This is a genomic window from Achromobacter sp. Marseille-Q4954, assembly GCF_943737025.1.
In the GTDB taxonomy this organism is placed as follows: domain Bacteria; phylum Pseudomonadota; class Gammaproteobacteria; order Burkholderiales; family Burkholderiaceae_B; genus Achromobacter; species Achromobacter bronchisepticus_A.
On the sequence record NZ_CALSFQ010000001.1, the window covers coordinates 1,357,580 to 1,414,167 of the forward strand.

51 protein-coding genes and 1 riboswitch (1 of these 52 cut by a window edge) are annotated in these 56,588 nt (G+C 67.0%); of the genes, 28 read left to right on the top strand and 23 right to left on the bottom strand.

Annotation, left to right across the window (positions count from 1 at the left end; translation table 11 throughout):
- Nucleotides 1-157: 157 nt before the first annotated feature.
- Entirely contained in the window at nt 158-1,006 is an 849-nt protein-coding gene (locus NGK62_RS06375) for a MerR family transcriptional regulator (RefSeq protein WP_059371635.1), read from the top strand.
- Between the two features lie 31 nt (nt 1,007-1,037).
- On the opposite strand, the gene NGK62_RS06380 is transcribed toward NGK62_RS06375, so the two are convergent.
- The 4 genes from NGK62_RS06380 to NGK62_RS06395 all read right to left on the bottom strand — a co-directional run bounded on the left by NGK62_RS06380 (nt 1,038) and on the right by NGK62_RS06395 (nt 6,727).
- Nucleotides 1,038-1,913, bottom strand: a complete 876-nt coding sequence (locus tag NGK62_RS06380; RefSeq protein WP_118932896.1) for a cytochrome c oxidase assembly protein — start codon at nt 1,911-1,913, stop codon at nt 1,038-1,040.
- Nucleotides 1,914-2,000: 87 nt separating this feature from the next.
- Nucleotides 2,001-3,104: a porin gene (locus NGK62_RS06385; RefSeq protein ID WP_251877755.1), complete on the bottom strand. Its 1,104-nt coding sequence runs from the start codon at nt 3,102-3,104 to the stop codon at nt 2,001-2,003.
- 52 nt (nt 3,105-3,156) lie between these two features.
- Entirely contained in the window at nt 3,157-5,955 is a 2,799-nt protein-coding gene (mgtA, locus tag NGK62_RS06390; protein ID WP_251877757.1) for a magnesium-translocating P-type ATPase, read from the bottom strand.
- Nucleotides 5,956-6,376: 421 nt separating this feature from the next.
- Entirely contained in the window at nt 6,377-6,727 is a 351-nt protein-coding gene (locus NGK62_RS06395) for a hypothetical protein (protein ID WP_059371631.1), read from the bottom strand.
- A 28-nt stretch (nt 6,728-6,755) separates the two neighbouring features.
- Here NGK62_RS06395 and NGK62_RS06400 point away from each other — a divergent pair, with 28 nt between their 5' ends.
- Nucleotides 6,756-7,055, top strand: a complete 300-nt coding sequence (locus tag NGK62_RS06400) for a hypothetical protein (RefSeq protein WP_124260367.1) — start codon at nt 6,756-6,758, stop codon at nt 7,053-7,055.
- Between the two features lie 109 nt (nt 7,056-7,164).
- Here NGK62_RS06400 and NGK62_RS06405 read toward each other — a convergent pair whose 3' ends face one another.
- Nucleotides 7,165-8,169 (bottom strand): sodium:calcium antiporter, encoded by a 1,005-nt coding sequence (locus tag NGK62_RS06405; RefSeq protein WP_118932898.1) that lies wholly within the window; start codon nt 8,167-8,169, stop codon nt 7,165-7,167.
- A gap of 52 nt (nt 8,170-8,221) precedes the next feature.
- A riboswitch (yybP-ykoY riboswitch) is annotated at nt 8,222-8,415 on the bottom strand.
- A gap of 121 nt (nt 8,416-8,536) precedes the next feature.
- Between NGK62_RS06405 and NGK62_RS06410 the strand changes: the two genes are divergently transcribed.
- Nucleotides 8,537-9,880: an aminopeptidase P N-terminal domain-containing protein gene (locus NGK62_RS06410; RefSeq protein ID WP_118932899.1), complete on the top strand. Its 1,344-nt coding sequence runs from the start codon at nt 8,537-8,539 to the stop codon at nt 9,878-9,880.
- A gap of 16 nt (nt 9,881-9,896) precedes the next feature.
- On the opposite strand, the gene NGK62_RS06415 is transcribed toward NGK62_RS06410, so the two are convergent.
- Nucleotides 9,897-10,370, bottom strand: a complete 474-nt coding sequence (locus tag NGK62_RS06415) for a TM2 domain-containing protein (protein WP_059371627.1) — start codon at nt 10,368-10,370, stop codon at nt 9,897-9,899.
- Nucleotides 10,371-10,449: 79 nt separating this feature from the next.
- Here NGK62_RS06415 and NGK62_RS06420 point away from each other — a divergent pair, with 79 nt between their 5' ends.
- From NGK62_RS06420 to ruvA, 6 genes are all read left to right on the top strand, one after another.
- A complete protein-coding gene (locus NGK62_RS06420) occupies nt 10,450-11,619 on the top strand; it encodes a UbiH/UbiF/VisC/COQ6 family ubiquinone biosynthesis hydroxylase (protein WP_251877759.1) in 1,170 nt (389 codons plus the stop codon).
- A gap of 115 nt (nt 11,620-11,734) precedes the next feature.
- Entirely contained in the window at nt 11,735-12,760 is a 1,026-nt protein-coding gene (gene dusB, locus NGK62_RS06425; RefSeq protein WP_054457331.1) for a tRNA dihydrouridine synthase DusB, read from the top strand.
- A gap of 36 nt (nt 12,761-12,796) precedes the next feature.
- Nucleotides 12,797-13,036: a helix-turn-helix domain-containing protein gene (locus NGK62_RS06430; RefSeq protein ID WP_006217670.1), complete on the top strand. Its 240-nt coding sequence runs from the start codon at nt 12,797-12,799 to the stop codon at nt 13,034-13,036.
- A gap of 101 nt (nt 13,037-13,137) precedes the next feature.
- Nucleotides 13,138-14,727, top strand: coding sequence for a bifunctional phosphoribosylaminoimidazolecarboxamide formyltransferase/IMP cyclohydrolase (purH, locus tag NGK62_RS06435; RefSeq protein ID WP_251877761.1), 1,590 nt, complete (start codon nt 13,138-13,140; stop codon nt 14,725-14,727).
- On the top strand, nt 14,727-15,275 hold the full coding sequence (ruvC, locus tag NGK62_RS06440) for a crossover junction endodeoxyribonuclease RuvC (RefSeq protein ID WP_054457336.1): 549 nt from the start codon (nt 14,727-14,729) through the stop codon (nt 15,273-15,275). Before purH ends, ruvC begins: the two co-directional genes overlap by 1 nt.
- 125 nt (nt 15,276-15,400) lie before the next feature.
- Nucleotides 15,401-15,973: a Holliday junction branch migration protein RuvA gene (ruvA, locus tag NGK62_RS06445; RefSeq protein WP_013391723.1), complete on the top strand. Its 573-nt coding sequence runs from the start codon at nt 15,401-15,403 to the stop codon at nt 15,971-15,973.
- A 7-nt stretch (nt 15,974-15,980) separates the two neighbouring features.
- Here ruvA and NGK62_RS06450 read toward each other — a convergent pair whose 3' ends face one another.
- The 5 genes from NGK62_RS06450 to NGK62_RS06470 form a co-directional block, all read right to left on the bottom strand.
- Nucleotides 15,981-16,889, bottom strand: coding sequence for a complex I NDUFA9 subunit family protein (locus NGK62_RS06450; RefSeq protein WP_251877763.1), 909 nt, complete (start codon nt 16,887-16,889; stop codon nt 15,981-15,983).
- A 104-nt stretch (nt 16,890-16,993) separates the two neighbouring features.
- Nucleotides 16,994-17,959, bottom strand: coding sequence for a threo-3-hydroxy-L-aspartate ammonia-lyase (locus NGK62_RS06455; RefSeq protein WP_059371621.1), 966 nt, complete (start codon nt 17,957-17,959; stop codon nt 16,994-16,996).
- Nucleotides 17,960-18,068: 109 nt separating this feature from the next.
- Nucleotides 18,069-19,142 carry a Holliday junction branch migration DNA helicase RuvB gene (gene ruvB, locus NGK62_RS06460; protein WP_054457342.1) on the bottom strand — a complete coding sequence of 358 codons (1,074 nt, stop codon included), beginning with the start codon at nt 19,140-19,142 and terminating at the stop codon, nt 18,069-18,071.
- Nucleotides 19,143-19,230: 88 nt separating this feature from the next.
- Nucleotides 19,231-20,802 carry a sensor histidine kinase gene (locus NGK62_RS06465; RefSeq protein ID WP_118932361.1) on the bottom strand — a complete coding sequence of 524 codons (1,572 nt, stop codon included), beginning with the start codon at nt 20,800-20,802 and terminating at the stop codon, nt 19,231-19,233.
- Nucleotides 20,802-21,503 (bottom strand): response regulator, encoded by a 702-nt coding sequence (locus tag NGK62_RS06470; RefSeq protein WP_054457345.1) that lies wholly within the window; start codon nt 21,501-21,503, stop codon nt 20,802-20,804. The genes NGK62_RS06465 and NGK62_RS06470 overlap by 1 nt, the downstream gene beginning before the upstream one ends.
- 217 nt (nt 21,504-21,720) lie before the next feature.
- Here NGK62_RS06470 and NGK62_RS06475 point away from each other — a divergent pair, with 217 nt between their 5' ends.
- Both NGK62_RS06475 and recQ read left to right on the top strand, forming a co-directional pair.
- Entirely contained in the window at nt 21,721-23,025 is a 1,305-nt protein-coding gene (locus NGK62_RS06475; protein WP_059371618.1) for a fimbria/pilus outer membrane usher protein, read from the top strand.
- 94 nt (nt 23,026-23,119) lie between these two features.
- Nucleotides 23,120-24,949, top strand: a complete 1,830-nt coding sequence (gene recQ, locus NGK62_RS06480; RefSeq protein WP_118932363.1) for a DNA helicase RecQ — start codon at nt 23,120-23,122, stop codon at nt 24,947-24,949.
- A gap of 30 nt (nt 24,950-24,979) precedes the next feature.
- Here the strand turns inward: recQ and NGK62_RS06485 are convergent, their stop codons facing one another.
- Both NGK62_RS06485 and NGK62_RS06490 read right to left on the bottom strand, forming a co-directional pair.
- Complete coding sequence (locus NGK62_RS06485) at nt 24,980-26,032, bottom strand: cytochrome d ubiquinol oxidase subunit II (protein WP_059371616.1); 1,053 nt, start codon at nt 26,030-26,032, stop codon at nt 24,980-24,982.
- Complete coding sequence (locus NGK62_RS06490) at nt 26,029-27,372, bottom strand: cytochrome ubiquinol oxidase subunit I (RefSeq protein ID WP_059371615.1); 1,344 nt, start codon at nt 27,370-27,372, stop codon at nt 26,029-26,031. Before NGK62_RS06490 ends, NGK62_RS06485 begins: the two co-directional genes overlap by 4 nt.
- Before the next feature lie 136 nt (nt 27,373-27,508).
- Between NGK62_RS06490 and NGK62_RS06495 the strand changes: the two genes are divergently transcribed.
- The 4 genes from NGK62_RS06495 to minE all read left to right on the top strand — a co-directional run bounded on the left by NGK62_RS06495 (nt 27,509) and on the right by minE (nt 31,529).
- Complete coding sequence (locus tag NGK62_RS06495; protein WP_059371614.1) at nt 27,509-29,275, top strand: glutamine--tRNA ligase/YqeY domain fusion protein; 1,767 nt, start codon at nt 27,509-27,511, stop codon at nt 29,273-29,275.
- 160 nt (nt 29,276-29,435) lie between these two features.
- Nucleotides 29,436-30,311: a septum site-determining protein MinC gene (minC, locus tag NGK62_RS06500; protein ID WP_118932365.1), complete on the top strand. Its 876-nt coding sequence runs from the start codon at nt 29,436-29,438 to the stop codon at nt 30,309-30,311.
- Between the two features lie 141 nt (nt 30,312-30,452).
- A complete protein-coding gene (minD, locus tag NGK62_RS06505) occupies nt 30,453-31,268 on the top strand; it encodes a septum site-determining protein MinD (protein WP_041652327.1) in 816 nt (271 codons plus the stop codon).
- A 3-nt stretch (nt 31,269-31,271) separates the two neighbouring features.
- On the top strand, nt 31,272-31,529 hold the full coding sequence (minE, locus tag NGK62_RS06510) for a cell division topological specificity factor MinE (protein WP_006217654.1): 258 nt from the start codon (nt 31,272-31,274) through the stop codon (nt 31,527-31,529).
- Nucleotides 31,530-31,627: 98 nt separating this feature from the next.
- Here minE and NGK62_RS06515 read toward each other — a convergent pair whose 3' ends face one another.
- From NGK62_RS06515 to NGK62_RS06530, 4 genes are all read right to left on the bottom strand, one after another.
- Entirely contained in the window at nt 31,628-31,852 is a 225-nt protein-coding gene (locus NGK62_RS06515; RefSeq protein WP_059371612.1) for a YMGG-like glycine zipper-containing protein, read from the bottom strand.
- 191 nt (nt 31,853-32,043) lie between these two features.
- Nucleotides 32,044-32,577, bottom strand: a complete 534-nt coding sequence (locus tag NGK62_RS06520) for an isochorismatase family protein (protein WP_059371611.1) — start codon at nt 32,575-32,577, stop codon at nt 32,044-32,046.
- A 123-nt stretch (nt 32,578-32,700) separates the two neighbouring features.
- Entirely contained in the window at nt 32,701-34,374 is a 1,674-nt protein-coding gene (gene ettA / locus NGK62_RS06525) for an energy-dependent translational throttle protein EttA (protein ID WP_059371610.1), read from the bottom strand.
- A 108-nt stretch (nt 34,375-34,482) separates the two neighbouring features.
- Nucleotides 34,483-35,403, bottom strand: coding sequence for a DMT family transporter (locus NGK62_RS06530; protein ID WP_251877765.1), 921 nt, complete (start codon nt 35,401-35,403; stop codon nt 34,483-34,485).
- 100 nt (nt 35,404-35,503) lie between these two features.
- Here NGK62_RS06530 and NGK62_RS06535 point away from each other — a divergent pair, with 100 nt between their 5' ends.
- The gene (locus NGK62_RS06535) at nt 35,504-36,301 is read left to right on the top strand and encodes an AraC family transcriptional regulator (RefSeq protein ID WP_251877767.1); all 798 of its coding nucleotides are present in this window, start codon (nt 35,504-35,506) and stop codon (nt 36,299-36,301) included.
- Nucleotides 36,302-36,438: 137 nt separating this feature from the next.
- The gene (locus tag NGK62_RS06540) at nt 36,439-36,981 is read left to right on the top strand and encodes a hypothetical protein (protein ID WP_059371608.1); all 543 of its coding nucleotides are present in this window, start codon (nt 36,439-36,441) and stop codon (nt 36,979-36,981) included.
- A gap of 58 nt (nt 36,982-37,039) precedes the next feature.
- Here the strand turns inward: NGK62_RS06540 and NGK62_RS06545 are convergent, their stop codons facing one another.
- The 6 genes from NGK62_RS06545 to NGK62_RS06570 form a co-directional block, all read right to left on the bottom strand.
- The gene (locus NGK62_RS06545; RefSeq protein ID WP_118932369.1) at nt 37,040-38,035 is read right to left on the bottom strand and encodes an ABC transporter ATP-binding protein; all 996 of its coding nucleotides are present in this window, start codon (nt 38,033-38,035) and stop codon (nt 37,040-37,042) included.
- The gene (locus NGK62_RS06550) at nt 38,032-39,012 is read right to left on the bottom strand and encodes an ABC transporter ATP-binding protein (protein WP_059371606.1); all 981 of its coding nucleotides are present in this window, start codon (nt 39,010-39,012) and stop codon (nt 38,032-38,034) included. The genes NGK62_RS06545 and NGK62_RS06550 overlap by 4 nt, the downstream gene beginning before the upstream one ends.
- A 7-nt stretch (nt 39,013-39,019) precedes the next feature.
- Nucleotides 39,020-39,934, bottom strand: a complete 915-nt coding sequence (locus NGK62_RS06555; protein WP_059371605.1) for an ABC transporter permease — start codon at nt 39,932-39,934, stop codon at nt 39,020-39,022.
- Complete coding sequence (locus NGK62_RS06560; RefSeq protein ID WP_059371604.1) at nt 39,934-40,923, bottom strand: ABC transporter permease; 990 nt, start codon at nt 40,921-40,923, stop codon at nt 39,934-39,936. Before NGK62_RS06560 ends, NGK62_RS06555 begins: the two co-directional genes overlap by 1 nt.
- 84 nt (nt 40,924-41,007) lie before the next feature.
- Nucleotides 41,008-42,579 (bottom strand): ABC transporter substrate-binding protein, encoded by a 1,572-nt coding sequence (locus NGK62_RS06565; RefSeq protein ID WP_059371603.1) that lies wholly within the window; start codon nt 42,577-42,579, stop codon nt 41,008-41,010.
- 188 nt (nt 42,580-42,767) lie between these two features.
- On the bottom strand, nt 42,768-43,265 hold the full coding sequence (locus NGK62_RS06570) for a MarR family winged helix-turn-helix transcriptional regulator (protein WP_054457381.1): 498 nt from the start codon (nt 43,263-43,265) through the stop codon (nt 42,768-42,770).
- Between the two features lie 369 nt (nt 43,266-43,634).
- On the opposite strand from NGK62_RS06570, the gene NGK62_RS06575 reads away from it, so the two are divergent.
- From NGK62_RS06575 to NGK62_RS06625, 11 genes are all read left to right on the top strand, one after another.
- Nucleotides 43,635-45,857 (top strand): ferredoxin family protein, encoded by a 2,223-nt coding sequence (locus tag NGK62_RS06575; protein WP_251877769.1) that lies wholly within the window; start codon nt 43,635-43,637, stop codon nt 45,855-45,857.
- A gap of 13 nt (nt 45,858-45,870) precedes the next feature.
- Complete coding sequence (locus NGK62_RS06580; protein WP_251877771.1) at nt 45,871-47,415, top strand: indolepyruvate oxidoreductase subunit beta family protein; 1,545 nt, start codon at nt 45,871-45,873, stop codon at nt 47,413-47,415.
- A 26-nt stretch (nt 47,416-47,441) separates the two neighbouring features.
- Complete coding sequence (locus NGK62_RS06585; RefSeq protein ID WP_251877773.1) at nt 47,442-48,419, top strand: PDR/VanB family oxidoreductase; 978 nt, start codon at nt 47,442-47,444, stop codon at nt 48,417-48,419.
- 23 nt (nt 48,420-48,442) lie between these two features.
- The gene (locus NGK62_RS06590; protein WP_059371599.1) at nt 48,443-49,762 is read left to right on the top strand and encodes an aromatic ring-hydroxylating dioxygenase subunit alpha; all 1,320 of its coding nucleotides are present in this window, start codon (nt 48,443-48,445) and stop codon (nt 49,760-49,762) included.
- Nucleotides 49,759-50,250 (top strand): aromatic-ring-hydroxylating dioxygenase subunit beta, encoded by a 492-nt coding sequence (locus NGK62_RS06595; protein WP_118932372.1) that lies wholly within the window; start codon nt 49,759-49,761, stop codon nt 50,248-50,250. Before NGK62_RS06590 ends, NGK62_RS06595 begins: the two co-directional genes overlap by 4 nt.
- Nucleotides 50,251-50,259: 9 nt before the next feature.
- Entirely contained in the window at nt 50,260-51,894 is a 1,635-nt protein-coding gene (locus tag NGK62_RS06600; RefSeq protein ID WP_251877775.1) for an AMP-binding protein, read from the top strand.
- Nucleotides 51,891-53,057 carry a thiolase family protein gene (locus NGK62_RS06605; protein ID WP_251877777.1) on the top strand — a complete coding sequence of 389 codons (1,167 nt, stop codon included), beginning with the start codon at nt 51,891-51,893 and terminating at the stop codon, nt 53,055-53,057. The genes NGK62_RS06600 and NGK62_RS06605 overlap by 4 nt, the downstream gene beginning before the upstream one ends.
- Nucleotides 53,054-54,295, top strand: a complete 1,242-nt coding sequence (locus tag NGK62_RS06610) for an SDR family NAD(P)-dependent oxidoreductase (RefSeq protein WP_251877779.1) — start codon at nt 53,054-53,056, stop codon at nt 54,293-54,295. Before NGK62_RS06605 ends, NGK62_RS06610 begins: the two co-directional genes overlap by 4 nt.
- Nucleotides 54,296-54,338: 43 nt before the next feature.
- Entirely contained in the window at nt 54,339-55,124 is a 786-nt protein-coding gene (locus tag NGK62_RS06615) for a cyclase family protein (protein ID WP_059371594.1), read from the top strand.
- A gap of 62 nt (nt 55,125-55,186) precedes the next feature.
- Complete coding sequence (locus NGK62_RS06620; RefSeq protein WP_059371593.1) at nt 55,187-55,915, top strand: SDR family NAD(P)-dependent oxidoreductase; 729 nt, start codon at nt 55,187-55,189, stop codon at nt 55,913-55,915.
- Nucleotides 55,916-56,103: 188 nt separating this feature from the next.
- Nucleotides 56,104-56,588: the beginning of an ABC transporter substrate-binding protein gene (locus NGK62_RS06625; RefSeq protein WP_059371592.1), read on the top strand. 667 nt of this gene lie beyond the right edge of the window; only the first 485 of its 1,152 coding nucleotides appear in the window; it begins with the start codon at nt 56,104-56,106; the stop codon falls past the right edge of the window.

Sequence of the window (56,588 nt, forward strand, 5' to 3'; positions counted from 1 at the left end):
CGATCCTATAGAAGCTGATTTTCGGAAAAAATAGGGGCTTTCCCCCATATTTCCGGTCCTATCATGAAGGATCGTGTTTATATAATTTATCTATATATATTCTGTATGTTCTGCCAGAACAGACCGTCCACCGCGCCAGCACAGGAACTTCACTTGCATGTCTGAGTATCGAATCGGCGACGTCGCGCGCCTCACAGGCACGAACATCTCGACGCTGCGGCTATGGGAGCAACACGGCCTCCTCGTTCCGGCGCGCACCGAAACAGGACAGCGCGTCTACTCAGATGCGGATCTGGCCCGGGTATCCCATATCGTTCGTCTGCGGCAGATCAACGGCCTGAACATGCCCGCGATCCGTCGCGTGCTGGAGGAGTCGCAGGCCGGATCGGCGTCCACGGCGCCACCATCGCCCGCCTCAGGCGCCACGGCATCTCAAGCCCGCGAAATAGCTGACGCGGCCGCGCTCGGACTGCGCTTTCGCACCGCGCGCCGAAGCGCGGATCTGTCGCTGAAAGAGGCGTCCGACGAAACCAGCCTGCCCGTGTCCTTCATTTCGACCTTTGAACGGACGGGCCGCGGGGCCACCGTCGCAAGCCTGAAGCTGCTCGCCACCTGTTATGGCACGTCGCTGACGGCCCTGTCGGAAGTACCGCCCAAGCCGTCGCGCAACGCGGCAGAGGTCGTGCGCAAGGGTCAGGAAATACACGCCCCGTCGTTCGGCGCGGGCATCCAGATCCTGCAGCTGGCAACGAGCCTGCCTTCGCTCGACTGCCAGAAATGGGTTCTGGCGCCGGGCGCCCGCAGCGAAGGCGCCTATACGCACCATGGAGAAGAGTGCATCCACGTCATCGCCGGCGAATTCAGCATTACGGTCGATCTGGCGGCGCCGGTGACCTTGCGCGCCGGAGACAGCATCTCGTTCCTTAGCGGGCGGCCGCATTCGTGGAAAGTCGTCGGCGAGGAAACCGTGGAACTGTTCTGGGTCAATACGCCGAAGAGCTTCTGAGCCCGGCGGCGTACGCCACCCGCCGCGGTTCTCAGGCCGAAGCGGCGCGAGCGCGGGCCTTGGAGCGGGCCAGCGCTTCGCGATCCGCCTTGCGCAAGCGCCCCTTGGCCGATAGCCGCATCAAGGTTCCCAGGGCCACCATCAGGCCGATCACCTCGACCAGCGCCGCCGGAATCCACATGGTCAGGCCGCCTATGGTCTGGTCGGTCTGGGCCGACATGGCGATGGCGCGGCCGCATAGTTCGAACAGCGGATAGATGTCGCTTTCGGTGAAGGCGATGACTGCGCCCGCCACCATCTGCGGCAGCATCGTCAGCACGGGCGAAATGACCCGGCCGCCCGGCGTCATGGCCGCCGGCGGCGCGGGCCGGCGATCCAGGATCAGGTTCCAGTACATGAAGCCGCTGATCACCACCGACCAGTTCATCAGGCGGTAGAGACGCCAGTCCAGCATGGAATAGAACTGCACCGACGGAATCAGCCAGACCAGCACCAGGAAGACGAACAGCGTCGGCACGAAGATCTTGTGGGTCAGCACCGCCACCGTCGCGCGGCCGGCGCCGGTGCGCAGGAAGTCACGCAGGCGGATGCGCCAGCGCATGGGCAGGCCCGCCCGCATCACCTGTCCCGGGAACGCCGCCATCACCAGCAACGGCCCCAGATGGTGCAGCACCAGATGCTGGATGCGGTGGATGAAGAACATGCGTTCGGCGTAGTAGTCCAGCCGGGTATGCATGGACAGGTACAGCAGCACCATGCCGGTCCAGAACAGGATGCTGCGGGCGGCGGTCACGCGATGGACCTTTTGGCCGCGCACGAACAGCACGATGGCCACCAGGAAGGAGGCCACCAGCGTGGGAGAGAACTCCCAGGGTATGAGCCATTCGAGACTATCCATGCAAACCATCCGGAAAACGTCGGGGCTGTACGAGGACGGGCGCCATGCGCCGCACCCGCCGATTGTAGTTGACCCCGGCCCGCCCTGCCCCGGCGTTCAGAAACGGTGCGAAATGCCCGTGCCCACCCGCGTGGTGTGGGAGCGGGCAGGATCGAACTGGTCGTCCAGCGTGTAGTTCGACGCATAGCCGGCGAAGGCATAGAGCGTCGTGCGCGCAGACAGGCTGTAGGTATAGCCCAGCGTCATCACCTGCGCATTGCGCGCCGTCATGCCGTTGTCCCAATGCCAGTCCGGGTGCGCCAGCGACCATTGCACCAGCACGGCGCCGGGTCCGACCGGCACGCTGGCCCCGACCAGCCAGGCATCGACCGTGCCGCCGCGCACGAAGGCAGCCGGCCCCAGGCCCAGGCCCAGCCCGTCCGGATCGCCCCCGTCCAGCCCGACATCGCCGTTGCGCTGGCGCGACCATGCCAGGGACAGCTTCAGCACCTCGAAGTCATAGGAGGCGCCCAGCTGCACCGCTTGCGGCCGTCCATTGCTGCCCGGCGGGGCGTCGGCCAGGCGCAGTTGGTCCCAGGTGGCGATCGCCAGCAAGGGTCCGTCCTCATATTTCAGGCCGAGGCTGAGCGCGCGGTTGTTGTTGGCCGTTTTGAACTGGTTGCGGTCATCGGCGTCGAAGGAGTAACCGATGCCGGCCTGGAAACCGCCCCAGACAGGTGTGTAGTAATTGACCAGGTTGCTGAACTGGTAGTTGTCGGACGCCTTGAAGGTGGCGCCCATGCCCATTTCCTTCCAGGACGCGATTTCCAGGGAATTGCCGTAGACCTGACCTATGGTGTGCTGGCGCCCCAGCCGCAGGTCGCCGAAGCTGTCATGTCCCAGGCCGACCCAGGCGGCGTAATTGAAGAAGCGGTCGTCGTCGGCCCGCTTGCCCGACGAAGGATCGAAGCCGCTTTCCAGCTGGAACCTGGCGCTCCAGCCCCCGCCCATGTCTTCCGCTCCCGTCATTCCCCATAGCGAATCGGTCAGTCCGCCATTGAGCAGACCGCTGTGGCTGCCCTGCCCCGAGACCGTGGTGACGGCCACCCCCGCGTCCACCACGCCGTACAGCGACAGCCCCTGCCCGGTCTCGGCGCTACGCGCCGCCAGGGGAAGGGCCAGGCCCACTGCCATCAGCGCGGCAAAAGTAGCGATTCTCATGCGTTTCTCCTGATTGCGCGGCGGGCTTGCGACCGCCGCGGGCCTTATCGACTTATTGCCAACCGTAGCGGCGGACCCAGATTCCCTTCAGCAACTGCGTCAGCGTGCAGTAGGCCAACAGGATGCCGACCAGCCAGGGGAAGTAGCTCCATGGCAGCGGCTGCAGCTGGAGGTACTCGGCCAAGGGCGAAAACGGCAGCAGCAGCCCCATCGTCACCACCATCAGGGTCATGCCCATCAGCGGCCACGCGGCGCGGCTTTGCAGGAACGGGATCTTGCGCGTGCGGATCATATGGACGATGAGCGTCTGCGACAACAGGCCTTCGACGAACCAGCCCGATTGGAACAGCGTCTGGTGTTCCGCGGAGTTGGCCTGGAAGATGTACCACATGAGCGCATAGGTGGCGATATCGAACACGGAGCTTATCGGACCGAAAAACACCATGAAACGGCCCAGGCCATCGGGGTCCCATTGCTGGGGTTGCTTCAAGAGTTCTTCGTCGACGTTGTCAAACGGAATTGCGGTCTGGGAAATGTCGTACATCAGGTTCTGCACCAGCAGATGAATGGGCAGCATCGGCAGGAACGGCAGGAAGGCGCTGGCCACCAGCACCGAGAAGACATTGCCGAAGTTCGAGCTGGCCGTCATCTTCAGGTACTTGAGCATGTTGCAGAAGGTTTTGCGGCCTTCGATGACGCCGTCTTCCAGCACCATCAGGCTCTTTTCCAGCAGGATGATGTCCGCGGCCTCTTTCGAGATATCGACCGCCGAATCCACGGAGATGCCCACGTCCGCCGCCCGCAGGGCTGGCGCGTCGTTGATGCCATCGCCCATGAAGCCCACGGTGTTGCCCTGGGCCCGGAGGCTGCGCACGATGCGCTCCTTGTGGGCCGGCGTGAGCCGCGCGAACACGTTGGCCTCGCGCACCGCGGCGGTCAGTTGCGCCTCGTCCATCGCTTCGATATCGGCGCCCAGATAGACCTTGCGCACCTCGAAATCCACCTCGCGGCAGACCTTCTGCGTCACCAGCTCCACGTCGCCGGTCAGCACCTTCACCTCGATGCCGGAATCCTTGAGCGCCTTGAGCGCGGGAGCGGTGGATTCCTTGGGAGGATCCAGGAAAGCCATGTACCCGACCAGCACCAGATCGGACTCGTCGGCCACGCCGTAGGTTTGCTGGGTGGGCGGCATTTCCTTGACGCCGACCGCGATGACGCGCAGGCCGTCGCGGTTCAGGTCCGCCGTCACCCGGCGGATGTCGGCCCGGCGGGCATCGGTCAGCAGATGCTCTTCGCGGCCCACACGCAGGCGGGTGCAAACCGCCAGCATCTCTTCCAGCGCGCCCTTGCAGATCAATTCGTGATGCTCGCGGCCGTTCTCGGTCTCGTTGACCACCACCGACATGCGGCGCCGGGAAAAGTCGAAGGGAATCTCGTCGACCTTGCGGTACTTCGCCGCCAGATCCAGCTTGCGCTCGACCTCGGCGTGCTGCAGCACCGCCACATCCAGCAGGTTCTTCAGGCCGGTCTGGTAGTAGCTGTTGAGATAGGCGTAGGCCAGCACGTCGTCGCTGCTGGCGCCGTACACATCGGTGTGCCGCTCCAGCACGATGCGGTCCTGGGTCAGGGTGCCGGTCTTGTCGGTGCACAGCACGTTCATCGCCCCCAGGTTCTGGATGGCGTCCAGCCGCTTGACCACGACCTTGCGGCGCGACATGCGCACGGCGCCCTTGGCCAGGGTGGCCGTGACGATCATGGGCAGCATTTCAGGCGTCAGGCCCACGGCGATGGCCAGCGCGAACAGCAGCGCTTCCATCCAGTCGCCCTTGGTGAAACCGTTGATCAGCATGACGATGGGCGCCATGACCAGCATGAAGCGGATCAGCACCCAGCTCACGCGGTTGATGCCTTGCTGGAACTGGGTCGGCGTGCGGCTGGTCTGCGTGACGCGTCCGGCCAACTGGCCGAAGTAGCTGCGCGAGCCGGTGGCCACCACCAGGGCGCTGCCCGAGCCGCTGACCACGTTGGTGCCCATGAAGGCCATGTTCTCAAGTTCCAGCGCGTTGGCGGTCTCGCTGCGCTGCGTGGCGTACTTTTCGACCGGCAGCGATTCGCCCGTCAGCGCGGCCTGCGCAACGAACAGGTCCTTGGCATTCAGGATGCGGCAGTCGGCGGGAATCATGTCGCCCGCGGACAGCAGCACCACGTCGCCCGGCACCAGCTCCGCCAGCGGCACCTCGACCTGGCGCGATCCGCTGACATGCAGCGCCACGCCGAAGAATCGGCGGGCGTCGCCCTCGGCGTCGGCTGCCGGGTCGCTGCGCAGCACCGTGGCGGTGTTCTGCACCATGGCCTTGAGCGCCTCGGCGGCGCGATTGGAGCGCTGCTCCTGCGCAAACCGCAACACAGTGGAGATGAGCACCATTGCGCCGATGATGAATACCGCCGTCCAGGACTGATCGTCGGGCTCGGCCATGCGCACGTCGGTGAGCCAGGACAGCGCCGCCAGCGCGGTCAAAAGCAGGTTGAACGGATTGCGATAGGACAGCCAGAGATGCGTGTACCAGGACAGCGGCTTTTCGTGGTCGACCTCGTTGGCGCCGTAGCGTTCGCGCGCGGTCTGGGCCTGGGCCTCCGACAGTCCGCCGCGGCTGCTGCCGAACAGGGCGAACAAGGCGCCGAAGCCCATGCGCGACAGGTCCAGCATCTGGCGGTTGGCATGGCGCGCGGTATCGGAGGACGCGGCGGCCGTCGTGGCGCCGCGCTCGGGCATGGGCGAACGGCGGAAATGTCTTGCGCTATGGCGCAGGCCCGCCGCCGACGTAAAGAAGGACTTGAGAAACTTGAACATCGGAGTGCTCCGGTTGTACGTGTAGTTCTTGGAGACACGGACGACCCTGCCCGCTGGCGGCTGCGCGCAGGCGGCAGCGGTCCGCGGCTTTCGCGCAGAAAGCCGTCAAACCGCCGCGTACAGGCGTGCGCAGGCGCCGGGGCAATGTTGCCGGTATCCGGATCGCATGAAATGCGCCGGGTGCGGAAAACGGATGGGAGCTAGCGGAGGAATCGGTACCGGCGGCAGAGGCGCACGCGACGTGGGCCAGGCCGGCGATTCTTGGCTGCGGACTCCGTACGGGCCAGGATGACTATCCTGCCTGTCGGCTCGCAGCGAGGAGACAGGTCAGACAGGCATGCCGGCGCCGCGCACTGGGCGCAATCGAGGCTCGGGGTCTAAGGCACTAGGCATGATCTCTCCTGTGGAAGAAAGGGCGGCTTCAGGCCAGCGCAGCCTGCGTGGCTGGCGTGGCTTGCGTGCCGAAGTGCACGTGGCGCACGGCGGGATTGGCGCTCAGGCGGCGCGCCTGCGACATCAGTTCGCCCCGCAATTCCGGGGGGCAATTGACGGTGATGCAGGCGGATGCCATGCCAGGATCCCGACCCTGGTCGATCTGCACCTGCGAGACGTCCAGGCCGGCGGCGCTGAAGTCCAGGCAGATCTGCTTGCGCAAGGCGCCCAGCTCGTCGCGCGGACAGATGACCGTCAGACGCGAAGTGCCGCGGCGGCGGCCCAGGGCGGTGGCGCGGTCCACGCCGGCGCGGCGTAGGAACAAGTCGAAGAAACGCATAACGACCTCCATTGCAAGAATGGGGAGCGTGATCGCGAATACGCGCGCGCCCGCGCTGCGTTCGGCGGACAGGCACGACAAACGTGCACGAACGCTGACGCTGCGGATTGCGGCGGTTCTGGCGGTTTACGTTGGGGAGTTTCCCGGCAAGCCGCTGGCTTGCGCGATTGTCCGGGCTTGCGCCTGGAGCTTGGGATACAACCGCAACCTGTTCAACAGGCTGCGGCAGACGGAGTTCTGCGTGGACCTGTTAAACAGCGACGTCGATGCAAGATCGACAACTTTCGCCGGAATCGGTATTCACGAAGACTGCTCCTGGGATGGATAACGGGCAGAAGTTTACGCGGGTTTCCACTTATGGACAAGGCTTTTGGGGCCAAATCGGGCCTGAATGTGGAAAAAACCGCGGGGGCCGAGGCCCCGCGCGCAACGCACTCTCAAGCGTAGAAGTGCCAGCCCAGATAGGCGGCGAACACGGCATACAGTCCGCCCACCGCCGACAACGCCGGCACGCTCATGACCGAACGGCGGAAACGCAGCCACAAGAGGCTGATCGACAGCATCGTGAAAAGGCCCGCCGCCAGCAAGGGAGCGTCCAGCAGCCAGGGCGTCATGAAGATGCCCAGCGCGCTGGGAATGGTCGCCTGGATCATCATGGCGCCCGAAATGTTGGCCAGCGCCAGCCGTTCCTTGCCCTGGCGCACCCAGATCAGCGCGTTCATGATTTCCGGCAGCTCGGTCGCCACCGGCGCCAGCAACAGCGCGGCCACATGAGGCGACGCGCCCATGGCCACGCCCAGCAGCTCGATCTGGTTCACGAACACATGCGATGCCCCGGCGATCACGACCAGCGCCAGTATCGTCTGCGTGACCGCCCAGAACATGCTCGGATCCTCGTCGCGCGGGCGCAGCTTCAGTGGCTCGAGGTCTTCGCTGGCCAGGCTTTCCTCGTCGTTGCTGAGTTCGCGCTTGACGTAAAGGCCGTAGGTGGCCAGAAACAGGATGCCCAACCAGGGCTTCCAGGCAAAGGCCAACAGGCCCAGGCCCACCTTGAAGATGAAGATGCCCATGAACCAGGCCTGGTCGCGGGCCAGCCGGCGCTGGTCCGCGTTGATACAGTCCGCCTGCGTGGCGCGTCCGCGGCGCGCGCGCCACAAAGCCAGGCCGACCACCGCGTACGCCAGCGTCGCGAGCACCAGCGGGCCGCCCATGGCGGCGCCGACGCCTATGTCTTTTTGCTCGGGGGTTTCGCCAAACACGACGGCCATGAAAGTCACGGCGCTTTCCGGCAAGGCCGTGCCGAACGCGGCGAGCACGGTGCCGGTGGCGGTGGCGCCCAGCTGGAAGCGATGGCCGACCCATTCGACGCCGTTCACGAAGAACTCGCAGGCGAAGTAGATCACTGCCGCTGACAGGAAAAACAGGAACAGAGTGAGAAACATATAGGCGAGCCGGACGAGCAGAAACCAATTGGCGCGACGTCGCGGCTCGCCCGGCTGGGGTGAACGCAACGCGGCCAAAGGTCTCGCCTGGCTGATCCATGCGGCGATGCCGCCGTGCATGGATACCGCTACTAGCGCCATGGAGTTCTAGCGGCTGCTGCGCAGCGCTGAACCACCAAGTCTGTTGACGCTAGCTCCTTTGTGGGGACAAAGGATGGCTACTCCCCAATGACAGAGCCGCGATTGTAGCAGCTTGCCCCGCGCGGTCCAGCGAATTCCGCGCGCCCCTTGCGGGCTGTCGCAACCCGGGGATGGCAGGTAAAGTAAACGGCATCCTCACCCTGCCGGGCTTCACGCCCAGTCCGCCATGAGCCTGCCTCCCGACGACATCGCCCCTTACGCCGCGCGGCGCCAACGCCTGATGGCGCAGATGCGCGCCGCAGGCGGCGGCATCGCCATACTGGCGACCGCCCAGGAAGCCACCCGCAACCGCGACGCGGAATATCCCTATCGGCACGACAGCGATTTCTTCTATCTGACCGGATTCACCGAACCCGGCGCCTGGCTGGTGCTGACCGCGGGCGCGACCGACCGCGCCGTGCTCTTCTGCCGCCCGCGCCACATCGAACATGAAATCTGGGAGGGCAAGCGCTTCGGCCCCGAGGCCGCCGCGGCGCATTTCGGTTTCGACGACGCCCATCCGCTCGATGCGCTGGACGAACTGATGCCCGCGCTGCTGCAGGACCATGCCACCTTGTACGCGCCCCTGGCCGGCGACAAGCGCAGCGACGGACGCCTGCACCGCTGGCTGACCGCGGCGCGCGAGGCCAGCCGCGGCGGCCATGCGCCGCCTGCGCGCCAACAGGACATCCGGCCGCTGCTGGCCGAGATGCGGCTGATCAAGGACGCCACGGAAATCGCGGCAATGCGGCGCGCGGCCAAGATCTCGGCCGGCGCCCACGTGCGCGCCATGCGCGTCGCCCGCCCCGGCATGCGCGAGTACGAGATCGAGGCCGAACTGCTGTACGAATTCCGCCGGCACGGCGCGCAGTCGGTGGCCTACAACAGCATCGTGGCCGCCGGCGCCAACGCCTGCGTGCTGCACTACCCGGCCGGCGAAGCCGTGTTGCGCGACGGCGACCTGGTGCTGATCGACGCGGGCTGCGAGGTCGACAGCTACGCCAGCGACATCACCCGCACGTTTCCGGTGAACGGCCGCTACAGCGGTCCGCAGCGCGCGCTATACGACCTGACGGTGGCCGCGCAGGATGCCGCCGCCCAGGCCACGGCGCCCGGCCGCAGCTTCAACGACGGCCATCAGGCCGCCCTGCGCGTGCTGGCGCAAGGCATGCTGGACCTGAAACTCTTGAAAGGCTCGCTGGATGGGGTGCTGGAATCCGGCGACTACAGCCGCTTCTACATGCACCGCACCGGCCACTGGCTGGGCCTGGACGTGCACGATGTGGGCGACTACCGCCAGCCTGGCCCGACCCAGGGCGCCGAACGCCCCTGGCGCCAGCTGGAACCGGGCATGATGCTGACGATCGAGCCCGGCATCTACGTGCGGCCCGCAGACGACGTGCCCGAGGCCTACTGGAACATCGGCATCCGCACCGAGGACGACGCGCTGGTCACGGACGAGGGCTGTGAACTCATCACCCGTGGCGTGCCGGTGCAGGCCGGCGAGATCGAAGCGCTGATGCGCGAGTAGGCGCGCCGGGCTGGCGCTAAAAGACGTAGCCGTCCAGCCAGCCCATGGCGATCCAGGTGTAGACCACCACCATGGCGATGGCGAACATGGACACGATGGCGCCGACCAGGCAGGCCAGGATCGCGACCAGCACCGGACCCCAGCCGGTCCGGGTCGGCCGGCCCAGGCCCTCGTTGTAGAGGCGGTCGAATTTCTCGTCCGGCATCAGCGAGAACACCGCGCTCTCGATGAACCCGTCGACCATGGGAATGAACACCAGGAAGAAGGCGGGGTTGTCGTACCAGACGGGGTAGAAGCTGATAGCGCAGAACAGGCTGATCAGCGTGTATGCGGTCACCAGCCAGGCATGGCGGCGTCCCAGATACCACCAATGCGCCCCCACCGCTCCGAACAGGCAGGCCAGCAATCCGACCGCGACCTTTCCGCGCGGGCGGCGGGTGGAAGCGGCGGAAACGGCGGACACTGGGGATGAGGCCTGGAGCTGCGTCATGTCGATCGACCGGAAAGAGGGCCACGGCGCCAAGACGCGCCGGCTGCTGCGGATTGTAGTGGACGGTTAAAATCCGGGCATGACTTCATCCGCCTTCGACATAGCGATTCTAGGCGCGGGCCCGGTGGGCCGCGTGCTGGCCCTGATGCTGGCCCGCGTGGCGCCCGACCCCGCGCGCATCGCGCTGCTTGCCGGCAGCGCGCCCGCCGCGGTCGCGCCGTCGGCGGCGGTCCCCGCCACGGATCCCCGCGTGCTGGCCATGAACCATGGCAGCCGGGTGCTGCTGGAGTCGCTGCATGCCTGGCCCGAACGCTCGGCCGACATCCGCAACATCCATGTATCGCAGCGCGGCCGGCTGGGCCGCACCCTGATCCAGAACACCGATTTCGGCGTGCCGCAGCTGGGCAGCGTGGTCGCCTATTCCGGCCTGCACGCCAAGCTGGACGAACGCGTGGCCGCTTGCGGCGTCACCGTGTTGCAAGGGCCGCCCGCGCGGATCGGCATGCAGGACGCAGATGGCGTGCGCGTCGAACAAGGCGACGCGACACTGCTGTGCCGGGTCGCAGTGCAATCCGACGGCGCGGGCGCGACCGACGTGCGCCGCGACTACGACCAACATGCGGTGCTGACCACGGCGCACGCCACCCTGCCCCGCCGCGGCTGGGCCTGGGAGCGCTTCACCGCCGAAGGCCCGCTGGCGCTGCTGCCGCACCCGCAGACGCCGGACGCCTATTCGGTGGTCTGGTGCAGCGCGCCCGAGCGCGCCGCCGAACTGGCGGCGCTGGACAACGCCGCGTTTTCGCGGGCGCTGTCCGCCGCCTTCGGCGACCGCCTGGGACGGCTTTCCAGCCAGGCGCCGCGACATGTCTTCCCGCTGGCGCTGAGCGCCCGCCGCGCCCAGGTGCACGGCCGCGTGGCGGCCATCGGCAACGCCGCGCAAACCCTGCATCCGGTCGCAGGCCAGGGCCTGAACCTGGGCCTGCGCGACGCGGCCCGCCTGGCCCAGACGCTGGGCAGCTGGCTGGCCCATCCGGACGTCAATCCCGGTTCCGCCCTGGCGGAATTCGCCGGGGCGCGCCACGTGGACCGCTTCATCACCGCCGGCCTGACCGATCTGATGCCTCGCATCTTCTCGACCGGCCTGGCGCCGGTGGAGCATGCCTGCGGCCTGGCCTTATTGGGGATGGATCTGGCCTCTCCGCTGCGCGCGCCGCTGGCGCAACATCTGCTGCAAGGTTTCCGCGCCTGAACGCTTCCCTATCCGCCCTCGATAATGGGGGCGGTTGTCTGCTTTCGCCTTCCCTTGTTACGAATTGTTCTCCAGGTGACAAAGAGGGTACGAGCGAGCCGGTTAAAATGTGAGCATGCGCATAGGTCAATGGACCCTTCCCAACAACGTGCTGGTCGCGCCCATGGCGGGCGTGACGGACCGTCCTTTCCGCCAGCTTTGCAAGAAGCTGGGGGCGGGCTATGCCGTCTCGGAAATGGCCGCGAGCAACCCCAAGCTGTGGGATAGCGTCAAAACCTCCCGCCGCTTGAACCATGATGGCGAGATCGCCCCCATTTCGGTGCAGATCGCCGGCGCCGACCCCGCCATGATGGCGGAGGCGGCGGTGTTCAACGCCAGCAAGGGCGCCCGGATCATCGACATCAACATGGGCTGCCCGGTCAAGAAGGTCTGCAACGTGGCCTCCGGGTCGGCGCTCTTGCGCCATGAAGACCAGATCGCCCGCATCCTGGACGCGGTGGTATCCGCCTGCGCACCGCTGGACGTGCCGGTGACCCTGAAGACCCGCACCGGCTGGGACCGCGAAAGCCGCAATGCCCTGCGGGTGGCGAAAATGGCCGAAAACGCCGGCATCGCCGCCCTGACCCTGCATGGCCGCACCCGCGCCGACCTCTATACGGGCGAGGCGGAATATGACACTATCCGCGCCGTCAAGGCCGAGCTGAAAATCCCCGTTGTCGCCAACGGAGATATCACTACGCCCGAAAAAGCCCGGCACGTCCTGGATTACACTGGCGCCGACGCGGTCATGATCGGCCGGGCGGCTCAAGGCCGTCCCTGGATTTTCCGCGAAATCGACCACTACCTGCGCACGGGCGAAACACTGGCCCCTCCCTCCTATGGGGAAATGCGCGAGCTGCTGCTCGAACATCTCGACGACCACTACCGGTTTTACGGCGAGCACACCGGCGTACGCACGGCGCGCAAGCACATAGGCTGGTATCTGGACGGCCTGCCGGGGGCGGATTCGTTCTGCGCCCGCATGAATCTGATCGACAACACCCGCGACCAGTGGCGGGCCGTGTCGGACTGGTTCGACCTTATCTCGCGCGACGGCGGATCCCATCCGGCGCCGGTCGCAGAAGCCCTGCTGGCGGCATAACCGCCTCAACACCAACATAAAAATATCTGTACTCAAATGAGCAAGAAAGATGTCCTGGAAGAATGCGTGCGCGCCAGCCTGGAGCGCTATTTCGAAGACTTGGGCGAATCCGAACCCCACGACATGTGGGACATGGTGATGCGCTGCGTGGAGCGCCCGGTGCTTGAAGTGGCGTTGGAAAGGTCGGGCGGCAACCAGTCGCGGGCATCCGAAATGCTGGGCATCACCCGCAACACCCTGCGCAAGAAGTTGCTGGCGCACAATATCCAGGTATAGCTTTCGTGCGCGGGCGGCAGGCGCATCGCGCCGCCCGCTCCCCCAGATTTCCCATCCGACCTGAACGAGAAAGGCGCTCCCGCCCCACTCCGTCCCTCACCATGAAAATCGAAACCGCCCTGCTTTCGGTGTCCGACAAGACCGGCATCGTTGAATTTGCCCGCGCCCTGGCCGCGCGCGGCGTGCGCCTGCTGTCCACCGGCGGCACCGCCAAGCTGCTGGCCGACTCCGGCCTGACCGTCACCGAAGTGGCGGCCCACACGGGTTCGCCCGAAATTCTCGATGGCCGCGTCAAGACGCTGCATCCGAAGATCCACGGCGGCCTGCTGGCGCGCCGCGACAGCGCCGAGCACATGGACACCATCAAGGCGGCCGGCATCGACCGCATCGACATGCTGGTGGTCAATCTGTACCCGTTCCGCGAAACCGTGGCCAAGCCGGACTGCACCTTCGCCGACGCCGTCGAAAACATCGACATCGGCGGCCCGGCCATGCTGCGCGCGGCGGCCAAGAACCACGGCACCGAAGCCGGCGGCGTGACCGTGGTGATCGACCCCGTCGACTACTCGCGCGTGCTGGCCGAAATGGACAAGGGCGGCAACACCTCCTACGGCCTGCGCCTGGCGCTGGCCTCCAAGGTCTACGCCCACACCGCCGCCTACGACGGCGCCATCGCCGCCTACCTGACCAGCCTGGCCGAAGCCGAGCCCAAGCAGGAAGCCGTGCCGGCCCGCAACGAATGGCCCGGCACCCTGACCCTGCAGGTCAAGCAGGAACAGGCCCTGCGCTACGGCGAGAACCCGCACCAGACCGCCGCCTTCTACGTGGACGCACAGCGTCCGGCCGGCCTGCTGGGCAACTACCGCCAGCTGCAGGGCAAGGAACTGTCCTACAACAACATTGCGGACGCCGACGCCGCCTGGGAATGCGCGCGCAGCTTCGAAGCGCCCGCCTGCGTCATCGTCAAGCATGCCAACCCCTGCGGCGTGGCCGTCGCGGCCGACACGCTGGGCGCCTACCAGCAGGCCTTCAAGACCGACCCGACCTCGGCCTTCGGCGGCATCATCGCCTTCAACCGCCCGGTGGACGCCGCCACGGCCGAAGCCGTGAGCTCGCAGTTCCTGGAAGTGCTGCTGGCTCCCGCCTATGACGGCGCCGCGCTGGCCATCCTGGCCGCCAAGAAGAACGTGCGCGTGCTGGAAGTGCCGATGGGCACTGGCCAGAACGCCTTCGACATCAAGCGCGTGGGCGGCGGCTGGCTGGTGCAGAGCCCGGACGCCTACAACGTGCCGCGCGACGCGCTCAAGGTCGTCACCAAGCGCCAACCCACCGAAGCCGAGATGAACGACCTGATGTTCGCCTGGAAGGTCGCCAAGTACGTCAAGTCCAACGCCATCGTGTTCGTGGGCGGCGGCATGACCCTGGGCGTGGGCGCCGGCCAGATGAGCCGTATCGACTCGGCCCGCATCGCCTCGATCAAGGCGGAAAACGCCGGCCTGACCCTGAAGGGTTCGGCCGTGGCGTCGGACGCTTTCTTCCCGTTCCGCGACGGCCTGGACGTGGTGGTGGCCGCTGGCGCGACCTGCGTGATCCAGCCGGGCGGCAGCGTGCGCGACGACGAAGTGATTGCCGCGGCCGACGAGCACGGCATCGCCATGGTGCTGACCGGCACCCGCCACTTCCGCCACTGATGCGCGTCCTCGGCATCGATCCCGGCCTGCGCCGCACCGGCTTCGGCGTGATCGATGCCGACGGCCCGCGGCTGCGCTATGTGGCCAGCGGGACCATCGTGGTCCCGCCGGCGCTGGCGCTGTCCGAACGCCTCAAGGTCATCCTGGACAATCTGCGCCAGGTGGCCCGCGACACGCAACCCGACGTGGCCGCGCTGGAAATCATCTTCCTGAACACCAACCCCGCCTCCACCCTGCTGCTGGGCCAGGCGCGCGGCGCGGCGCTGTGCGCGCTGGCCGACAGTTCGCTGCCCGTGCACGAGTACACCGCGCTGCAGATCAAGAAAGCCGTGGTCGGCACCGGCCGCGCCGCCAAGGAGCAGGTGCAGATGATGGTGCAGCATCTGCTGTCGCTGGATGGCGCGCCCGCGCCCGACTCGGCCGACGCGCTGGCCTGCGCCATCTGCCATGCCCATGCCGGCCCGCTGCAGGACAAGCTCGAACGCCTGGGCGCGTCCCTGCGCATGAGCGGCAAGACCCGCATCCGCAACGGCCGTCTGATCGGCTGAACCTCCGACACGCCGCGATTTTCCGCGAGGCGGGGCCGGTTCCCGCCGCATGCGCGCCCGCGCGTATAGAATCCCCGCATTCGCCGCGCATTCAGCGGCCTCACCATTGCCAGGCCACCATCACCATGATCGGACGCATCACCGGAACCCTGATCGAGAAACTCCCGCCCACCATCTGCGTGGACGTGGGCGGTCTGGGCTATGACATCGACGTGCCCATGAGCACGCTGTACTCGCTGCCCGACACGGGCGCGCGCGTCACGCTCTACACGCACCTGACGGTGCGCGAAGACGCCCACATCCTGTACGGCTTCGCCTCGGCCGGCGAACGCAGCGCTTTCCGCGAACTGATCAAGGTCAGCGGCATCGGCGCGCGCACCGCGCTGTCTGTACTGTCGGGGCTGTCGGTGGCGGACCTGGCGCAGGCCATTACGCTGCAGGAATCGGGCCGCCTGACGCGCGTGCCCGGCATTGGCAAGAAGACCGCCGAACGCCTGCTGCTGGAAATGCGCGGCAAGCTGGGCGCGGACATCGGCGCCTCGCCGCACGCGGCGCCGGACAACCAGTCGGACATCCTGAATGCGCTGCTGGCGCTGGGCTACTCGGAAAAGGAATCGCTGTCGGCGCTGAAGACGCTGCCCGAGGGCGTGGGCGTGTCCGACGGGATCAAGCAGGCGTTGAAGGCGCTGGTGCGCTGAAACCGGCTTACAGGTAGCGCGGAGCCACCGCTTCCAGCCCCGTCGGCACCACGTGCAGTTCGGGCGCGATCGGTCCGCTGCAGATATTGTCGCGGCGCAAGGAGTCCAGGTTGTCGCGCGACATCAGCGGCGTGCCAGGCATGCATTCGAACAGCCGGGCCTGCATGCGGCCCACGCCCATGGGCATGCTGACCACGGGCCGCGGATGGCCGCTCCAGGCGGCGCACAGGCGAGCGATCTCGCCCAGCGTGTAGACCTGGGGCCCGCCCAGTTCATAGGTCTTGCCGCAGGTGTGCGTATTGCCCAGCGCCGAAACGATGGCGGCGACCACGTCGCCCACATAGACCGGCTGCATGCGCACGTGCGCGCCCGCCAGCGGCAGCACCGGCAGCCAGCGCGCCAGGCCGGCGAACATATTGGTGAATTTGTCGTCCGGGCCGAAGACCACCGAAGGGCGGAAGATGGTCCAGCCCCCATCCCGATTGCCCTGGAATTCCTGCTTGATGGCGGCTTCGCCGTCGCCCTTGGAACGCTGGTACATGCTGTCGCCGTTGGAATCGGCGCCCAGCGCGCTGATGTGTATCAGCCTGCGCACGCCCTGGCGGCGACACGCTTGCGCGATGCGCTGCGGCAGCAGCACGTGGGCCCGCGCGAACGCCGAGCCATAGGGACGGCCGGCGTTGCCGTGCAGGATGCCCACCAGGTTGATGACCGCGTCGCAACCCTGCGCCAGGCCGTCCAGCGTGGCGTCGTCGTGCACGTCGCATTCGAGCAGGGTGACGGTGGGAAGAATCTGCAGGTCGCGCCCGCGGCTGTAAAGCCGGGTGGGCACGACGATCTGATGCTGATCCGCGGAAAGCCGCGCTACCAGATGACGGCCGATGAAACCGGTGCCGCCGATGACAAGGATACGCATGCCGCAGCCCCTGTTCGTCAGGATTCAGTTCCGATTCTGCCTTGCACACGCTACAACCGCAAGCGCGCATCGGCGGCCCCGCGCGGGGACCGCCCGAGGGGGAATCAACCCGCCAGCAGCTTGGCGTAGGCCGGAAGGTCGACGTTGCCGCCGCTGATGATGACGCCGACCCGCGCGCCGCGTACCGGCACCACGTTCTGCATGACCGCGGCCGCGCCCAGGCAGCCTGTGGGTTCCACCACCATCTTCATGCGTTCGGCGAAGAACCGCATGGTGGTGACCAGCTGTTCGTCCGTGACGGTGACGATGTCGCGCACATGCTTCTGGATGAGCGGGAAGGTCAGGTTGCCCAGGTGGGTCGTGGCGGCGCCGTCGGCCAGGGTCTTGGGCGCCGGGATTCGGACGATTTCACCTTTGCGCAAGGACTGCTGGCCGTCGTTGCCAGCCTCGGGCTCGACGCCGTAGACCAGGCAGCGCGGGCTCAGCGCGTAGGCGGACAGGGCCGACCCCGACAGCAGGCCGCCGCCGCCCAGGCAGACGAACAGGTAGTCCAGTTCGCCCACTTCCTCGAACAGTTCCTTGGCGGCGGTGCCCTGGCCGGCGATCACGTCTTCATGGTCGTAGGGCGGGATCAGGGTGGCGCCGGTTTCGGCCTGGATGCGGCGGGCGATCGCCTCGCGGTCCTCGGTGTAGCGGTCGTAGGTGACGATCTTGCCGCCATAGCCTTCCGTCGCCGCGCGCTTGGCCGCGGGGGCGTCCAGCGGCATGATGATGGTGGCCTGCACGCCTTGCAGCTTGGAGGCCAGGGCGATGGCCTGCGCGTGGTTGCCCGACGAAAACGTGACCACGCCGGCGGCGCGCTGTTCCGGGGTCAGGCGGGCGATGGCGTTGTAGCCGCCGCGGAACTTGAAAGCGCCCATGCGCTGGAAGTTCTCGCACTTGAAGAAGACCGACGCGCCGCTGATCGCATCGGCGGTGGTCGAGGTCAGTACGGGCGTGCGGTGCGCGTTGCCGGCCAGGCGCTCGCTGGCGCGCACGACGTCGTCATAGGTGGGCAATTCGGGCTGCATGGGCTTGGGTCCTTTGATCGCGGAGAATAATCAAAACCTCCGGATGATAAACCCGCGGCCGACTTCGGGCGCCGTCCGGCACCCGGGTTCGGTCCGATTTGCCGGCAGCCTACTTCCCGAAGAGATCGCCCGAACCCGCCGTGGCGCCGGCCGGCGGAGTCAGCCCCAGGTGGCGCCAGGTGGTCAGCGTGGCGGTGCGGCCGCGCGGCGTGCGCTGCAGATAGCCATGCTGGATGAGATAGGGCTCGATCACGTCCTCGATGGTGTCGCGCTCTTCGCCGATGGCGGCGGCCAGGCTGTCGACGCCGACGGGACCGCCATCGAACTTGTGGATGATGGCTTCGAGCAGCTTGCGGTCCATCAGGTCCAGGCCCTGCGGGTCCACTTCCAGCATGGCCAGCGCGCGGCCCGCAACGTCCGCATCGATGGTGCCGCCGGCCTTGACCTCGGCGTAGTCGCGCACCCGGCGCAGCAGCCGGTTGGCGATGCGGGGCGTGCCGCGGGCGCGGCGTGCGACTTCGGCCGCGCCGTCCGGCGTGATGCCGGCGTTCAGGAGGCCGGCGCTGCGCGTGACGATGTGGCCGAGATCGGCGGCGTTGTAGAACTCCAGCCGCGACACGATGCCGAAGCGATCCCGCAGGGGGTTGGTCAGCATGCCGGCGCGGGTGGTGGCGCCGACCAGGGTGAAGGGCTGCAGGTCCAGCTTCACGCTGCGCGCGGCGGGGCCTTCGCCGATCAGGATGTCGATCTGGAAATCCTCCAGCGCCGGATAGAGGATTTCCTCGACCACGGGCGACAGGCGGTGGATTTCGTCGATGAACAGGACGTCGTTCTTTTCCAGGTTGGTCAGAAGCGCCGCCAGGTCGCCCGGGCGCTCCAGCACCGGACCGGAGGTCTGGCGCAACTGCACGCCCATTTCATGCGCAATGATGTGGGCCAGCGTGGTCTTGCCCAGGCCCGGGGGGCCGAACAGCAACACGTGGTCCAGGGCCTCCCCGCGCTTCCTGGCCGCGGCGATGAAGATCTCCAGCTGCTCGCGGGCGCGTTGCTGGCCGACATACTCGTCCAGCGCCTTGGGCCGCAGGGCGCGTTCGATCGACTCCTCGTTGGGCGAGACCGGCTGCGGCGCCACGATACGGGGGGCGTCGGGACGGGAGGAAAGCGAATCGGACTGGATGGCCATGGTGCGGGAACGACAAAATGCTGAGCAGGATGCATCGTACCGTAGCGCGACCCGCCCCGGGGAGAAGCGAGCGCCCTTGCGGGCGCCCCTAGGACGTCTCGGACAGCGGCAGCTTGACCCGCACGCACAACCCGCCGGAATCCGCCTCGAGCAGCTCCAGCGAGCCGCCATGGGCCCGCGCGATGGCCTCGGCCAGCGCCAGGCCCAGGCCCACGCTGCCGGTGCGCGTGCGCGCGTCGTCCAGGCGGCTGAACGGGCGCAGGGCCTCCTGGCGCCGTTCCGGCACGATGCCGGAACCGTGGTCGGCCACGTCCAGCACCGCGTGGCGGCCCTCGTGCCGCAGGCTGACCTGGACCGGCGGCGCGCCATGGTTCAGCGCATTGCCGATCAAGTTGTCCAGCAGGCGGCCCAGCGCCACGGCGTCCGCCTGCACCACCAGGGTTGCAACGTCGTCGCCGGCCCGCAGGCTGATGTCGGTGCCGGCGCCCTGCCAGGCGCCCACGCGCTCGGTCAGCCAGTCGGACAGCAGCATCGAGGCGTAGCGGTAGGCGGCCGGATCGGTGCCGCGCACGAAGCCGATGAACTGGTCGACCATGTGCTGCATGTCCTGCAGGTCCGCGCGCAGGCCCTCCTTCAGCTTGGAGTCGTCGGCCAGTTCGATGCGCAGCCACATCCGCGACAGGGGTCCCTTCAGGTCGTGCGGCAGGCCCGACAGCAGCGTGCGGCGCACCGAATCGGATTCGGACAGCGCGTCCAGCATGGCGTTGAAACGCTCTCCCAGCACCCGCGTTTCGTGCGGGCCCGACGGCTCGACCCGTTGCGGCTGCCCCGCCGCCAGCCGGTCGGCCGCGTCGGCCAGCCGGGTGATGGGACGCGTGATGTGCCAGGAAAAACCCACCGCCAGCAACAGCAGCAGCCCCAGGCCGCCCAGCCAGGCGGCGATGAACGGCGTCGCGACCGGCGGATCCAGGCGGTCCAGCGGGATGACCAGCCATTCGCGCAGGCGCGGCGCGTCCTCGCTGGCGGGGTTGGGCGCCAGCGAGATGAAGATTTCCGGCGTCGGTCCGCGCGACAGCGCCACGCGCGTGCCGTCGTTCAGGCGTTCATTGAGCTGCTGCACCAGCACGCGCAGATCGCGGCGGATGTCGTCCGGTTCGGGCTGGTAGCGGCGGCTGTGTTCTTCGCGGTCGCGTTCGCGCGCGCGCTCGCCTTCCCTGGCGCTGGCGCGTTCATCGCCGTGCTCCTCGTCGCGCACTTCCGGGGGCGGCGGCGCCGGCGGGCCGTGCATCTGCATGTCCGCCGGCGGCGGAGGAGGCGGAGGCGGCGGCTTCGGAGCCGCCTTCGGCGGTGGCCGGCGGCCATTGAATCGCTGCAGCTTGGCCTCGGCGGGCAGCACCCGCGACCACAGCCTCCACTGGTTCTGCGAGGCCGTGCGCACGAAGTCGGCGCGTTCCTCCGCCGGCACCTGCGACACCGCGGCGCGCAAGGTGCGGATGGTGGTGACGATATAGCCGATGGCTACGTCTTCCATGAACTTGTGCCGGAAGTACGAGACCGTCACCAAGGTGGCCGCCTGCGTCAGCAGGACCGAGCCCAGGATCAGCAGGATCAGCCTTGCCCGCAGCGAGCGCGGCACCAGGAAGCCAGGAGCAAAGCGCATCAGGGCGAGAACCGGTAACCGATGCCCCAGACGGTCTGGATCCAGCGCGGTTGCTTGGGGTCGTCTTCGATGACCCGGCGTAGCCGCAGGATGGCGATGTCGATGGCGCGGTCATTGCGCTCGCCGGCATCGTCATCGCGCGCCAGCGCCAGCAGGCGTTCGCGCGACAGCGGCTTGCCCGCGTTGCGCACCAGCGCCTCCAGCAGATTGATTTCGCCGCCGGTCAGCTTGACCACCGTGCCCTCGCGCGACAGTTGGCGGGTGGAGGGATCGAACACGAAGGGCCCGAACGAGACCGGCGCGTCCTTGGTCAGCGCGGACGGGCCGCGCTTACGGCGCAGCACGGCCTCGATGCGGGCCAGCAGTTCGCGCGGATCGAAAGGCTTGCCGACGTAATCGTCGGCGCCGGCCTCCAATCCGATGATGCGGTCCACCGCCTCGTCGCGCGCGGTCAGCAGGATGACGGGAATGTCCTCGCCTTGCTCGCGCAGGCGGCGGCAGGCGTCCGCGCCGTCGCCGCCGGGCAGCATGCGGTCCAGCACCAGCAGGTCGGGCGCGTAGCGGGTGATGCGGGACGACAGGTCGGTAGCGTCCGGCGCCAGCAGGGTGTCGTAGCCGTGCCGGTTCAGGTAGTCGGCCAGCAATTGCCGTAAGGCCGGATCGTCGTCGACGACCAGCAGCTTGGTGTGGGGATTGTCCATGGATGCCATAGTGCGGCCCGCCGCCACAAGCCGCAAGAGGCGGGAAATCAACTGAAATATACCTGTTGCACGATGTTGAACGCGTTTACCAGCGCTTTCCCGCCACGGCGCAGCGCCCGATGCGAACTGGCCCTAAAATGGAACCCGGCCCGCCTTCTGTCCGCTTTGCTAAAAAACGTTTACAGGCAAGGCGGCGCTCCCTTTCTACACTGTGCCTATGGTCGCCCCTGCACTCCTCTGGCGAAAAACCCTGTTGCGCGCCGCGCTGGCCGCGGTAGTCGCCTGCCCGATCGCCCCGGCCGCGGCCGATCCGCTTGCGGCGTCCCCTTATATGCCCGCCCCGCCCTCGGCGCGCGGCATCGGCATACTGTCCCCGGTTCAGCCCATGCCCGTGCGCCCCGCGGCGTCGATGGCATCGCGCGCCGTCCCGCTGGATCCGTCCCCTTGCGACATGCAGACCATGGAACCGGCGCTGGACACCAGCGTGCACGGCACGGGCGACGCTGACCTGATCCCCGGCACCGGACTGGGGCTGTCCGGCGACGCCCAGCCCGCCCCGGTTCCACAGGATTGCACGGTGCTCGCGACGCCCGAGGAGCCCGCGCCGGACTACTCGCTCACCCTCCAGGACGGGGACCTGCCTCGCATACCCGTGGTCATGATCTCCGGCGTGTCGCGCGCCTCCCGGCCCTGGTTCGCCTCCGCCAGCAGCCAGGAGGGCCTGCGCTACGGCGGCAACCGCAACTGGGTCTACCGCAATACCTCGGGCCCCTCCGTCGCCGTCGGCAACATCGACGCCAGGGCGCCGGCCTGGGGCAGCGGCGCGCCGGTGGGCGGACTGCAGATCTCGAACTGGGCCGGATCCGGCGCCACGGTCCCGGAAGGCAGCTTCGGCTATTCCTCGTCGCTGGGCCGCCTGAACCACATGGATCCCGCCGCCAGTTCCGGAGCCGTGGATTACGGCGACCCGGTGGGCAGCGGCAGCGTGCGTTACGGCCTCACGCCGACGCTGACCCTGGAGGGCCAGATGCAAAGCGCGCCGTCGCTCACGACGCGCGGCATGGGCACCACCTACGCCGCGGGCGACTACGGAACCTTCCGCGCCGGAGCCACGCAAAGCTCGTTCGACGCGGCCAGCGCCTGGCGCTACCGCTTCGACTACAACGTGGCCGTGGCCGATGCCGTCAACCTGGGCTATTCCAACGAGCAGGTCGGCGCGGGCTACGGCGACCTGTCCAGCTACTCAGGCGGCGGAGCTTCGGCGGCGCACACCCGCAACACGCTGTCCGCGGGCGTTCCCATCACCGGCTGGGGCGTACTCAGCGGCACCTACTCGGGGCTGCGGGAAGGTTCCGAGCTGGCCGAGCAGCGCGTGGGCCTGTCGCACAGCATGTTCGTCTCACCCAAGGTCAAGCTGGCGGTGGGCGCGGACCGCGACATCATTTCCGGCAACTACGAATGGCGCGCCAACCTCAGCATGCCCGTGGATACCTTCATGCGCGGCACCTGGCTGAGCTGGTAGGCAGACCGCGGCAAGGACAGAAATCTCCCTGCCGGAAAAGGTCCGGCGGAATTGCGGCTTAAAATCCCTGCCATGATGCTCCCGGCCTACCCCCATGTCTGACGCGCGCGCCCTCGGCGTGTTGCAGCGCGTTTTCGGTTACGAATCCTTCCGCGGCGACCAGCAAGCCATTGTCGAACAGGTGATCGACGGCGGCGACGCACTGGTCCTCATGCCCACGGGCGGCGGCAAATCGCTCTGTTACCAGATTCCGTCCCTGGTCCGCGAAGGCACCGGCATCGTCGTGTCGCCCCTGATCGCGCTGATGCAGGACCAGGTCGACGCCCTGACCGAACTGGGCGTGCGCGCAGCCTTCCTCAACTCCACCCAGGAGTGGCGGGTGGCCCGCGACGTCGAGCAGGCCTTCCTGGCCGGCGAGCTGGATCTGCTGTACGTGGCGCCCGAACGCCTGCTGACCGACCGCTGCCTGCAATTGCTGGAACGCGGCCGCATCGCGCTGTTCGCCATCGACGAGGCCCACTGCGTGTCCCAGTGGGGCCACGACTTCCGCCCGGAATACCTGGGCCTGTCGATGCTGCACGAGCGCTGGCCGGACGTGCCGCGCATCGCGCTCACCGCGACCGCCACCGCCGACACCCGCAGCGAAATCGCCCAGCGCCTGTCGCTGGACGATGCGCGCCACTTCGTTTCCAGTTTCGACCGCCCCAACATCCGCTACCGCATCATCGAAAAAAACGAGGTGCGCAAGCAATTGCTGGAAATGATCCAGACCGATCATGAAGGCGAATCCGGCGTGGTCTATTGCCTGTCGCGGGCCCGCGTGGAAGAGACCGCGGAGTTCCTGTGCAACCAGGGCATCGACGCCATGCCCTATCACGCCGGCCTCAGCGCGCAGGTGCGCGCCGCCAACCAGGCGCGCTTCCTGCGCGAGGACGCCGTGGTCATGGTGGCCACCATCGCCTTCGGCATGGGCATCGACAAGCCCGACGTGCGCTTCGTGGCGCACATCGACCTGCCCAAGTCGGTGGAAGGCTATTACCAGGAAACCGGCCGCGCCGGCCGCGATGGACTGCCGGCCACGGCATGGCTGGCCTACGGCCTGCAGGACGTGGTGCAGCAGCGCCGCATGATCGACGAATCGCCGGGCGAAGAGTCCTACCGCCGCCGCCTGGGCCAGCAGCTGGACGCCATGCTGGGGCTCTGTGAAACCGTGGAATGCCGGCGCGTGCGTCTGCTGGCCTACTTCGGCCAGCAGATCACCGCCTGCGGCAATTGCGACGTCTGCCTGGAACCGCCCCAGGCCTGGGACGGCACGGTTGCGGCGCAGAAGGTGCTGTCCGCCGTCTACCGCCTGTGGAAGGAGCGCGGCCAGCGCTATGGCGCCGGCCACATCATCGACATCCTGCGCGGCAAGGTCACGGACCGCACCAAGCAGCACGGCCACGAAACGCTGAGCGTATTCGGCGTGGGCGCGGACCTGAGCGATACCGCCTGGCGCGGCGTGCTGCGCCAGTTGCTGGCGCAAGGCCTGCTGACGGTGGACCACGAAGGCTACGGCACCCTGGCCCTGACCGAAGGCAGCCGCGCCGTGCTCAAGGGCGAGCGCCAATTGATGCTGCGCCGCGAATCCGAAAAGAAACCGCGCTCGGGCAAGAGCGGCAGCGGCCGCCCCAAGGCGGCGGCGATTGACCTGCCGGCCGAACTGCAGCCCGTATTCGAGGCTCTGCGCGCCTGGCGCGGCGAAGTGGCCAAGAGCCATGGCGTGCCGGCCTATGTCATCTTCCACGACGCCACGCTGCGTGAGATCGCGCTGGCCCAGCCCGAATCCATGGACGAGCTGAGCCACATCAGCGGAGTGGGCGCCCGCAAGCTGGAAGCCTACGGCGAAGAGATCCTGCAGCGCGTCGCCAGGCCGGTCTTGTGACGGCAGCCCCGGCCGGACTTCCCGGCCGGATCAGCCCGGCGGCGGCAGCAGCGGCACCGGCGCGCGTTCCTTGCCGAACACCGAGCGGTACGCCAGGATGTTGAACACCAGCACCACCGGAATGCCCACGACCGCCCCGGCCAGCACCAGGCGCATCGAGCCCAGCGCGCCCGCGCCGTCCCACAGCGTCATGTCGTCCAGGATCAGGTAGGGAAACAGGCTGTAGGCCAGGCCGCTGAGCATCAGCAGGAACAGGGCCACGCACAGCACGAACGGCAGCCAGCTGAAACGGTCGGCCTTGCCCGGCAACCTCGCCAGCAGCATTTCGGCGGCGACGAAGCCCGCCAGCATCAGCACCCAGACCGTTGCCGCCAGGCTCAGGTGGGCAATGTTGCTCCATTTGTAGAAGATGCCCGCATTGGCCAGGCCCAGCGTGACCGCGATCGCCACCATGCCCACCGCCGTCCAGCGGATGGCGTGGCGCGCCCAGTTGGCGGCGCGGCGCTGCAGATCGCCGTCCACCCGCATGACCAGCCAGGACGCGCCCAGCAGCACATAGGCCGCCACCGCGCACAGGCCCACGAACATGGAGAACCAGCCGTAGCCGGCATCGGACTGGTAGCCGGTGGCGATGCGGCCCAGCAGCATGCCCTGGCCGAAAGCGGTGATCAGCGACCCCGCCCAGAAGCCGAAAATCCAGCGCGGCTTCATTTCGTTGCGCGCACGGATGCGGAACTCGAACGAGACGCTGCGCAGCACCACGCCCAGCACCATGCAGGTGAGCGGTCCGTAGAGCTTGCCCAGCACCGCGCCCCAGGCGAACGGGAACGCCGCCGCGAACAGGCCCATGCCCAGCAGCAGCCAGAATTCATTGGCGTCGCGCCACGGGCTCAGCAGGCTCATCATGCGGCCGCGCTCGTGTTCCGGCGCCAGTTGCAGCAGGATGCCCACGCCCAGGTCGAAGCCGTCCAGCACCATGCCCGCGGCAATCACCACGAACAGCAGGGCCATGAAGGCCAGCGGCATCCAGAAAGAGGGATCGTCGGGATTGAGGCCTTGGGAAGCGGCCAGCATGGCGATCATGGCGTGCCTCCAGCCAGTTTGCGCACGGGCACGACGCCATAGCGCGCCGCGTGGAACAGCATGCCGACGAACGCCGCAAGCAGCAGCAGGTACAGCACGCCATAACCGATCAATCCGTACAGCACGGTGCTGGAGGCCACGATGCCCAGCACCTCGGACTGCGTGACGGTGCCGTTCACCGCGAACGGCTGCAAGCCCAGGATGGATACCCACCACCCGGCCACGACGGCGATGGCGCCGGAGAACATCATGCCGCACAGCACCCGCTGCCACCAATGCGGCAGCGTGGACGGGTCCAGCCCGCGCCGGAACGTCCACAGGAAGGTCACGCAGGCCACTGCCAGCATCAGCAAGCCCAGCCCTGCCGCCACGCGCAGCGACCAGAAGGTCAGCGCCACCGGCGGCAGCATGCCCGAATACTTGTCCAGGCCGCGGTAGGTGCCGTCCTGGTTACGGTGCAGCCACATCCCGCCCATGTTGCGCAGGGTCACGTCGGCCACATTGGTATGGGCACGCGCATCGGGCCAGCCGAACAGCACCAGTTGCGGCTCTGCGCCGCTTTCCCAGTAGCCCGCGGCGGCGGCAGCCTTGGCGGGCTGCAGCTTGGCGATCATCTGCCCGGCGCCGGTCGCCACCGGCAACTGCATGAACGCCCCCACCACGGCGACCACCAGCGCGGTCTTGAACGCGTTGCGCTCGCCGTCGCCCAGCGGACGCCGCAGCGCCTGCAGCGCGGTCACGCCCATCATCAGGAACGCGGCGGCCAGGGCCGCGCCCACCATCACCACCGCCATGCGCCATCCCACGGAGGGATTCAGCACCACGGCCATCCAGTCATAGACCTGGTAGCGTCCATCGACCAGCAGCGCGCCATCCGGCGTCTGCATCCAGGATTGCAGCGCCAGCACCCAGAACACCGCCACCAGCTGCCCCACCGCCACCATCAGCACGGCCAGCGTATGGGCGCCATCCGACACGCGGCGCTGGCCGAACAGCATGACGCCCAGGAAACAGGACTTGAGAATGAAGACCGAAAGTATGGCGTAGCCCAGCAAGGGCCCGGCGACGTTGCCGATCTTGTCCATGAGGCCGGCCCACAGGCTGCCCAGCTGGATCAGCACCGGCACGCTGGCCGCCAGCGTCAGCACGAAGGCCAGGGCGAAAATCCGCACCCAGAAGCGGTAGGCGGCTGTCCAGCCGCCCTGGCCGGACCAGCGCGCCCTGATCTTGAAGAACAGCAGCACCCAGGCGAGCGCCAGGGAGAAGGCCAGGAAAAACGCCAGAAAGCTCAGGCTGGCCACGAACTGCGTGCGGGCCAGGGATAACGTGGATATGTCCATGATGGCCCGTAGTGTAGAGCCAGTTACATGACTGTGGGGACAGTTTGAAACCGGTTGCACCGGCAGCAAAAAGGCCTCGCCTGCGGAACGTGGCAAAATTGACTCTTTGTCGCTGCTTTTTCCTATTCTTTCAAGAATGACCTCCGCCACGACGCCGACCCCTGCCGCATCAAATTTCCTGCTCAACATCGTTCAAGACGACCTCGAAGCCCAGCGCTTCGCAGGCAAGCGTTGGGCGGGCAAGCCTGGCCCGGCGGCCTTGCAACAACAAGGCGGACTGGATTCGGCCCGCATCCGCACGCGCTTTCCGCCGGAGCCCAACGGCTACCTGCACCTCGGCCACGCCAAGAGCATCTGCGTGAACTTCGGGCTGGCCCGCGATTTCGGCGGCGTCTGCCACCTGCGCTTTGACGACACCAATCCGGAAAAGGAAGACCAGGAATACGTCGACGCCATCATCGAGGCCGTGCACTGGCTGGGCTTTGACTGGAAGGCCGACGGCAACGACAACCTGTACTTCGCCAGCGACTACTTCGGCTACATGTACGAGTTCGCCGAAGCGCTGGTCGAGGCCGGCCACGCCTACGTCGACGAGCAGAGCCCCGAAGAAATCCGCGCCAACCGCGGCACGCTGACCGAACCCGGCACCGACTCGCCCTGGCGCAACCGCCCGGCGGCCGAATCGCTGACGCTGCTGCGCGAAATGCGCGACGGCAAGCACCCGGACGGCAGCCTGGTGCTGCGCGCGAAGATCAACATGGCGTCGCCCAACATCAACCTGCGCGACCCGGTCATGTACCGCGTGCGCCACGCCCATCACCACCGCACCGGCGACCAGTGGTGCATCTACCCGATGTACAGCTGGGCGCACCCGGTCGAAGACGCGCTGGAAGGCATCACGCACAGCGTCTGCACGCTGGAATTCGAAGACCAGCGCCCGTTCTACGACTGGATCCTGGCGCGCCTGGCCGAACTCGGCAAGCTGGCGCAGCCGCTGCCGCACCAGTACGAATTCGCGCGCCTGAACGTGAGCTACGTCGTCACCAGCAAGCGCAAGCTGCTGCAGCTGGTGCGCGAAGGCCACGTGGACGGCTGGGACGATCCTCGCATGCCGACCATCTTCGGCCTGCGCCGGCGCGGCTACACGCCCTCCTCGATCCGCCTGTTCTGCGACCGCACCGCCGTGTCCAAGTCCGACTCGCGCATCGACTACAGCCTGCTGGAACAAGCGGTGCGCGACGACCTGGACCCGGTCGCCCCGCGCTCGGTGGCCGTGCTGGATCCGCTCAAGCTGGTCATCACCAACTACCCGGAAGGCCAGACCGAGATCTGCACCGCGCCGCGCAACCCGCATGATCCCGAAGCCGGCGTGCGCGAGTTCCCGCTGTCGCGCGAACTCTGGATCGAACGCGACGACTTCCGCGAAGAAGCGCCCAAGAAGTACTTCCGCCTGTTCCCGGGCAATACCGTGCGCCTGAAATACGGCTACGTGGTGCGCTGCACCGGCTTCACCAAGAACGAAGCCGGCGAGATCATCGAGGTCCAGGCGGAATACCTGCCGGAAACCAAGAGCGGCACGCCGGGCGCGGACAGCGTCAAGGTCAAGGGCAACATCACCTGGGTCAGCGCGGCCCATGCGGTGCCCGCCCAGATCCACCTGTACGACCGCCTGTTCGCCGACGCGCGTCCCGACGGCGGCGACAAGGACTTCCTGGCCTGCCTGAACCCGAATTCCAAGCTGACCGTCACGGCCTGGCTGGAGCCGGGCACCGTCGCCACGCCGGGCGCCACCTGGCAGTTCGAACGCCTGGGCTACTTCACGGCCGACCTGAAGGAATCCAGCCCCGAGGCGCCGGTGCTCAACCGCATCGTGACCCTGCGCGACTCCTGGGCGCAAGGCTGACGCGCCGCGTCCGCATTGCAGGAAATAGGCGCTGAAAGGCGCCTTTTTCTTTGGGCTCGCCCCCTGCGCATGCCGCCCCGGGGCGGGTTATCATCCCCCGAACCCCGCAGCCGGTCGAGCGCGCCGTTTCCCGGCGCCGGAACCGCCAGCCACAATCAAGATGAACACTGAATCCCTAGCCCTGGACTTCAAAAGCGCCACCCTCTATGCCATCCGGGTGGTCCTGCACAGCGCCGACCCTGAACGCCTGAACGCCGCCCTGGCCAAGCGCATGGCCGATGCCGGCAGTTTCTTCGAAAACGAACCCGTGGTCATCGACGCCAGCCGCGTCGAGGAAAAAATCGATTGGACCGCCCTGGTGGCGGCATTGCGCGGCCATAACCTGCCTCCCATCGGCGTGGTCGCCGAAGGCGCCAACCTGGAAGCCGCGCGCGCGGCGGGCCTGACGCCGGTGGAACTGTCCACGCCCGCGGCCCGGCCCGCGCCGGTGATCGACACCGCGCCGCCCAACGATGTCTCCACTCCGGTACCCTCGGTGCCGGCCGCCGCGGTCGAAACCGCAGCCGCGCCCACAGAAGTCGCCGCCGAAGCCGCCGAGCCCGACGCGCCCGCCGGCAAGACCGCGGACGAGCCGCTGCCCGCCCGCGCGGCCAGCAACACCACCTCGGCCCCCAGCCCCACCCCGGCCGCGCCGCACTCGTCGTCGGCGCTGGTCATCACCAAGCCGCTGCGTTCCGGCCAGCGCGTCTACGCACGCCATACGGACCTGGTGGTGATCGGCATGGTGAGCCAAGGCGCGGAAGTCATCGCCGACGGCAACGTCCATGTCTACGGTCCCTTGCGCGGCAAAGCGATGGCGGGCGCGCGCGGCGACACTTCGGCGCGCATTTTCACGACCCACCTGGACGCTGAACTGCTGGCCGTGGCCGGCGTGTACCGCGTGGTCGAGGACAAGCTCGACCGCACGCTGCAGAACCAGCCCGCGCTGGTCCGCCTGGACGGCGACACGCTGCGCATCGAAGCCCTCAAGGCTTGATATCCGGAATCTGGCCGCCAGCAGCGGCCGAGGCGCACGCGCAGACACCCGCGCAAATTTCAACACATCCTGTAAGAAGCCTTACAAGGGCTTTTTGCTTTACGATAACGCGATTTATTCGAACATAAGGGTTTGATCGTCATGACACGCATTGTTGTGGTGACTTCCGGCAAAGGCGGCGTGGGCAAAACCACGACCAGCGCCAGTTTTTCTGCGGGACTCGCGATGCGGGGCCACAAGACCGCTGTCATCGACTTCGATGTCGGCCTGCGCAACCTCGACCTGATCATGGGCTGCGAACGTCGCGTCGTGTACGACTTCGTCAACGTGATCCAGGGCGAAGCCACGCTCAACCAGGCCCTCATCAAGGACAAGCAGCTCGAAAACCTGTTCATCCTGCCCGCCTCGCAGACGCGCGACAAAGACGCGCTGACGCAGGAAGGCGTGGAAAAGGTCATCAACGACCTCAAGGGCATGGGCTTTGACTACATCGTCTGCGATTCGCCCGCCGGCATCGAAACCGGCGCGCTGATGGCCGCCTACTTCGCCGACGACGCACTGGTCGTGACCAACCCGGAAGTCTCGTCGGTGCGCGACTCCGACCGCATCCTGGGCATCCTGGCCGCCAAGTCCAAGCGCGCCGTGGAAGGCGACGAGCCCGTCAAGGAATACCTGCTGCTGACGCGCTACAGCCCCAAGCGCGTGGTCGACGGCGAAATGCTGTCGCTGGGCGACATCGAGGACATCCTGCGCATCAAGCTGATCGGCGTGATCCCCGAATCCGAAGCGGTGCTGCAAGCGTCGAACCAGGGCCTGCCGGCCATCCACCTCAGAGACACCGACGTTTCCGAAGCCTACAAGGACGTCGTGGCCCGTTATCTTGGCGAAGACAAGGCCCTGCGCTTTACCGACTACGAAAAGCCCGGTTTCCTGAAACGCCTGTTCGGAGGCAAGTAAGCAATGTCCTTCCTGTCGTTTCTGCTTGGTCAAAAGAAGACCTCCGCATCCGTCGCCAAGGAACGGTTGCAGATCATCCTGGCCCACGAGCGGGGCCGCGGCGACTCGCCCGATTACCTGCCGCAGTTGCAGCAGGAGCTTATCGCCGTCATTTCGAAATACGTGAAGATCAACCCCGAGGACATCAAGGTGCACCTGGAACGCCAGGACACGCTGGAGGTCCTGGAGGTCAAGATCGAAATGCCTCAGAACGAGACCTGATGCGGCTGCGCGGCGCAGGGGCATACTTGCCGCCGCGCACAGCCCAGGTCAAAAAAATGCCCGGCATTGCCGGGCATTTGCTTTGGGGCGGTGAACGCTTAACGCTTGCCGACCTGATCGCCGATGACGCCGCCGATCGCCGCTCCGCCCACCGTTCCGAGGATGCCGCCGTTGGTGATCACGGCGCCTGCCACGCCGCCCAGGGCAGCGCCGCCGACGGTGCTCTTCTGGCGATGGCTCATGCCGTCCCAGGACGAGCAGCCAGCCATGGCGGCGGTCAGCGCCAGCGCAACACAGATTTTGGAGAGAGATGCGATTTTCATATTTGTGGTTCCTATTCTCGTACCCGGGAGCCGCGCATGAAACTGGATGCGAGCGCGCGGCGCCCATGAGGGCCTGGAACCTTCAGGATCGCAAAATATTCTTGCCCTGGCTGTGAAGTTTGCCCATGAATTGTGTCAAAGGGCGAGTTAATCTTTGCGCGCCCCAGGGACATTGTTGCAGCGGTCGGCCGCTATTTGACCAGACGTAACACCTCGCGGAAACGCGGGTGTTCACAAGTCCGCATCCATTCAAAGATCGCCATTTCGGACGTGACGATTTCAGCGCCATGCGCACGCGCGCGGCGCAGCGCCGCGTGATGATCGGCAGGCTTGCGCGAGCCCGCCGCATCCGCCACCAGCACCGCGTGGTAGCCCAGGTCGATCAAACCGATCACGGTTTGCAGCACGCAGATGTGCGCTTCGCAGCCCGCCACCAGGATGGTCTTGCGTGCAGCCGGCAACCAGGCCTCGAAGCCCGGCTCCAGCGCCGAAGAGAAGTGCATTTTCTGGAAGGCGCTCTGGACCTGCTCGCGCAACGGTTCCACGGTGGCCCCCAGCATCTTGGCGTGGTGCTCGGTGGCCACTACCGGCACGTCCAGCAGGCGCGCAGCCTGCGCCAGCTTGTGCGCGGCGTTGAGCACCGCCTCGTTGTCGTGGATGACGGGCATCAGACGCCCCTGCATGTCGACGATCAGCAGGGTGGAATCGGTAGCGGACAACAACATTGCGCGGTGCTCCAGGAAGTAGTCCCCAAGGCCGGTTCACACGGAACGAAGCCTTGAACAGCCCCTAGCATACCCCCGGCAAAAAAAATCCCGGCGCGAGGCCGGGATTCTTGCAGGCGCCGATTACTTCAGGGCCTTGTAGCGCAGGCGCTTGGGCTTGGCGCCCTCTTCGCCCAGGCGGCGCTTCTTGTCGGCTTCATATTCCTGGTAGTTGCCGTCGAAGAACACCACTTGCGAGTCGCCTTCGAAGGCCAGGATGTGCGTGGCGATCCGGTCCAGGAACCAGCGATCGTGGCTGATGACCATGACGCTGCCGGGGAACTCCAGCAACGCGTCTTCCAGCGCGCGCAGGGTTTCGACGTCGAGGTCGTTGGACGGTTCGTCCAGCAGCAGCACGTTGCCGCCGGCGATCAGCGTCTTGGCCATGTGCAGGCGGCCGCGCTCACCGCCCGACAGCTGGCCCACGACCTTGTTCTGGTCGCCACCCTTGAAGTTGAAGCGGCCCAGGTAGGCGCGCGACGACATTTCGAACTTGCCCACCGTGAGCAGGTCGGCGCCGTCGGCCACCGCGTCGAACACGGTCTTCTTGTCTTCCAGCGCATCGCGCGACTGGTCGACATAGGCCAGCTTGACGGTCTGGCCGATGTTGACCTCGCCCGAATCCGGCTGCTCGCGGCCCGCGATCATGCGGAACAGCGTGGACTTACCGGCGCCGTTGGCGCCGATGATGCCGACGATGGCGCCGGGCGGCACCTTGAAGCTGAGGTTGTCGATCAGCAGACGGTCGCCGTAGGCCTTGCTGACGTTGTTGAATTCGATGACTTCGTTGCCCAGGCGCTCGCCCACGGGAATGAAGATTTCCTGGGTTTCATTGCGCTTCTGGTATTCGTAGGACGAGAGTTCCTCGAAGCGGGCCAGACGCGCCTTGGCCTTGGCCTGGCGGCCCTTCGGGTTCTGGCGCACCCACTCCAGTTCCTTCTTGATGGTCTTCTGGCGGGCGGATTCCGACGCCTCTTCCTGCTTCAGGCGGTCTTCCTTCTGCTCCAGCCACGAGCTGTAGTTGCCCTTCCAGGGAATGCCATAGCCGCGATCCAGTTCCAGGATCCATTCGGCCGCGTTGTCCAGGAAGTAGCGATCGTGGGTCACGCCGACCACGGTGCCCGGGAACTTGTGCAGGAACTGCTCCAGCCATTCCACGCTCTCGGCATCCAGGTGGTTGGTGGGCTCGTCCAGCAGCAGCATGTCGGGCTTGGACAGCAGCAGGCGGCACAGCGCGACGCGGCGCTTTTCACCGCCGGAGAGCTTGCCGACGATGGCGTCCCAGGGCGGCAGGCGCAGCGCGTCGGCGGCGATTTCCATCTGGTGCTCGATGTCGTCGGCGCCGCTGGAGGCGGCGGCGGCGATGATGGCTTCAAGCTCGGCCTGCTCGGCGGCCAGCGCGTCGAAATCGGCGTCCGGCTCGGCGTAGGCGGCATAGACCTCGTCCAGGCGTTTCTTGGCCGTGACGACGGCGCCCAGGCCCTCTTCCACCGACTGGCGCACCGTGTGCTCGGGGTTGAGCTGCGGTTCCTGCGGCAGGTAGCCGATGTTCAGGCCCGGCATGGGAATGGCTTCGCCTTCGATTTCGCGATCGACGCCGGCCATGATCTTCAGCAGCGTCGACTTGCCCGAGCCGTTCAGGCCCAGCACGCCGATCTTGGCGCCAGGAAAAAACGAAAGCGAAATGTCGCGCAGGATCTGCCGCTTGGGCGGCACGATCTTGCCGACGCGGTTCATGGTGTAGACGTATTGGGCCATGGGCTCGTATATAGGAGATATAGCTGATGAATCGTCGATTGTAGGCCGGAACCCTGACCCGCGTATGTCCACCGCCAAATGGCCGGCCCACGCCGCGGAACCGCCCCTTCAGGCGGCCTTGGGCCGCGCCGCCCGGCCGCCGGCGCGCATCTGCGCCAGCATCACGCCGGCCAGCGCCATCGCCCCGCCGACGATGTGGAACAGATGGGGTTTTTCATCCAGGAACACGGCCGCGATCGCCACCGTGGCTACCGGCATGAGGTTGAGGAAAATACTGGCGCGGTTGGGGCCCAGGTGCTTGACGCCCTGCATCCACAGGAAGGGCGCGAACAGCGACGGGAACACCGCCGCATACAGCACCAGCGGCAAGTTGTCGCCGTTGAGCGGCGAAGGCGGCGCCATCAGGAAAGCCGGCAGCTGGAACAGCACGCCGAAAGCCACCTGCACATACAGCGACTGCCACGGCCCCACCGGCAATGCCCAGCGGCGCAGCAGCACGCCGTACAGCGCATAGGCCAACGCGCCCACACCCATCAGCAGGTCGCCGCGGTTGGCGCCCACTTCCAGCAGCCGGGCGGGATCGCCCTCGCCGATCAGCAGGGCCAGGCCCGCCAGCGACAGCAGGCCGCCCAGCATGGCCATGACCGAGGGCAGTTCGCGCAGCAGCAGCGCCACCACCGCGATGGTCATCAGCGGAATCATCGCCGTGATGATGCCCATATTGGTCGCGGTGGTGCTGGCGGCCGCCACATAGGCCAGGCCCTGGTACAGGGCCATGCCCAAGCCCCCCAGCACCGCCAGTTTGGGCAGGTGGGGCAGGATCTGGCGGCGCTGCGCCCAGACGCCCGGCAGCACGAACGGCGTCAGCACCACGCCGGCCAGGGCCCAGCGGTAGAAGCCGATGGCGGCCGGCGCGATGGCGCTGGCCGCCATCTTGGTGACGATCATGTTGACCGACCAGATCAGGGCCGCCAGCAGCGGATAAAGCAGATAACGGGCGGGAACATGGGGAGAAGAAGCACGGGTCATGAGGGGCAATGCACAGGCGTAGATGAGACAGGGCCAGTGTAGGATCTGTCCGACCTGATGTATATAATGAAAAACAGACAAAACCAGACGAAGTTCCGACATGCCCGGCATCGATACCGCGCCTGCCCTGGCCAGCCACCTGCCCTATCCGCTAGCTTGCCGCATCCTGCATTTCACGCCGAACTCGCGCATGAAGCGCCACAGCTCGCCCTGGGCGGAACTGAACTTCGCGATCTCCGGCATCATGGAAATCGGCATCCGCGGCGTCACCTACCTGTCGCCGCCGCAGTACGCCATCTGGATTCCACCGCATGTCGAGCACTGCTGCCAGAACGAAGGCGAGGTGCACTACGCCTGCATCGACATCCCGGCCGCGGCCTGCGCCGGCCTGCCCGCGGAACCGTGCACGCTCGAGATCAGCCCGGTCATGCGCGCGATCCTGGCCGACTTCGAACGGCGCGGCATCAGCTATCCGGATACGCCGGAAGACCGGCGCATGGCGCAGATCGTCATCGACCAGGCGCGCCAGGCGCGGGCTTACGCCAGCTACCTGCCGTCCACCTCCGATCCTTTGCTGGCGCCCATCCTGTCGGCGCTGCAGCACAGTCCCGGCGACAAGCGCGGCGCCGCGCACTGGGCCGCCACGGCGGGCATTACCGAACGCACGCTGCTGCGCCATTGCCAGCTGCACCTGGGCATGTCGTTCAATGAATGGCGTCTGCGGCTGCGCGTGGTCAGCGCCCTGGGCATGCTGGATGCCGGCCGGCCGGTCCAGTCCGTGGCGCGCGAGCTCGGCTACAGCACGCCCTCGGCCTTCATCGCCATGTTCCAGCGGCTCACCGGCGAGTCGCCGGACAACGCGCGCAGGCGCAGCCAGGGCGGCGCACCCGCGCCATGACCCCGGAGAACCGCGTAATCCAAGCGCCTGATGCAAGACGCGGCCGATCGCGAGACAATACGGCTGTAGCCAGGGTCTGCCAGCAGGCCCGTATCTTGCCGTGCCGTCGCGGCTTCATCGCGCCCAGGAACCCCTTCATGTCTGCCTCCGCCACTCCCCCCGCCTCCTTGACCCACTTCAGCGCCGCTGAACTGGACATGCTGGCCAAGACCGCCGACGCGCTGAGCGCGTACCTGGGCAAGCCCGTGCTGGCCGAAGTGGTGCTGGGCGATGACGGCACCGAATGGGTGACCTATGGCGTGCCCATGGATGAAAACGCCAAGCCCGACGAGGACCAGACCCACGTGCAGCTGGGCGGCGCCGGCGCCCGCCTGCTGGGCAACCGCGGCGGCCTGCCCCAGTCCGACGACGACACCTACGACTGCCTCTATCTCTGGGCCATCGAGATCTCGCTGAACGAGGGCGAGCGCTTCATCAAACTGGACCACGACGGCGAAGAATCGGCCTGGTCCGACAGTCTGGAAGACGTGCTGCCGTTCGCCCTGTCGGAAGAACCCGTGCCGGAAGATCCGGACGCGGAGGACGACGAAGACGACGAGGACGAAGCGGACGAGGACGATGAGGATGATGCGGACGGCCACGGCCACGATCATCCTCACGACCACAACCACCGCCACTGAGCCTGCGCCGGACGGCGGGTTGCGGCCGGCATGGCCGCGCAACCGCGCCGTCCGCGGGTCAGACCGAGATCCGCCCTTCCTGCACGGCGTGGCAGGCCACCACCGACACTCCCGCAGCCATCGCCACCGGCGCCTCGGACTTGCAGCGCTCGTTCGCATGCGGGCAGCGCGGATGAAAGGTGCAGCCCGACGGCGGGTTCAGCGGATTGGGCACCTCGCCCGCCACCGCGGTGCGCGGCTTGCCCGCGCCATTGATGTCGGGAATGGCCTCCAGCAGCATGCGCGTGTACGGATGCCGCGGCCGCGCGAACAGCTCGTCGCGCGGCGCCACCTCCACCATGCGGCCCAGGTACATCACCCCCACCCGGTCGGCCACGTGGTGCACCACCGCCAGGTTGTGGGAAATGAACAGATAGGTCAGCCCCAGGTTGCGCTGCAGATCCTTCATCAGGTTCAGCACCTGCGCCTGCACCGACACGTCCAGCGCCGAGGTCGGCTCATCGCACACCAGGAATTCCGGATTCACCGCCAACGCCCGCGCGATCGAGATGCGCTGGCGCTGGCCGCCTGAAAACTGGTGCGGATAACGGCCTTGGTCGGCCGGGTCCAGGCCCACCTGCTTGAGCAGCTCGCCCACGCGCGCGCTGCGCTCGTCAGGCGTCATGGCGGTATGGGTCAGCATGGGTTCGGCGATGATGCGCCCCACGCGCCAGCGCGGATTCAGGCTGGCATAGGGATCCTGGAAGATCATCTGCAGGCGCTTGCGCAAGGCGCGGCCGCCCGGCTCCGACATGCGCGACAGCGGTTGGCCGTCAAAGCGGATATCGCCGCGGGTCAGACCGTACAGCCCCACCAGCATGCGCGCCACGGTCGACTTGCCGCAGCCCGATTCGCCCACCAGCGCCAGCGTTTCGCCGCGCGCGATCTCGAACGACACCCCATCGACGGCGCGCAGCATCACGCGCGGCTTGCCCGCCAGCTTGCGTTCCAGCCACGGCGGCGACACATCGAACCAGCGCGCGGCGTCCTTTACTTCCACCAAGGGCGTCGTCATGCGGCCACCTTATCGTTGTTGTCGTGCAGCCAACAGGCCGCGCGGGACGTGCCGGCCGCCATCAGCTCCGGACGCTCCACGCCGCAGCGCGGCAGGCGCTGGCCGCAGCGCGGATTGAAGGCGCAGCCTGGCGGAATGGCGTTCAGGCGCGGCATGCTGCCATCGATCTGCACCAGCCGTTCGGAATGCCCTTCCAGCGACGGAATCGATCCCATCAGCCCCGTCGTGTAGGGATGGCGCGGCTTGTGAATCACGTCGGCCACCGGGCCGATCTCGGCCACGCGGCCCGCGTACATCACCGCGACGCGGTCGGCGGTCTCGGCGATCACGCCCATGTCGTGCGTGATCAGCATCACCGCCGTACCATTTTCGCGGCACAGGCGCTTGAGCAGTTCGATGATCTGCGCCTGGATCGACACGTCCAGCGCGGTCGTGGGCTCGTCCGCCACCACCAGCTTGGGTTCGGCCGCCAGGGCCAGCGCGATCACCACGCGCTGGCGCATGCCGCCGGAAAACTGGTGCGGGTAATGGTCGATGCGTTCCCGCGCGGCCGGAATGCCAGTCGATGCCAGCAGCTCCACCGCCCGTTCGCGCGCCTGGGACCAGCTCAAGTCCAGGTGCGTCACGATGGTTTCCGCCAATTGCCGGCCCACCGTGTACAGCGGGTTCAGCGAGGTCAGCGGATCCTGGAACACAGCCCCGATCTCGCGGCCGCGCACGCGGCGCATCTGCTCGTCGGGGAGGTTGTCGATGCGGCGGCCCGCCAGCAGGATCTCGCCCGCGGCGATGCGCCCCGGCGGCTCCAGGAGGCCGATGATGGATGCGCCGGTCAAGGATTTGCCGGCGCCGGATTCGCCCACTACGCCCAGGACTTCGCCAGCCTGGATGGAAAAGGACACGTCGTCCAGGGCGCGCAGCGTGCCGCGGCGCGTGGGGAATTCCACGCGCAGATTGCGGACTTCTAGAAGTGCGCTCATGTAAACCTCAATTCAGCCGGGGGTTGAGCGCATCGCGCAGCCAGTCGCCTAGCAAGTTGACCGACAGCACCAGCAGCACCAACGCCGCGCCGGGGAAGATGGTGATCCACCATTCCCCTGAAAACAGGAAGTCGTTGCCGATGCGGATCAGCGTGCCCAGCGACGGCGCGGTCGGCGGTACGCCTACGCCCAGGAACGACAACGTGGCTTCCGTGATGATGGCCGTGGCCAGATGCACCGTGGCCAGCACCAGCACCGGACCCAGCACATTGGGCAACACGTGGCGGAACATGATGACGGGCGAGGCTACGCCGATCACGCGCGCCGCCTGCACGTATTCGCGGTTCTTCTCCACCAGGGTGGAACCGCGTACCGTGCGCGCATACTGCGGCCAGCCCGCCAGCGCGATCGCGCCGATCAGCACCGGGAAGGCGATCAGCTCGTGCAGATCGCGCGGCACCGCCGCCCGCGCCACGCCGTCGATCAGCAGCGCGATCAGAATGGCGGGGAACGACAGCTGCACATCGGCGATACGCATGATGAAGGCGTCGATGCGCCCGCCCGCGTAGCCCGAGATCAGCCCCAGCACGATGCCGATCACCATGGACAGCAGCACCGAGGCCAGGCCGATCAGCAGCGACACGCGCGTGCCGTACAGAATGGCCGAGTACAGGTCGCGGCCCTGGCTGTCGGTGCCCAGCAGATAGGTGGGCAGGCCATTGGCCTCCCAGGCGGGCGGCAGCAAAGCGTCCAGCAGTTCCACCTTGGTCAGGTCGAACGGGTTGTGCGGCGCCACCCAACCGGCCCCGAAGGAGCCGATCAGCAGGAGCGCCAGCATCACGGTGGCGACGATGGCCACGGGCGCCCGGCGCCAGGCCCAGGCGATGTCGCTGTCCCACCAGCGTTTGAGTACGGCGCGCATCAGTGAGCCCCCCCGCCGCGGGTCAGCCCGGAACGCAGGCGCGGGTCCACGACAAAATACAAAAGATCGACGATCAGGTTGATCACCACGAACACCAGCGCAATCAGGCACAGGTAGGCCGCCATGACCGGCACGTCGGCGAATTGCACCGCCTGGATGAACAGCAGGCCCATGCCCGGCCACTGGAACACGGTTTCCGTGACGATGGCAAAGGCGATGATGCCGCCCAGCTGCAGGCCGGTGATGGTGATGACCGGCACCATGGTGTTCTTCAGCGCGTGGCCGAAGTGGATGGCGCGGCGCTTCAGGCCGCGGGCGCGGGCGAACTTGATGTAGTCCGAACGCAGCACCTCCAGCATCTCCGAACGCACCAGGCGCAGCACCAGGGTCATCTGGAACAGCGACAGGGTGATGGACGGCAGGATGAGATGCTTCCAGCCCGTGGCGGTGAACAGGCCCGAGGACCACCAGCCCACGCTCACGGTGTCGCCCCGCCCGTAGCTGGGCAGCCAGCCCAGTTGCACGGAGAACACCAGGATCAGCAGGATGCCGATCAGGAAGGTAGGCAGCGACACGCCCAGCAGCGAACCGGCCAGCAGCAGCTGGGACAGCAGGCTGTTGCGCTTGAGCGCCGTGTACACGCCCAGCGGCACGCCCACCAGCAGCGCCAGCAAGGCGGCCACCATGGACAGTTCCAGCGTGGCCGGCAGGCGGGATTTCAGCAGGGTGGAAACGGGTTCGCTCTGGCGCAGGGATATGCCGAAATTGCCCTGCAGGGCGTTGGCCACGAAATGGCCGAATTGGACGATGGCGGGCTCGTTCAGCCCCAGGCGCTCACGTAGTTCGATGCGTTCGGCATCGGTGGCGTCCTGCCCCAGCATGATGGTGACAGGGTCGCCGACGTATTGAAAAAGCACAAAGGCCAGTAGCGCGACGGTGAGCATCACCGCTACGGCCTGCAACAGGCGACGCAGTATGAAAGCAAACATAGGCGGAAAAGGCGTAACAGCGAAAACCCGTCGGCCTGTTCACCATGAACAGGCCGACGGGCTGCGCCGTTTGATTAGCCTGGATCAGTCAACCTTGACCCAATCGGCAACGAGGCGATTGTCGGCACGGTGGATGACCGTGACGTTCTTGCGCATGGCCCAGGGAATGACCTGGTCGTGCAGCGGGATGTGGCCGAAGTCCTTGGCGTGCCCTTGCAGCACGGTGATGATGTCGGCATCGCGCTTGGCCGGATCGGTTTCCGTCTTGATCCGGTCGATGATGACGTCCAGTTCCTTGTTGCTGTAGTTGCCCAGGTTGTACATGCCGTCAGCGCCCTCGCCCTTGGTGCGGATCAGGTTCTGCAGCGTGTACATGGCGTCGAACGTGGGCACGCCCCAGCCGAACAGGTAGGCGCTGGTGTCGAACGACTGCACCTTGGGGAAATAGGTGGAACGCGGCATGGCGTTCATGGTGGCCTTGACGCCGACCTTGGCCCACATGCCGACGACCGCCTGACAGATGGCTTCGTCGTTGATGTAGCGGTTGTTCGGGCAGTCCAGCGTGAAGTTCAGCGTGCCGTCGTAGCCGGCTTCCTTCAGCAGGGCGCGGGACTTTTCCGGATCATAAGGCACGCGCGCTTGCAGCTGCTGGGCCCAACCGTGCACCTGCGGCGCGATCATCGTGCCGGTGGGCGCGGACAGGCCGCGCATCACGGCGCGCTTGATGGCGTCCACGTCGATGGCGCGGTACAGCGCCTCGCGCACGCGGATGTCCTGGAACGGGTTCTTGCCCTTGATATTGGAGTACTGGAGTTCCGGACGCTTCTGGTCCAGGCCCAGGTAGATGGTGCGGTACTCGTTGCCTTCCACGACCTTGGCCGACTGGCGCAGGCGGTCCAGGTCCTGGGCGGCGGGATCCAGCACGAAGTCGATTTCGCCCGACAGCAGCGCCGCGGTACGCGTGGCGTTCTGCTTGATCGGCGTGAACACGACCTCGGTCACGTTGCCGACCTTGCCGCCCTTGTTCCACCAGTCCTTGTTTTCCTCGAACACCGTGCGCACGTCCACTTCGCGCGACTTCAGCTTGTAGGGGCCGGTGCCGTTGGTATTGCGCGCGGCGTAGGTCTCTTCCTTGTTGACGTAGTCCTGCGGCTTGGCGACGTTGTTCTTTTCCGACCAGGCCTTGTTCATGATGAACACGTTGGTCAGCTGGCGCAGCAGCACCGGATTGGGCGCCGAGGTTTCGATCTCGACCGTCAGGTCGTCGATCTTGCGCGCTTCCTTGATGCCGGTGGTGTAGGCCTTGTAGTTCGAGGTGGGCGCCATGGCGCGGTGGATCGAGAACACCACGTCGTCGGCGGTGAAGGCGGCGCCGTCGTGGAACTTCACGCCGGGGCGCAGCTTGAAGCGGTACAGCGTGGGCGAAACCTGCTCCCATTCCGTCGCCAGGCGCGGGTTGACCTTGAAGGACTTGTCGTAGTCCACCAGCGGTTCGTAGACATAGCTGTTGGCGGCGATGGTCATGCCTTCGTTCTGCGAGTGCGGATCGAAGGTGAGGATGTCGCCCTGGGCGGCCCAGCGGAAGGTCTTGGCCTGCCCGATCGTGGGCACGGCAACGGCGGCGGCGATCGCGATAGCAATCAAAGTGCGGCGCATAGGTTCAACTCCTGACTGTAGTCTGAATACCGGCGCGATATTGCCTAGCCGCAAGACCTCCGTCAATTGAGGGTTTATGCGTACCGTAGACGGTTTTCACAGAGGGAGAACCAATAGGGGACACATAAGCTTGTAACAAAATAATCGAAGTAAACAGTGTTGGGCATGCCGCCCGCCCCTGCCCCCGCCTATTCCTCGTCCGGCGCCGACAGTTCCAGCGGCACGTGCTCGGTCATCAGCACTTCCAGCATGTCGATCAGCATCGCGGCCTTTTCCTCGCCGAACGGGGCGAGCACTGCCTTCTGGTGCTGCAAGGCCTGTTCGCACAGCGCGGCGATCAGGTTGGTGCCCTTGGTCGTGATGCAGACCCGGGTCTGGCGCCGGTCCGCCCGCACGCCCGTGCGCGCCACCAGCCCTTCGGCCTCCATGCGCTGCACCACCTTGCTCAAGGTCGGCTGCTTGGTAATCGCCAGCACCGCCAGCGTGCCTATGGTTTCACCGGGACTGCCCTCCAGGCTGGCCAGCACCCGCCATTCGGTCACCGACAGGCCGGCCGCCTTTACCTGGAGATGGAATTCCGCCGAAATGCGCTGGCTGGCCTGCGCCAGCAGATAGGCCAGATAGCCATCGACGAAGCGACCTTTGTGCGCCGCCGCGTCCGTGTCCCGCTGCTTGTCCAACCGCATGTTGCTTTGCTCCCACGCACCGGAAACCAGGGCCGACGCGGCCCGACGAAATGCGCATTGCACCACGCTGGCGCAAACGCGCGCCATGATGTGCCGCAATGCTGTTGCGCAGCACAGGGTATACCCGGAATCGCAACCCGTTTTTGCACCACTACAGCGCCGGAACAGCGCTGCAAACTAGAGAACAACGAGTATATACGTCATTGTTTTAGCGTGATATTTTTTGTTTTCCATGAAATTTCATCTTTTTTATTGACAGCTAAAACGTTGACTCCTAAAGTATTTTTAAGACGAGATTTCCCTGACGTGACGATGCTGCAAAGCAGCAACCATTGAGGACCCGCAGGCCGGGCCGCGAAGGAGTGCCAGATGGCTGAAAGGTCTTTCAAGAAAGAAGTCCAGCAGTTGCGCATCGGCGCGGGCGAAGAGTTCCGCGGAGAAGGCATTCTTGCGGTCACCAAGGCCTTGCTGCAGTCCGGCGTGGGCTACGTCGCGGGCTACCAGGGTTCGCCGATCTCGCATCTGATGGACGTGCTGGCCGACGCCAACGACATCCTCCAGGAACTGGGCGTGCACTTCGAGGCCAGCGCCTCCGAAGCCACCGCGGCGGCCACGCTGGCCGCCTCGGTCATGTATCCGATCCGCGGCGCGGTCACCTGGAAGTCCACCGTGGGCACCAACGTCGCGTCCGACGCGCTGGCCAACCTGGCTTCCGGCGGCGTCACCGGCGGCTCGCTGGTCATCGTGGGCGAGGATTACGGCGAAGGTTCTTCCATCATGCAGGAACGCTCGCACGCGTTCGCCATGAAGTCGCAGATCTGGCTGCTGGATCCGCGCCCCAATCTGGAAAGCATGGTCAAGGCGGTGGAAGACGGCTTCGAACTGTCCGAAGCCAGCAAGACGCCCGTGATGCTGCAGCTGCGCATCCGCGGCTGCCACGTGCACGGCCGCTTCATCGCCAAGGAAAACAAGCGTCCCGCCTTCTCGCTGGCGCAGGCGCTGGAAAGCCCGGCGCGCGACACCAGCCGCATCGTGCTGCCGCCTGCCTCCTTCCTGCATGAGCAGGAAAAGATCAAGGAACGCTGGCCCGCCGCTATCCGCTACATCAAGGAGCACAAGCTCAACGAGCACTTCGACGGCGACCAGGACGATATCGGACTGATCCTGCAAGGCGGCCTCTACAACGGCGTCATCCGCGCCTTGCAACTGCTGGGCCTGGCCGACAATTTCGGCAACAGCCGCATCCCGCTGTACGTCATGAACGTGACGTACCCGGTGATCGAGGACGAGGTCATCGATTTCTGCCGCGGCAAGCGCGCCGTGCTGCTGCTGGAAGAAGGCCAGCCGGACTACATCGAACAGAACCTGCACACCGTGCTGCGCCGCGCCGGCATCGACACCAAGCTGTCCGGCAAGGACGTGCTGCCGATGGCGGGCGAATACACCACCCAGGTCATGCGCGACGGCCTGCGCGAATTCCTCAAGCGGCAGCGCCCGGAATCGCTGCAGACGCACCCCGCCGCCGCCGCCGACGCCCAGGCCGCGGCAAGCCAGCTCCAGATCACCGAAGTGGCGCGGCCCAAGCCCGCGCGTCCGGCCGAGCAGCCCATCACCTTCCACAAGCACGTCGAAGGCCTGGCGGCCGTGGTGCCGCCGCGGCCCGCGGGCTTCTGTACGGGCTGTCCGGAAAGGCCGATCTTCTCGGCCCTGACCCTGGCGCAGGAAACGCTGGGCCAGCACCACATCTCCTGCGACATCGGCTGCCACCTGTTCTCGATCCTGCCGCCGTTCAACCTGGGCGCCACCACCATGGGCTACGGCCTGGGCGCCTCCAGCGCGGCGGCCTTCAACGTGCCGGCCGCCAAGCGCCCCATCTCCATCATGGGTGACGGCGGCTTCTGGCATAACGGACTGTCCTCCGGCATCGGCAACGCGGTGTTCAACAAGTACGACGGCGTCATCGTCATCGTCGACAACTTCTACGCCTCGGCCACGGGCGGGCAGGACATCCTGTCCTCGCGCGCCGAAAATCCGGACCGCTCCACCAACAACCCCATCGACCAGGCCGTGCGCGGCGTGGGTGTGAAGTGGGTGCGCACGCTGGACCGCACCTATGACGTGGCCAAGGTGCGCGCCACCATCGAAGAGGCGCTGACCACCGACATCAAGGGTCCCAAGGTCATCATCGCGCAATCGGAATGCATGCTGAACAAGCAGCGCCGCATCAAGCCGCTGTTCAACAAGGCGGTGAAGGAAGGCAAGCGGGTGGTGAAGGAACGCTTCGGCGTGGACCCCGACGTCTGCACCGGCGACCACGCCTGCATCCGCCTGTCGGGCTGTCCGTCGTTGACGGTCAAGGACAGCGGCGACCCCTTGAAGGAAGATCCGGTGGCGCACGTGGAAAGCAGCTGCGTGGGCTGCGGCAACTGCGGCGAAGTCGCCCATGCCGCGGTGCTCTGCCCGTCCTTCTACCGCGCCGACATCGTCCACAACCCGACCGGCCGCGACCGTTTCCTGGCGCGCATGCGCACCGCCGTCATCGGCTTCCTGCAACGGCGCCGCGCCGCGCGCCTGGCCCACCACGCCCTCTGAGGATTCCAGTTCCATGAACCCGGCCGCTATGCAACAAGCCAATCCGATCAAGATCGCCATCCTGGCCATGGGCGGCCAGGGCGGCGGCGTGCTGGCCGACTGGATCGTCGACATGGCCGAGCACGCCGGCTGGTGGGCCCAGACCACCTCGGTGCCGGGCGTGGCCCAACGCACCGGCGCCACCATCTACTACCTGGAACTGCTGCCCGAAGCCGAAGTGCAGCGCGCCGGACGGCAACCCGCGCTGGCGCTGATGCCCACCCCGGGCGACGTCGACCTGGTGGTCGCCGCAGAACTGATGGAAGGCGGCCGCGCCATCCAGCGCGGACTGGTCACGCCGGAACGCACCGTGCTGCTGACTTCTTCGCACCGCAGCTACGCCGTCAGCGAAAAATCCGCGCCCGGCAACGGCATCGCCGATCCCAACAAGGTGCTGGAAGCGGGCCGCGCCGCGGCCAAACGCTTCCTCTGCTTCGACCTGCAGGACCTGGCCGACCGCGCCGGCAGCGTCATCAGCGCCAGCCTGTTCGGCGCGGTGGCCGGCAGCGGCGCCCTGCCCTTCTCGCGCGACGACTTCGAAGCCACGGTGCGGCGCGCCGGCCTGGGCGTGGAAGCCAGCCTGCGCGCCTTCGCGCTGGGCTACGAGTCCGCCGACCAGGCGCCCGCGCAGCCGGCTCCCATCGATCTGGCGCGGCCGGTGCCGACCGTGCCGGAACGCGCCGCCAGCCCCAAGGCGCAGGCCCTGCTGGACACGATCAAGCGCGACTTTCCCGCCTGTGCGCAGCCCATGCTGGCCGCGGGCACGCGCCGCCAGATCGAATTCCAGGACCTGGCCTATGCCGCCGAGTACCTGCGCCACATGAAGGCCATCCGCGACCTGGACGCCGCGCATGGCGGCGAGGCCCGGCAATGGGCGCTGACCTGTGCCGCCGCGCGCTACGTGGCCACGGCCATGGCCTACGACGACGTGATCCGCGTCGCCGACCTGAAGACCCGCGCCACGCGTTTCGACCGCGTGCGCCAGGAAGTCGGCGCGCGCCCGGACCAGCTGGTCTACACCACGGAATTCATGCACCCGCGCCTGGAAGAAATCTGCGGCACGTTGCCGGCGGGCCTGGGCCGCTGGCTCGAAGGCTCCAAGGCCTTCGGCGGCTTCGTCGAACGCCGCCTGGGCCACGGCCGCCGCATGCAGAGCGGCACGCTGGGCGGATTCCTGATGCTTTACACCCTGGCGGGCATGCGGCGCTTCCGCCGCAGCACGCTGCGCCATCAGACCGAGGCCGCCGGCCTCACGCAATGGCTGGACCTGATCGCCCGCCTGGCCCCGCGCGACTACGCGCTGGCCGTCGAAACCGTCAATTGCCGCCGCCTGGTCAAGGGCTATAGCGACACCCACGTGCGCGGCGGCGGCAAGTACCGCCAGCTGATCGCCGCGGCGGAACAACTGGCCGGCCGGCCCGACGCCGCCGAGACGCTGCGTTCGCTGCGCGAAACCGCGCTGGCCAACGAAAAATGCGGCCCCATGGAACGCCAGCTGGCTGAAAAGCTGGCGGCCTGAGACAAGCAAAGATAGGGACAAACGCCGTGCAGACACTGAAACTCATCGTCCGGGAAGTCCGGCAGGAATCGCCGCTGATCCGCTCGTTCCGGCTGGCGCGCGAGGACGCCGGCCCCCTGCCCGCCTTCGGACCGGGCGCGCACCTGAAGGTGACGGTGCCGGGCCTGCGCGAGCCGCGCTGCTATTCGCTGGTGCAGTTGGCGCCGGAAGCCGGCAAGTTCGCCCAGCCCGCGGAATACCGGCTCGGCGTGCGCCTGGAGGAAACCAGCCAGGGCGGCTCGCGCCACATGCATGCGCTGGCCGAGGGCGACACGCTCACGGTCGAAGGCCCGAAGAACGATTTCCCGCTGCACGAATCGCCTGCCGGCGACGAACCCGTGGTGCTGATCGCGGGCGGCATCGGCATCACGCCGGTGGCCTCCATGGCCGCCGCGCTCAAGGCCGCGGGCCGCGCCTTCCATTTGCATTACTGCGGCCGCAGCAAGGACCAGCTGGCCTTCCTGCCCGAACTGCAGGCCCTGGCCGGCGATGACCTGAGCCTGCACGCCGACGACGATCCTTCCTGCCGCTTCGACCTGCAGGCTCTGCTGGACGCGTCATCGCCGCGCCAGCACCTGTACGTCTGCGGCCCCAAGGGCCTGATCGACGCGGTCATCCAGGGCGCGCACGCGCGCCACTGGCCCGACGCCCATATCCATTTCGAACTCTTCGCCACCGCCGCGCCGCAGGCCGGCGACCAGCCCTTCGAAGTCGAGCTGCGCCAGTCCGGCCGGGTGCTGACCATCCCCGCCGACAAGACCATCATCGACGTCATGGAAGAAGAAGGCTGCGACCCGATGTACGACTGCAAGCGCGGCGAATGCGGCGTCTGCCAGGCCACCGTGCTGGAAGGCGAACCCGACCACCGCGACTACTACCTCTCGGACACCGAGAAGGCCAGCGGCAAGATCATCCAGATCTGCATCTCGCGCGCGAAATCGGCGCGCCTGGTGCTGGACCTGTAGCCCCGACGCAAGGAAGCGCCATCATGGCCAAATACCGCGACAACCCCGACGCCATCCGCGCCCTGCTGCGCGACACCGAGGTGCACAAGGACCTGTTCATCGACCAGGAGCTGTTCGAGCTGGAGATGGAGCGCCTGTACGCCAACACCTGGGTCTACGTCGGCCACGACAGCCAGGTTCCCAATCCGGGCGACTACATCACCACCACGGTGGGCAACCAGCCGGTGGTGATGGTGCGCCACAGCGACCGCACGGTGCGGGTGCTGCACAACCGCTGCCCGCACAAGGGCACCATGGTGGCGGGCGACGCCTGCGGCAACACCGGCAAGTTCTTTCGCTGCCCCTATCACGCCTGGACCTTCAAGACCGACGGCAGCCTGCTGTCCATCCCGCTGAAGAAGGGCTACGAGAACACCGGCCTGGAAAACTGCGAAGCGAGCCAGGGCATGGCCGCCGTGAAGGACGTGAAGAACCATCGCGGCTTCGTGTTCTGCCGCCTGAACCCGGAAGGCCAGTCCTTCGAGGACTTCTTCGGCGAGTCCCTGTCCACCCTGGACAACATGGTGGACCGCTCGCCCGAAGGCCGGCTGGAAGTCGCCGGCGGCGTGCTGCGCTACATGCACCGCTGCAACTGGAAGATGCTGGTCGACAACCAGACCGACACCTGCCACCCGATGGTGGCGCACGAGTCCTCGGCAGGCACCGCCGTGAAGGTCTGGGAACAGGCGCCGGAAGGCACGCCCAAGCCCATGGCCGTCGAGTTGTTCGCGCCCTTCATCTCGCCTTACGAGTTCTTCGAGAACATGGGCATCCGCGTGTGGGAGAACGGCCACGGCCATACCGGCGTGTCGGACTCCATCCATGCCTCGTATTCCGGCATTCCGGGCTACTGGGACTCCATGGTGGCGGCCTACGGCGAGGACCGCGCCAAGCAGATCCTGGGCGACGTGCGCCACAACACCGTGTATTTCCCCAACATCATGGTCAAGGGCCCGATCCAGACGCTGCGCGTGTTCAAGCCGATCGCCGCCGACCGCACGTTGGTGGAGTCCTGGACCTTCCGCCTGGTGGGCGCGCCCGACCTGCTGCTGGAGCGCACGCTCATGTACAACCGCCTCATCAACGCGCCGACCTCGGTGGTCGGGCACGACGACCTGGAAATGTACGAGCGCGCCCAGGACGGCCTGCAATCGCGGGCGCGGGACTGGGTCAACGTGGGCCGGCTGTACTCGCCCGACGAGGTCGGCCAGAAGAACGTCGCCACCAATGGCACCAATGAATGGCAGATGCGCAACCAGTACCGCGCATGGGGCCGCTACATGACCGGAGCGGAGTCGGTATGAGCGCAAGCGACCGCGAGTTGATCGATTTTGTCTACGCCGAGGCGCGCATGCTGGACGAGCTGCGCTTCGAGGACTGGCTGAACCTGTACACCGAAGACGGCTATTACTGGATGCCGCTGGCCCATGGCCAGACCGATCCCAAGCTGCACGCCTCGCTCATGTACGAAGACAAGCTGCTGCTGCGCGTGCGCGTCGAGCGCCTGGCCGGCCAGCGCACGTTCTCGCAACAGCCCAAGAGCCGCTGCCATCACCTGCTGCAGGCGCCCATGGTGGAACACGGCCATCCCGATGCCGCCCCCGCCGAAGGCCGCCACGTGGTGCGCACCGCCTTTCATTACGTCGAGACGCGGCAGGACGCGCAGACGCTGTACGCGGGCTGGGCCACCCACCATCTGGTGGAGCGGGACGGCGCGCTGCGCATCCGGCTCAAGCGCGTGGACCTCGTCAACTGCGACGCGGCCTTCGGCAATATCCAATTGTTCATGTAGGAGCGGCTTGTGAGCACCACGGTCCATCAGGCATTCCGCGACACCGCGGCCCGCTACGGCGCCCAGCCCTTCCTGTGCATCCTGCCGGAAACGGCGCAGGCCTACGGCATCGCCGCGGGCGAACTGAGCTACGCCCAGGCCGCCGAGGCCATCGAAGCCCTGCGCACGGCCTATGCCCGCGCCGGCTACGGCCATGGCCACCGCGCCGGCCTGCTGCTGGAAAACCGCCCTGCCTTCTTCCTGCACTGGTTCGCGCTGAACGCGTTGGGCGTGTCGGTGGTGCCCATCAACCCCGACCTGCGCGCAGCGGAACTGGAATACCTGACGGGCCACTCCGAGATCGCGCTGGCCGTGGCGCTGCCCGAGCGCCACGCCGACCTGCTGGCCGCCGCAACCCGCGCCGGCCGCGAACTGCGCGTGATGGGTCCCGATGATGCCCCTCCCGCCGCACCGTTCGCCGCGCCGCTGGCGGGCCGCGAGCCCGATGTCCTGACCGAATGCGCCCTGCTCTACACGTCCGGCACCACCGGGCGGCCCAAGGGTTGCATCCTGCCCAACCGCTATTTCCTGCACGCCGGAGGCTGGTACGCCCGCATCGGCGGCTTGTGCGAGCTGCGCCCGGGACAGGAACGCATGCTGACGCCGCTGCCCCTGGTCCACATGAACGCCATGGCGTATTCGGCCATGGCCATGCTGCTGACCGGCGGCTGCCTGATTCCGCTGGACCGCTTCCACCCGAAGACCTGGTGGGACAGCGTGCGCGACTCGGGCGCGACGGTGCTGCACTACCTGGGCGTCATGCCCGCCATCCTGATGAAGGCCGAACCTTCGGCCCGCGACAAGCAGCCTGCCATCCGCTTCGGCTTCGGCGCGGGCGTGGACCGCAAGCTGCACCAGCCGTTTGAAGAGCGCTTCAGCTTTCCGCTGCTGGAAGCCTGGGCCATGACAGAGACCGGCGCGGGCGCCGTCATCATCGCAAATCATGAGCCGCGCCACATCGGCAGCAGCTGCTTCGGCCGCGAGGAAGACGACGTGCTGGTGCGCATCGTCGCCGACTCCGGCTTGGAGGCCGCCGCCGGCGAACCGGGCGAACTGCTGGTGCGCCACGCCGGCGACGACCCGCGCTACGGCTTCTTCGCCGGCTACCTCAAGGACGAGGACGCGACCTCCCAGGCCTGGGAAGACGGCTGGTTCCATACCGGCGACATCGTGCGCCGCGACGCCGATGGCGCGCTGCGCTTCGTGGACCGCAAGAAGAACGTGATCCGCCGCAGCGGCGAGAACATCTCCGCCGTGGAAGTGGAAAGCGTGCTGCTGCAGCATCCGCTGGTGAAGGCCGTGGCGGTCGCCGCCGTGCCCGACGCGGTACGCGGCGACGAAGTGCTGGCCTGCGTGGTGCCCGAGAGCCTGCCGGCCGAGGGCGCCGCAATGGCCGAGGCCGCGCGCAGCATCGTGCAATGGAGCCTGGAACAACTGGCCTATTACAAGGCCCCCGGCTACGTCGCCTTCGTCGACAGCCTGCCGCTGACCACCACCAACAAGATCCAGCGCGGCGAAATGAAAGCCCTGGCGCCCACGCTGCCCGGCACGGCCCGCTGCGTGGACACCGGCCACATGAAGAAACGCCAGGAGCCCGCGCGATGAGCCGCCTGGGCTATGACGGCGTAGTGGCGGCCCTGCCCGTCACGATTCCGTACGAACGCTATTCCACCCGTGCCGCCCACTGGTGGCTGGGGCGGGCGCTGGGCGCGCTGATCCGCCAGGCCGGCATCGCCAAGACCGAGGTGGACGGACTGTGCGTGTCCAGCTTCACGCTGGCCCCCGACACTGCCGTCGGCCTGGTGCAGCACCTGGGCATGAGCCCGCGCTGGCTGGACCACATCCCCATGGGCGGCGCCAGCGGCGTGGCCGCCTTGCGCCGCGCGGCCCGCGCCGTGCAGGCGGGCGACGCCAGCATCGTCGCCTGCATCGCAGGCGACACCAACCACGTGGACTCGTTCCGCAACACGGTCAGCCAGTTCTCACGCTTCGCGCAGGACGCCGTCTATCCCTATGGCGCGGGCGGACCCAACGCCAGCTTCGCGCTGCTGACCGCCAACTACATGCGCACGACCGGCGCCACCCGCGAGGACTTCGGCAAGCTGTGCGTGGCGCAGCGCGACAACGCCCTGCGCTATCCGCACGCGTTGATGAAAAAGCCGCTGACGCTGGCCCAGTACCTGGACGCCCGCGTCATCACCGACCCGATACACCTGTTCGATTGCGTGATGCCTTGCGCCGGCGCCGACGGCTTCCTGGTCATGAGCGAAGACCGGGCGCGCGCGCTGAACCTGCCCTACGCCCGCATCCTGTCGACCATCGAACGCCACAACGCCTGGACCGAGGACCCGATCCAGACCCGCGGCGGCTGGACCGTGGACCTGGACGAGCTCTATGGCCAGGCTGGCGTTCAGCCCGGCGACATGGATTTCCTGCAGGCCTACGACGACTACCCCGTCATCAACCTGATGCAGATCGAAGACCTGGGCTTCTGCCCCAAAGGCGAGGCGCCGGACTTCGTGCGCCGCCACAGCTTCACCGTGGACGGCAGCTTTCCCTTCAACACCAATGGCGGCCAGCTGTCGGTAGGCCAGGCCGGCGCGGCCGGCGGCTATCTGGGCATGGTCGAGGCGCTGCGCCAGTTGAGCGGCACGGCCGGCGGCACGCAGGTGGCCGACGCCCGCCTCGGCATGGTGAGCGGCTTCGGCATGATCAATTACGACCGCGGGCTGTGCACCGCCGCGGCCATCCTGGGGAGCCACGCATGACCGAACCCTTGGCCAAGCCGCCCCGCAAGAATCCGATCGCCCGCACCCGCCAGCCGACGCTGCCGCCGGGCTGGCGCAGCCGCAGCGCGCTGGGGCTGACCGCCGCCGCCGCCGAGGGCCGCTTCGACCTGCAGACCTGCGCCGACTGCGGCGCGGTCCAGTACCCGCCCCGCGAGGTCTGCGGCCAATGCCTGTCCGAGCATCTGCCCTGGCGCCCGGCCGATCCCAGCGGCGTGCTGCTGGTCAGCACCACCCTGCATCACAGCAACGACCTGTATTTCCGCGAACGCCTGCCCTGGCGCGTGGGCACGGTGCGCATGACGGCCGGCCCCTCGGTGGTGGCGCACGTGCACCAGGACTGCGCCGACGGCGACCGCGTGCGCCTGGCGCTGAAGCTGGACCGCAGCGGCCAGGCCGTGATGATCGCCCTGCCTGAAAGGAATACGCCCAACATGGAAGACGACAAGACCCTGCGCGAAACCTCGTGCGATCCGAAGTTCCGCCGCGCGCTCGTCACCGACGGCAAGTCGGCGGTGGGCCAGGCGGTGGCACGCGCCTTGCTGGACGCCGGCTGCCCGACCGTGTTCCTGGGCGACCCGCAGGCCTGGAAGCGCGACGCCGCCTACGACGCGCTGGCGGCCGACCCGCGCGTGCAGGCGGTGGTGCTGGACGTGACCGATACCGATTCGGTCGAACGCGTCGCCGCCTCCATCGGCGGCAAGGTCGAGATCCTGGTGAATACCGCCGACCTGGAACGCGAAGGCGGGCTGCTGAACCGCAAGGACGTGAATACGGCGCGCGACGCCATGGATGTGAACGTGCTGGGGCTGATGCGGCTGGCGCAAAGCTTCGGCCCGGCCCTGTGCGGACGCGCCGCGGACGGCGTGAACAGCGCCACGGCCTGGGTCAACGTGCTGTCGATCTACGCCCACGTGAACCTGCCGTCGCGCGGCATGTGGTCGGCGTCCAAGGCGGCCGCGCTGTCCCTGGCGCAATGCCTGCGCGCCGAGATGCGCGGCGCGGGCGTGCGGGTGGTGAACGTGTTCCCCGGGCCGGTGGATCACGAATGGGAGCAGCGCACGCCGCCCCCGCGCGTGGCGCCCGCGGCGATCGCCACCGCCATCGTGCGCGCGTTGAAGGATGGCATCGAGGACGTCTATGTCGGCGATGTCGCGCAGGAATTCCGCGCCCGGCTGGCGGAGAACCCCAAGGGACTGGAACGGGAACTGGGAGCCTGACGGCCCGCCGCCCCGACAACGCACGAACCTAAAGGAACAGCACATGAGCCAAAACATTCTTGCCCAATTCATGGCCGAACTGGTGTCCGGCCGCATCCGCGTGGTGGACCTGACCGAGACGCTGACGCCGGAATTCCCGACCATCGTGCTGCCGCCGGAGTTCGGCCAGGCCTGGCCGTTCCGCATCGAGGAGATCTCGCGCTACGACGAGCGCGGCCCCGCCTGGTACTGGAACAACTTCTCGTGTTCCGAGCACACCGGCACCCACTTCGACGCGCCGGCCCACTGGGTCACGGGCAAGGACCTGCCCGACAACACGGTGGACACGATTCCCATCGAGGCCTTCATCGCCAGCGCCTGCGTCATCGACTGCTCGGCGGAGTCCCGCGACAACCCGGACTTCCTGCTGACCATCGACTTCGTGAAAAAGTGGGAAGAACAACACGGCCGCATCCCCGCGCGCTCCTGGGTGCTGATGCGCACCGACTGGTCCAAGCGCGCCAAGCCCGCCGACTACCTGAACCTGCAGGAAGACGGCGCGCACTCGCCCGGCCCGGACGCCGAAGTGGTGCCATGGCTGATCAAGGAGCGCGACGTGCACGGTTTCGGCACCGAGTCGATCGGCACGGATACGGGCCAGGCCCATCACCTGAATCCGCCCTATCCCTGCCACTACTACATGCACGGCAACAACCGCTACGGCCTGCAATGCATGACCAACCTGGACCAGCTGCCGCCCACCGGCGCGGTGATCTTCTCGGCGCCGCTCAAGATCCGCAGCGGCTCGGGCAGCCCGCTGCGCGTGCTGGCGCTGGCGCCCAAGGCCTAAGCCGGCCGCACCTGAGCCGGCCGCGCCTGAGCCGGTCTCACGACAACAACAGGGGGATATCCATGACGCACACCAACGTCGCCATCGTCACCGGCGGCAGCGCCGGCATCGGCGCCGAAATCTGCCGCAGCATGCTGGACGCAGGCTACGAAGTGATTTCCATGGCGCGCCGCGCCGCCGACTTCAGCCACCCGCGCCTGCACAACGTGCAGGTGGACCTGCTGGACGCCGAGGCCACCGCGCAGGCGGGCGCCGAAGCCGCCGCCCGGTTTCCCATCAGCCACGTCATCCACAACGCCGGCGTCATCTGGCCCAACCTGCTGCCGCAGGTCACGCAGGAAGAACTGCACGGCCTGACCCAGATCCACCTGGGCGCGGCCATCAGCCTGGTGCAGGCCGCCCTGCCCGGCATGCAGGAGCGCAAGTTCGGCCGCATCGTGATGATGTCCTCGCGCGGCGCGCTGGGCCTGCCGACCCGCACCGCCTATTCGGCCACCAAGGCCGGCATGGTGGGCATGGCGCGCACCTGGTCGCTGGAGCTGGCGCCCTATGGCATCACGGTCAACGTGGTGGCTCCCGGCCCGATCCAGACCGACATGTTCTACGAGGTGATCGAGCCCGGCAGCGAACGCGAGAAACAGCTGGCAGCCGGCATACCGGTCAAGCGCCTGGGCCGCTCCGACGACGTGGCGCGCGCCGTCATGTTCTTCTCGGATCCCGCCAACAGCTTCGTCACCGGCCAGACGCTGTTCGTCTGCGGCGGCGCCAGCGTCAGCTCCATCACCATCTGAACGCGCATCGCGCGCGCTGCTTCGGGTTTTGACGGATAGGTAAGCACTGCGGACCAGGTCTACAGTGCGAGCCTGCGCACAGAAAGTTTAAGCAACAAGTATTAAAGCAAACCAAGCAAGCACAGAAGTACCGTTTTCTCCGTTTTCCAGCCGCACCCCCACCCTGCTCCCTATCCGGAGGTTTTGCCATGCTGTCGAAGAAACTCCCCCTGGCCGCTGCCGCCGCGGTAGCCGCGCTGTTCGCCCTGCCCGCCCTGGCCCAAGTCAAGGTCGGCGTCGTTACCTCATCCACCGGCCCGACGGCCCTGGTGGGGATTCCCCAGAAGAACACCGTGCCGCTGCTGCCGAAGAAGATCGGCGACCTGACCGTGGAATATATCTCGCTGGATGACGCCAGCGATTCCACCAACTCGGTGACGGCCTTCAAGAAGCTGATTTCGGAGCAGAACGTGGACGCGCTGATCGGCCCGTCGGGTTCGCCCAACGCCATGGGCGTGATCCAGTTCGCGGCCGAGGCCGGCGTGCCGATGCTGGCGCCGGTGGGCACCGCCGCCGTCGTGCTGCCCATGAACGACCAGAAGAAGTGGGTCTTCAAGACCACCCAGAACGACGACATCATTGCGCGCGCGCTGGTCGACCACATGGCCAAGACCGGCATCAAGACCGTCGGCTT

What these genes read in the sequence shown, in the direction of transcription:
- NGK62_RS06575 (WP_251877769.1), top strand. Translation starts at nt 43,635, where the DNA reads ATGGCTGAAAGGTCTTTCAAGAAAGAAGTCCAGCAGTTGCGCATCGGC.
- NGK62_RS06490 (WP_059371615.1), bottom strand. Translation starts at nt 27,372, where the DNA reads ATGGACATATCCACGTTATCCCTGGCCCGCACGCAGTTCGTGGCCAGC.
- NGK62_RS06550 (WP_059371606.1), bottom strand. Translation starts at nt 39,012, where the DNA reads ATGAGCGCACTTCTAGAAGTCCGCAATCTGCGCGTGGAATTCCCCACG.
- NGK62_RS06385 (WP_251877755.1), bottom strand. Translation starts at nt 3,104, where the DNA reads ATGAGAATCGCTACTTTTGCCGCGCTGATGGCAGTGGGCCTGGCCCTT.
- NGK62_RS06520 (WP_059371611.1), bottom strand. Translation starts at nt 32,577, where the DNA reads ATGTTGTTGTCCGCTACCGATTCCACCCTGCTGATCGTCGACATGCAG.
- NGK62_RS06475 (WP_059371618.1), top strand. Translation starts at nt 21,721, where the DNA reads ATGGTCGCCCCTGCACTCCTCTGGCGAAAAACCCTGTTGCGCGCCGCG.
- NGK62_RS06530 (WP_251877765.1), bottom strand. Translation starts at nt 35,403, where the DNA reads ATGACCCGTGCTTCTTCTCCCCATGTTCCCGCCCGTTATCTGCTTTAT.
- NGK62_RS06545 (WP_118932369.1), bottom strand. Translation starts at nt 38,035, where the DNA reads ATGACGACGCCCTTGGTGGAAGTAAAGGACGCCGCGCGCTGGTTCGAT.
- NGK62_RS06580 (WP_251877771.1), top strand. Translation starts at nt 45,871, where the DNA reads ATGAACCCGGCCGCTATGCAACAAGCCAATCCGATCAAGATCGCCATC.
- dusB (WP_054457331.1), top strand. Translation starts at nt 11,735, where the DNA reads ATGCGCATAGGTCAATGGACCCTTCCCAACAACGTGCTGGTCGCGCCC.
- NGK62_RS06605 (WP_251877777.1), top strand. Translation starts at nt 51,891, where the DNA reads ATGAGCCGCCTGGGCTATGACGGCGTAGTGGCGGCCCTGCCCGTCACG.
- NGK62_RS06455 (WP_059371621.1), bottom strand. Translation starts at nt 17,959, where the DNA reads ATGCAGCCCGAATTGCCCACCTATGACGACGTCGTGCGCGCCAGCGAG.
- NGK62_RS06395 (WP_059371631.1), bottom strand. Translation starts at nt 6,727, where the DNA reads ATGCGTTTCTTCGACTTGTTCCTACGCCGCGCCGGCGTGGACCGCGCC.
- NGK62_RS06405 (WP_118932898.1), bottom strand. Translation starts at nt 8,169, where the DNA reads ATGTTTCTCACTCTGTTCCTGTTTTTCCTGTCAGCGGCAGTGATCTAC.
- NGK62_RS06465 (WP_118932361.1), bottom strand. Translation starts at nt 20,802, where the DNA reads ATGCGCTTTGCTCCTGGCTTCCTGGTGCCGCGCTCGCTGCGGGCAAGG.
- mgtA (WP_251877757.1), bottom strand. Translation starts at nt 5,955, where the DNA reads ATGTTCAAGTTTCTCAAGTCCTTCTTTACGTCGGCGGCGGGCCTGCGC.
- NGK62_RS06590 (WP_059371599.1), top strand. Translation starts at nt 48,443, where the DNA reads ATGGCCAAATACCGCGACAACCCCGACGCCATCCGCGCCCTGCTGCGC.
- NGK62_RS06495 (WP_059371614.1), top strand. Translation starts at nt 27,509, where the DNA reads ATGACCTCCGCCACGACGCCGACCCCTGCCGCATCAAATTTCCTGCTC.
- NGK62_RS06450 (WP_251877763.1), bottom strand. Translation starts at nt 16,889, where the DNA reads ATGCGTATCCTTGTCATCGGCGGCACCGGTTTCATCGGCCGTCATCTG.
- NGK62_RS06470 (WP_054457345.1), bottom strand. Translation starts at nt 21,503, where the DNA reads ATGGACAATCCCCACACCAAGCTGCTGGTCGTCGACGACGATCCGGCC.
- ruvC (WP_054457336.1), top strand. Translation starts at nt 14,727, where the DNA reads ATGCGCGTCCTCGGCATCGATCCCGGCCTGCGCCGCACCGGCTTCGGC.
- NGK62_RS06515 (WP_059371612.1), bottom strand. Translation starts at nt 31,852, where the DNA reads ATGAAAATCGCATCTCTCTCCAAAATCTGTGTTGCGCTGGCGCTGACC.
- NGK62_RS06415 (WP_059371627.1), bottom strand. Translation starts at nt 10,370, where the DNA reads ATGACGCAGCTCCAGGCCTCATCCCCAGTGTCCGCCGTTTCCGCCGCT.
- NGK62_RS06620 (WP_059371593.1), top strand. Translation starts at nt 55,187, where the DNA reads ATGACGCACACCAACGTCGCCATCGTCACCGGCGGCAGCGCCGGCATC.
- NGK62_RS06565 (WP_059371603.1), bottom strand. Translation starts at nt 42,579, where the DNA reads ATGCGCCGCACTTTGATTGCTATCGCGATCGCCGCCGCCGTTGCCGTG.
- ettA (WP_059371610.1), bottom strand. Translation starts at nt 34,374, where the DNA reads ATGGCCCAATACGTCTACACCATGAACCGCGTCGGCAAGATCGTGCCG.
- ruvA (WP_013391723.1), top strand. Translation starts at nt 15,401, where the DNA reads ATGATCGGACGCATCACCGGAACCCTGATCGAGAAACTCCCGCCCACC.
- NGK62_RS06420 (WP_251877759.1), top strand. Translation starts at nt 10,450, where the DNA reads ATGACTTCATCCGCCTTCGACATAGCGATTCTAGGCGCGGGCCCGGTG.
- purH (WP_251877761.1), top strand. Translation starts at nt 13,138, where the DNA reads ATGAAAATCGAAACCGCCCTGCTTTCGGTGTCCGACAAGACCGGCATC.
- NGK62_RS06430 (WP_006217670.1), top strand. Translation starts at nt 12,797, where the DNA reads ATGAGCAAGAAAGATGTCCTGGAAGAATGCGTGCGCGCCAGCCTGGAG.
- ruvB (WP_054457342.1), bottom strand. Translation starts at nt 19,142, where the DNA reads ATGGCCATCCAGTCCGATTCGCTTTCCTCCCGTCCCGACGCCCCCCGT.
- minE (WP_006217654.1), top strand. Translation starts at nt 31,272, where the DNA reads ATGTCCTTCCTGTCGTTTCTGCTTGGTCAAAAGAAGACCTCCGCATCC.
- NGK62_RS06380 (WP_118932896.1), bottom strand. Translation starts at nt 1,913, where the DNA reads ATGGTTTGCATGGATAGTCTCGAATGGCTCATACCCTGGGAGTTCTCT.
- NGK62_RS06555 (WP_059371605.1), bottom strand. Translation starts at nt 39,934, where the DNA reads ATGCGCGCCGTACTCAAACGCTGGTGGGACAGCGACATCGCCTGGGCC.
- NGK62_RS06540 (WP_059371608.1), top strand. Translation starts at nt 36,439, where the DNA reads ATGTCTGCCTCCGCCACTCCCCCCGCCTCCTTGACCCACTTCAGCGCC.
- NGK62_RS06375 (WP_059371635.1), top strand. Translation starts at nt 158, where the DNA reads ATGTCTGAGTATCGAATCGGCGACGTCGCGCGCCTCACAGGCACGAAC.
- NGK62_RS06485 (WP_059371616.1), bottom strand. Translation starts at nt 26,032, where the DNA reads ATGATCGCCATGCTGGCCGCTTCCCAAGGCCTCAATCCCGACGATCCC.
- NGK62_RS06570 (WP_054457381.1), bottom strand. Translation starts at nt 43,265, where the DNA reads ATGCGGTTGGACAAGCAGCGGGACACGGACGCGGCGGCGCACAAAGGT.
- NGK62_RS06535 (WP_251877767.1), top strand. Translation starts at nt 35,504, where the DNA reads ATGCCCGGCATCGATACCGCGCCTGCCCTGGCCAGCCACCTGCCCTAT.
- NGK62_RS06410 (WP_118932899.1), top strand. Translation starts at nt 8,537, where the DNA reads ATGAGCCTGCCTCCCGACGACATCGCCCCTTACGCCGCGCGGCGCCAA.
- NGK62_RS06595 (WP_118932372.1), top strand. Translation starts at nt 49,759, where the DNA reads ATGAGCGCAAGCGACCGCGAGTTGATCGATTTTGTCTACGCCGAGGCG.
- minC (WP_118932365.1), top strand. Translation starts at nt 29,436, where the DNA reads ATGAACACTGAATCCCTAGCCCTGGACTTCAAAAGCGCCACCCTCTAT.
- NGK62_RS06615 (WP_059371594.1), top strand. Translation starts at nt 54,339, where the DNA reads ATGAGCCAAAACATTCTTGCCCAATTCATGGCCGAACTGGTGTCCGGC.
- recQ (WP_118932363.1), top strand. Translation starts at nt 23,120, where the DNA reads ATGTCTGACGCGCGCGCCCTCGGCGTGTTGCAGCGCGTTTTCGGTTAC.
- NGK62_RS06560 (WP_059371604.1), bottom strand. Translation starts at nt 40,923, where the DNA reads ATGTTTGCTTTCATACTGCGTCGCCTGTTGCAGGCCGTAGCGGTGATG.
- minD (WP_041652327.1), top strand. Translation starts at nt 30,453, where the DNA reads ATGACACGCATTGTTGTGGTGACTTCCGGCAAAGGCGGCGTGGGCAAA.
- NGK62_RS06610 (WP_251877779.1), top strand. Translation starts at nt 53,054, where the DNA reads ATGACCGAACCCTTGGCCAAGCCGCCCCGCAAGAATCCGATCGCCCGC.